67 protein-coding genes are annotated in these 53807 nt (G+C 65.2%); 21 read left to right on the forward strand and 46 right to left on the reverse strand.

Features of this window, described 5'->3' with window-relative positions; translation table 11 throughout:
- The first annotated feature begins 88 nt into the window (after positions 1 to 88).
- On the forward strand, positions 89 to 412 hold the full coding sequence (locus tag C5689_RS08100; RefSeq protein ID WP_108916772.1) for a PIN domain-containing protein: 324 nt from the start codon (positions 89 to 91) through the stop codon (positions 410 to 412).
- A 76-nt stretch (positions 413 to 488) separates the two neighbouring features.
- On the opposite strand, the gene C5689_RS08105 is transcribed toward C5689_RS08100, so the two are convergent.
- The 7 genes from C5689_RS08105 to nrdR form a co-directional block, all read right to left on the reverse strand.
- Entirely contained in the window at positions 489 to 2672 is a 2184-nt protein-coding gene (locus tag C5689_RS08105) for a sodium-translocating pyrophosphatase (RefSeq protein ID WP_108916876.1), read from the reverse strand.
- A gap of 202 nt (positions 2673 to 2874) precedes the next feature.
- Complete coding sequence (gene thiL / locus C5689_RS08110) at positions 2875 to 3858, reverse strand: thiamine-phosphate kinase (protein ID WP_108916773.1); 984 nt, start codon at positions 3856 to 3858, stop codon at positions 2875 to 2877.
- Positions 3859 to 3867: 9 nt separating this feature from the next.
- Positions 3868 to 4326 carry a transcription antitermination factor NusB gene (nusB, locus tag C5689_RS08115; protein ID WP_108916774.1) on the reverse strand — a complete coding sequence of 153 codons (459 nt, stop codon included), beginning with the start codon at positions 4324 to 4326 and terminating at the stop codon, positions 3868 to 3870.
- Positions 4323 to 4823 carry a 6,7-dimethyl-8-ribityllumazine synthase gene (gene ribH, locus C5689_RS08120; protein ID WP_108916775.1) on the reverse strand — a complete coding sequence of 167 codons (501 nt, stop codon included), beginning with the start codon at positions 4821 to 4823 and terminating at the stop codon, positions 4323 to 4325. Before ribH ends, nusB begins: the two co-directional genes overlap by 4 nt.
- 235 nt (positions 4824 to 5058) lie before the next feature.
- A complete protein-coding gene (locus C5689_RS08125; RefSeq protein WP_108916776.1) occupies positions 5059 to 5664 on the reverse strand; it encodes a riboflavin synthase in 606 nt (201 codons plus the stop codon).
- Between the two features lies 1 nt (position 5665).
- Positions 5666 to 6805: a bifunctional diaminohydroxyphosphoribosylaminopyrimidine deaminase/5-amino-6-(5-phosphoribosylamino)uracil reductase RibD gene (gene ribD / locus C5689_RS08130; protein WP_108916777.1), complete on the reverse strand. Its 1140-nt coding sequence runs from the start codon at positions 6803 to 6805 to the stop codon at positions 5666 to 5668.
- Positions 6802 to 7311 carry a transcriptional regulator NrdR gene (gene nrdR / locus C5689_RS08135; RefSeq protein ID WP_108916778.1) on the reverse strand — a complete coding sequence of 170 codons (510 nt, stop codon included), beginning with the start codon at positions 7309 to 7311 and terminating at the stop codon, positions 6802 to 6804. The genes ribD and nrdR overlap by 4 nt, the downstream gene beginning before the upstream one ends.
- 174 nt (positions 7312 to 7485) lie before the next feature.
- Between nrdR and C5689_RS08140 the strand changes: the two genes are divergently transcribed.
- On the forward strand, positions 7486 to 7911 hold the full coding sequence (locus tag C5689_RS08140; RefSeq protein WP_108916779.1) for a helix-turn-helix domain-containing protein: 426 nt from the start codon (positions 7486 to 7488) through the stop codon (positions 7909 to 7911).
- A gap of 75 nt (positions 7912 to 7986) precedes the next feature.
- Here the strand turns inward: C5689_RS08140 and glyA are convergent, their stop codons facing one another.
- Positions 7987 to 9261 (reverse strand): serine hydroxymethyltransferase, encoded by a 1275-nt coding sequence (glyA, locus tag C5689_RS08145; RefSeq protein ID WP_108916780.1) that lies wholly within the window; start codon positions 9259 to 9261, stop codon positions 7987 to 7989.
- 403 nt (positions 9262 to 9664) lie between these two features.
- On the opposite strand from glyA, the gene C5689_RS08150 reads away from it, so the two are divergent.
- On the forward strand, positions 9665 to 11410 hold the full coding sequence (locus C5689_RS08150; protein WP_108916781.1) for an alkaline phosphatase family protein: 1746 nt from the start codon (positions 9665 to 9667) through the stop codon (positions 11408 to 11410).
- A 112-nt stretch (positions 11411 to 11522) separates the two neighbouring features.
- Positions 11523 to 11903 carry a hypothetical protein gene (locus C5689_RS08155; RefSeq protein WP_108916782.1) on the forward strand — a complete coding sequence of 127 codons (381 nt, stop codon included), beginning with the start codon at positions 11523 to 11525 and terminating at the stop codon, positions 11901 to 11903.
- Between the two features lie 11 nt (positions 11904 to 11914).
- Here the strand turns inward: C5689_RS08155 and C5689_RS08160 are convergent, their stop codons facing one another.
- The 8 genes from C5689_RS08160 to C5689_RS08195 form a co-directional block, all read right to left on the reverse strand.
- Positions 11915 to 12298: a hypothetical protein gene (locus C5689_RS08160; protein WP_108916783.1), complete on the reverse strand. Its 384-nt coding sequence runs from the start codon at positions 12296 to 12298 to the stop codon at positions 11915 to 11917.
- A gap of 80 nt (positions 12299 to 12378) precedes the next feature.
- Positions 12379 to 12738, reverse strand: a complete 360-nt coding sequence (locus C5689_RS08165; protein ID WP_108916784.1) for a DUF5615 family PIN-like protein — start codon at positions 12736 to 12738, stop codon at positions 12379 to 12381.
- Entirely contained in the window at positions 12739 to 12969 is a 231-nt protein-coding gene (locus C5689_RS08170; protein WP_108916785.1) for a DUF433 domain-containing protein, read from the reverse strand. It lies immediately after the preceding gene.
- Between the two features lie 61 nt (positions 12970 to 13030).
- Positions 13031 to 14629, reverse strand: coding sequence for a peptide chain release factor 3 (locus tag C5689_RS08175; RefSeq protein ID WP_108916786.1), 1599 nt, complete (start codon positions 14627 to 14629; stop codon positions 13031 to 13033).
- A 157-nt stretch (positions 14630 to 14786) separates the two neighbouring features.
- Positions 14787 to 15023, reverse strand: a complete 237-nt coding sequence (locus C5689_RS18710; protein ID WP_206605363.1) for a helix-turn-helix domain-containing protein — start codon at positions 15021 to 15023, stop codon at positions 14787 to 14789.
- Positions 15020 to 15610, reverse strand: a complete 591-nt coding sequence (locus C5689_RS08185; protein WP_108916787.1) for a DUF3501 family protein — start codon at positions 15608 to 15610, stop codon at positions 15020 to 15022. The genes C5689_RS18710 and C5689_RS08185 overlap by 4 nt, the downstream gene beginning before the upstream one ends.
- A gap of 46 nt (positions 15611 to 15656) precedes the next feature.
- Positions 15657 to 16997: a heterodisulfide reductase-related iron-sulfur binding cluster gene (locus C5689_RS08190; RefSeq protein WP_108916877.1), complete on the reverse strand. Its 1341-nt coding sequence runs from the start codon at positions 16995 to 16997 to the stop codon at positions 15657 to 15659.
- Positions 16998 to 17162: 165 nt separating this feature from the next.
- A complete protein-coding gene (locus tag C5689_RS08195) occupies positions 17163 to 17582 on the reverse strand; it encodes a rubrerythrin family protein (RefSeq protein ID WP_108916788.1) in 420 nt (139 codons plus the stop codon).
- A 257-nt stretch (positions 17583 to 17839) separates the two neighbouring features.
- Here C5689_RS08195 and C5689_RS08200 point away from each other — a divergent pair, with 257 nt between their 5' ends.
- Together C5689_RS08200 and C5689_RS18950 are read left to right on the forward strand one after the other, a co-directional pair.
- The gene (locus tag C5689_RS08200) at positions 17840 to 18319 is read left to right on the forward strand and encodes a molecular chaperone DnaJ (RefSeq protein ID WP_108916878.1); all 480 of its coding nucleotides are present in this window, start codon (positions 17840 to 17842) and stop codon (positions 18317 to 18319) included.
- Between the two features lie 228 nt (positions 18320 to 18547).
- Entirely contained in the window at positions 18548 to 18679 is a 132-nt protein-coding gene (locus C5689_RS18950) for a hypothetical protein (protein WP_280176404.1), read from the forward strand.
- 1 nt (position 18680) lies between these two features.
- Here the strand turns inward: C5689_RS18950 and der are convergent, their stop codons facing one another.
- From der to bufA2, 9 genes are all read right to left on the reverse strand, one after another.
- Entirely contained in the window at positions 18681 to 20078 is a 1398-nt protein-coding gene (gene der / locus C5689_RS08205) for a ribosome biogenesis GTPase Der (protein ID WP_108916789.1), read from the reverse strand.
- A 50-nt stretch (positions 20079 to 20128) separates the two neighbouring features.
- A complete protein-coding gene (locus tag C5689_RS08210) occupies positions 20129 to 20854 on the reverse strand; it encodes a tetratricopeptide repeat protein (RefSeq protein WP_108916790.1) in 726 nt (241 codons plus the stop codon).
- 262 nt (positions 20855 to 21116) lie between these two features.
- A complete protein-coding gene (locus tag C5689_RS08215) occupies positions 21117 to 21482 on the reverse strand; it encodes a 2Fe-2S iron-sulfur cluster-binding protein (protein ID WP_108916791.1) in 366 nt (121 codons plus the stop codon).
- A 60-nt stretch (positions 21483 to 21542) separates the two neighbouring features.
- A complete protein-coding gene (locus C5689_RS08220) occupies positions 21543 to 22697 on the reverse strand; it encodes a glutathionylspermidine synthase family protein (RefSeq protein ID WP_108916792.1) in 1155 nt (384 codons plus the stop codon).
- Complete coding sequence (locus tag C5689_RS08225; RefSeq protein ID WP_108916793.1) at positions 22694 to 23140, reverse strand: hypothetical protein; 447 nt, start codon at positions 23138 to 23140, stop codon at positions 22694 to 22696. Before C5689_RS08225 ends, C5689_RS08220 begins: the two co-directional genes overlap by 4 nt.
- Before the next feature lie 9 nt (positions 23141 to 23149).
- Positions 23150 to 23557, reverse strand: a complete 408-nt coding sequence (locus C5689_RS08230; protein WP_108916794.1) for a DUF350 domain-containing protein — start codon at positions 23555 to 23557, stop codon at positions 23150 to 23152.
- An 82-nt stretch (positions 23558 to 23639) separates the two neighbouring features.
- Positions 23640 to 24074, reverse strand: a complete 435-nt coding sequence (locus C5689_RS08235; protein WP_108916795.1) for a hypothetical protein — start codon at positions 24072 to 24074, stop codon at positions 23640 to 23642.
- A gap of 171 nt (positions 24075 to 24245) precedes the next feature.
- Positions 24246 to 24707 carry a flavodoxin family protein gene (locus tag C5689_RS08240; protein ID WP_108916796.1) on the reverse strand — a complete coding sequence of 154 codons (462 nt, stop codon included), beginning with the start codon at positions 24705 to 24707 and terminating at the stop codon, positions 24246 to 24248.
- Positions 24708 to 24978: 271 nt separating this feature from the next.
- Positions 24979 to 25236: a BufA2 family periplasmic bufferin-type metallophore gene (gene bufA2 / locus C5689_RS08245; protein ID WP_108916797.1), complete on the reverse strand. Its 258-nt coding sequence runs from the start codon at positions 25234 to 25236 to the stop codon at positions 24979 to 24981.
- Between the two features lie 170 nt (positions 25237 to 25406).
- Between bufA2 and C5689_RS08250 the strand changes: the two genes are divergently transcribed.
- Complete coding sequence (locus C5689_RS08250) at positions 25407 to 26105, forward strand: phosphatidylserine decarboxylase (RefSeq protein ID WP_108916798.1); 699 nt, start codon at positions 25407 to 25409, stop codon at positions 26103 to 26105.
- A gap of 27 nt (positions 26106 to 26132) precedes the next feature.
- Positions 26133 to 26972 (forward strand): CDP-diacylglycerol--serine O-phosphatidyltransferase, encoded by an 840-nt coding sequence (gene pssA, locus C5689_RS08255; RefSeq protein ID WP_108916799.1) that lies wholly within the window; start codon positions 26133 to 26135, stop codon positions 26970 to 26972.
- Positions 26973 to 26977: 5 nt separating this feature from the next.
- On the opposite strand, the gene C5689_RS08260 is transcribed toward pssA, so the two are convergent.
- Positions 26978 to 27841, reverse strand: a complete 864-nt coding sequence (locus C5689_RS08260; protein ID WP_108916800.1) for a DMT family transporter — start codon at positions 27839 to 27841, stop codon at positions 26978 to 26980.
- Positions 27842 to 28014: 173 nt separating this feature from the next.
- On the opposite strand from C5689_RS08260, the gene C5689_RS08265 reads away from it, so the two are divergent.
- The 4 genes from C5689_RS08265 to pqqE all read left to right on the forward strand — a co-directional run bounded on the left by C5689_RS08265 (position 28015) and on the right by pqqE (position 32779).
- On the forward strand, positions 28015 to 29391 hold the full coding sequence (locus tag C5689_RS08265; protein WP_108916801.1) for an aminotransferase-like domain-containing protein: 1377 nt from the start codon (positions 28015 to 28017) through the stop codon (positions 29389 to 29391).
- 222 nt (positions 29392 to 29613) lie between these two features.
- The gene (pqqB, locus tag C5689_RS08270; RefSeq protein WP_108916802.1) at positions 29614 to 30543 is read left to right on the forward strand and encodes a pyrroloquinoline quinone biosynthesis protein PqqB; all 930 of its coding nucleotides are present in this window, start codon (positions 29614 to 29616) and stop codon (positions 30541 to 30543) included.
- Positions 30540 to 31301: a pyrroloquinoline-quinone synthase PqqC gene (gene pqqC / locus C5689_RS08275; protein WP_024879154.1), complete on the forward strand. Its 762-nt coding sequence runs from the start codon at positions 30540 to 30542 to the stop codon at positions 31299 to 31301. The genes pqqB and pqqC overlap by 4 nt, the downstream gene beginning before the upstream one ends.
- An 11-nt stretch (positions 31302 to 31312) precedes the next feature.
- The gene (gene pqqE / locus C5689_RS08280) at positions 31313 to 32779 is read left to right on the forward strand and encodes a pyrroloquinoline quinone biosynthesis protein PqqE (RefSeq protein WP_108916879.1); all 1467 of its coding nucleotides are present in this window, start codon (positions 31313 to 31315) and stop codon (positions 32777 to 32779) included.
- A 56-nt stretch (positions 32780 to 32835) separates the two neighbouring features.
- Here pqqE and C5689_RS08285 read toward each other — a convergent pair whose 3' ends face one another.
- Positions 32836 to 33330: a cupin domain-containing protein gene (locus C5689_RS08285; protein WP_108916880.1), complete on the reverse strand. Its 495-nt coding sequence runs from the start codon at positions 33328 to 33330 to the stop codon at positions 32836 to 32838.
- 232 nt (positions 33331 to 33562) lie between these two features.
- On the opposite strand from C5689_RS08285, the gene C5689_RS08290 reads away from it, so the two are divergent.
- Together C5689_RS08290 and C5689_RS08295 are read left to right on the forward strand one after the other, a co-directional pair.
- Entirely contained in the window at positions 33563 to 33937 is a 375-nt protein-coding gene (locus C5689_RS08290) for a flagellar export protein FliJ (protein WP_108916803.1), read from the forward strand.
- Between the two features lie 198 nt (positions 33938 to 34135).
- On the forward strand, positions 34136 to 35113 hold the full coding sequence (locus C5689_RS08295) for a putative bifunctional lysylphosphatidylglycerol flippase/synthetase (protein WP_108916804.1): 978 nt from the start codon (positions 34136 to 34138) through the stop codon (positions 35111 to 35113).
- Between the two features lie 108 nt (positions 35114 to 35221).
- On the opposite strand, the gene sciP is transcribed toward C5689_RS08295, so the two are convergent.
- The 5 genes from sciP to C5689_RS08315 all read right to left on the reverse strand — a co-directional run bounded on the left by sciP (position 35222) and on the right by C5689_RS08315 (position 37379).
- Positions 35222 to 35497, reverse strand: coding sequence for a CtrA inhibitor SciP (gene sciP / locus C5689_RS08300; RefSeq protein WP_018264629.1), 276 nt, complete (start codon positions 35495 to 35497; stop codon positions 35222 to 35224).
- Positions 35498 to 35747: 250 nt separating this feature from the next.
- Positions 35748 to 36116: a septal ring lytic transglycosylase RlpA family protein gene (locus C5689_RS08305; protein ID WP_108916805.1), complete on the reverse strand. Its 369-nt coding sequence runs from the start codon at positions 36114 to 36116 to the stop codon at positions 35748 to 35750.
- 226 nt (positions 36117 to 36342) lie between these two features.
- Complete coding sequence (locus C5689_RS18190) at positions 36343 to 36624, reverse strand: hypothetical protein (protein WP_146188360.1); 282 nt, start codon at positions 36622 to 36624, stop codon at positions 36343 to 36345.
- Positions 36625 to 36688: 64 nt separating this feature from the next.
- Positions 36689 to 37024, reverse strand: coding sequence for a small metal-binding protein SmbP (gene smbP, locus C5689_RS08310; protein ID WP_244594633.1), 336 nt, complete (start codon positions 37022 to 37024; stop codon positions 36689 to 36691).
- Between the two features lie 148 nt (positions 37025 to 37172).
- Positions 37173 to 37379, reverse strand: a complete 207-nt coding sequence (locus tag C5689_RS08315; protein WP_108916807.1) for a hypothetical protein — start codon at positions 37377 to 37379, stop codon at positions 37173 to 37175.
- Positions 37380 to 37622: 243 nt separating this feature from the next.
- Here C5689_RS08315 and C5689_RS08320 point away from each other — a divergent pair, with 243 nt between their 5' ends.
- Together C5689_RS08320 and C5689_RS08325 are read left to right on the forward strand one after the other, a co-directional pair.
- The gene (locus C5689_RS08320; RefSeq protein ID WP_108916808.1) at positions 37623 to 37913 is read left to right on the forward strand and encodes a hypothetical protein; all 291 of its coding nucleotides are present in this window, start codon (positions 37623 to 37625) and stop codon (positions 37911 to 37913) included.
- A 69-nt stretch (positions 37914 to 37982) separates the two neighbouring features.
- On the forward strand, positions 37983 to 38192 hold the full coding sequence (locus C5689_RS08325; RefSeq protein WP_108916809.1) for a hypothetical protein: 210 nt from the start codon (positions 37983 to 37985) through the stop codon (positions 38190 to 38192).
- A 9-nt stretch (positions 38193 to 38201) separates the two neighbouring features.
- Here C5689_RS08325 and flgI read toward each other — a convergent pair whose 3' ends face one another.
- The 11 genes from flgI to motA form a co-directional block, all read right to left on the reverse strand.
- Complete coding sequence (gene flgI, locus C5689_RS08330; RefSeq protein WP_108916810.1) at positions 38202 to 39299, reverse strand: flagellar basal body P-ring protein FlgI; 1098 nt, start codon at positions 39297 to 39299, stop codon at positions 38202 to 38204.
- Positions 39296 to 39760, reverse strand: coding sequence for a flagellar basal body P-ring formation chaperone FlgA (gene flgA / locus C5689_RS08335; protein ID WP_108916811.1), 465 nt, complete (start codon positions 39758 to 39760; stop codon positions 39296 to 39298). The genes flgI and flgA overlap by 4 nt, the downstream gene beginning before the upstream one ends.
- The gene (gene flgG / locus C5689_RS08340; RefSeq protein ID WP_108916812.1) at positions 39757 to 40545 is read right to left on the reverse strand and encodes a flagellar basal-body rod protein FlgG; all 789 of its coding nucleotides are present in this window, start codon (positions 40543 to 40545) and stop codon (positions 39757 to 39759) included. Before flgG ends, flgA begins: the two co-directional genes overlap by 4 nt.
- Positions 40546 to 40562: 17 nt before the next feature.
- Entirely contained in the window at positions 40563 to 40883 is a 321-nt protein-coding gene (gene fliE, locus C5689_RS08345) for a flagellar hook-basal body complex protein FliE (RefSeq protein WP_108916813.1), read from the reverse strand.
- Positions 40880 to 41299, reverse strand: a complete 420-nt coding sequence (gene flgC / locus C5689_RS08350; protein WP_108916814.1) for a flagellar basal body rod protein FlgC — start codon at positions 41297 to 41299, stop codon at positions 40880 to 40882. The genes fliE and flgC overlap by 4 nt, the downstream gene beginning before the upstream one ends.
- Before the next feature lie 3 nt (positions 41300 to 41302).
- Positions 41303 to 41686 carry a flagellar basal body rod protein FlgB gene (gene flgB, locus C5689_RS08355; protein WP_108916815.1) on the reverse strand — a complete coding sequence of 128 codons (384 nt, stop codon included), beginning with the start codon at positions 41684 to 41686 and terminating at the stop codon, positions 41303 to 41305.
- Positions 41687 to 41758: 72 nt separating this feature from the next.
- Positions 41759 to 42844: an EscU/YscU/HrcU family type III secretion system export apparatus switch protein gene (locus tag C5689_RS08360; protein ID WP_108916816.1), complete on the reverse strand. Its 1086-nt coding sequence runs from the start codon at positions 42842 to 42844 to the stop codon at positions 41759 to 41761.
- A 13-nt stretch (positions 42845 to 42857) separates the two neighbouring features.
- Positions 42858 to 43883 (reverse strand): flagellar motor switch protein FliG, encoded by a 1026-nt coding sequence (locus tag C5689_RS08365; protein WP_108916817.1) that lies wholly within the window; start codon positions 43881 to 43883, stop codon positions 42858 to 42860.
- 18 nt (positions 43884 to 43901) lie between these two features.
- Positions 43902 to 44204 (reverse strand): flagellar motor switch protein FliN, encoded by a 303-nt coding sequence (gene fliN / locus C5689_RS08370; RefSeq protein ID WP_244594639.1) that lies wholly within the window; start codon positions 44202 to 44204, stop codon positions 43902 to 43904.
- Between the two features lie 124 nt (positions 44205 to 44328).
- Positions 44329 to 45276, reverse strand: a complete 948-nt coding sequence (locus tag C5689_RS08375) for a flagellar motor switch protein FliM (RefSeq protein WP_108916819.1) — start codon at positions 45274 to 45276, stop codon at positions 44329 to 44331.
- A 5-nt stretch (positions 45277 to 45281) separates the two neighbouring features.
- A complete protein-coding gene (gene motA, locus C5689_RS08380) occupies positions 45282 to 46151 on the reverse strand; it encodes a flagellar motor stator protein MotA (protein ID WP_108916820.1) in 870 nt (289 codons plus the stop codon).
- 157 nt (positions 46152 to 46308) lie between these two features.
- On the opposite strand from motA, the gene flgF reads away from it, so the two are divergent.
- The 3 genes from flgF to C5689_RS08395 all read left to right on the forward strand — a co-directional run bounded on the left by flgF (position 46309) and on the right by C5689_RS08395 (position 48871).
- The gene (gene flgF, locus C5689_RS08385) at positions 46309 to 47031 is read left to right on the forward strand and encodes a flagellar basal-body rod protein FlgF (RefSeq protein WP_108916881.1); all 723 of its coding nucleotides are present in this window, start codon (positions 46309 to 46311) and stop codon (positions 47029 to 47031) included.
- A complete protein-coding gene (gene fliI / locus C5689_RS08390) occupies positions 47028 to 48362 on the forward strand; it encodes a flagellar protein export ATPase FliI (protein ID WP_108916821.1) in 1335 nt (444 codons plus the stop codon). The genes flgF and fliI overlap by 4 nt, the downstream gene beginning before the upstream one ends.
- 83 nt (positions 48363 to 48445) lie before the next feature.
- Positions 48446 to 48871, forward strand: coding sequence for a hypothetical protein (locus tag C5689_RS08395; protein WP_108916822.1), 426 nt, complete (start codon positions 48446 to 48448; stop codon positions 48869 to 48871).
- On the opposite strand, the gene C5689_RS08400 is transcribed toward C5689_RS08395, so the two are convergent.
- Entirely contained in the window at positions 48872 to 49420 is a 549-nt protein-coding gene (locus C5689_RS08400; protein ID WP_108916823.1) for a hypothetical protein, read from the reverse strand. It abuts the gene before it with no gap.
- Between the two features lie 224 nt (positions 49421 to 49644).
- Between C5689_RS08400 and C5689_RS08405 the strand changes: the two genes are divergently transcribed.
- Positions 49645 to 50841 carry an ATP-grasp domain-containing protein gene (locus C5689_RS08405; protein WP_244594640.1) on the forward strand — a complete coding sequence of 399 codons (1197 nt, stop codon included), beginning with the start codon at positions 49645 to 49647 and terminating at the stop codon, positions 50839 to 50841.
- A 116-nt stretch (positions 50842 to 50957) separates the two neighbouring features.
- Here C5689_RS08405 and C5689_RS08410 read toward each other — a convergent pair whose 3' ends face one another.
- Both C5689_RS08410 and fliK read right to left on the reverse strand, forming a co-directional pair.
- Positions 50958 to 51536, reverse strand: coding sequence for a transglycosylase SLT domain-containing protein (locus C5689_RS08410; protein ID WP_108916825.1), 579 nt, complete (start codon positions 51534 to 51536; stop codon positions 50958 to 50960).
- Positions 51484 to 52194 carry a flagellar hook-length control protein FliK gene (fliK, locus tag C5689_RS18385; protein ID WP_158271789.1) on the reverse strand — a complete coding sequence of 237 codons (711 nt, stop codon included), beginning with the start codon at positions 52192 to 52194 and terminating at the stop codon, positions 51484 to 51486. Before fliK ends, C5689_RS08410 begins: the two co-directional genes overlap by 53 nt.
- 802 nt (positions 52195 to 52996) lie before the next feature.
- Between fliK and C5689_RS18390 the strand changes: the two genes are divergently transcribed.
- Positions 52997 to 53506, forward strand: a complete 510-nt coding sequence (locus C5689_RS18390) for a hypothetical protein (protein ID WP_158271790.1) — start codon at positions 52997 to 52999, stop codon at positions 53504 to 53506.
- Positions 53507 to 53807 lie beyond the last annotated feature (301 nt).

Below are 53807 nucleotides of genomic sequence, written 5' to 3' on the forward strand. Positions count from 1 at the left end.
CGAACGAATCGCCAACCGATGGCCCAACAAGAACATCGAGGCGCTCATGCCCTGGAATTTCAAGCCCACCGAGTGAACGGCGCCGGGTGTGCGCTTACTTTCAGGATTTGATGAGCGGGCGGCGATCGAGTTTGCAGCAACCCAGGCGCAACGTGTCGCCTCGGGTCAGAAGAATGAGGGCGCTACCCGCGCGAAGGCGAAATTCGACGATCAGATCGTTGCGATAGCCGCAGTCGAAGGCGCGACAGTCATCTACTCCGATGACCCTCATATTAAAAAAATGGCGGGGGGCCGCTTCGAAGTCGTCGGCATTGCCGACCTTCCACTCCCGCCGAGCGATGCTCAAAGCCGCTTCGAGTTTGATCGGCAGGATGAGCCGACGATCCCGAACAACGATACAAGCGACTCGTAATCACCTAAACGAAAATCATCAATGCCATGAAAAAAGGCGGGGTCGCCCCCGCCTCTCCTCGTTCATCCCTCTCGCTTCACCGCGCCAAAATCGCCAGCAGCAGCAGCGCCACAATATTGGTGATCTTGATCGCCGGATTCACGGCCGGGCCGGCGGTGTCCTTATAGGGGTCGCCGACCGTGTCGCCGGTCACCGAGGCTTTGTGCGCGTCGCCGCCCTTGTAATGGGTGACGCCGTCCTTATCGACGAAGCCGTCTTCGAAGCTCTTCTTGGCGTTGTCCCAGGCGCCGCCGCCGGAGGTCATCGACACGGCGACGAAGAGGCCGTTGACGATGACGCCGAGCAGCGCCGCGCCCAGCGCCGCAAAGCCATTGGCCTTGGAGCCGGAGATGATGGTCACGCCGAAATAGACGACGATCGGCGCCAGCACCGGCAGCAGCGAGGGGATGATCATCTCCTTGATCGCCGCTTGCGTCAGCATATCGACGGCGCGGCCGTAATCCGGGCGCTCCGTGCCGTCCATAATGCCGGGCTTCTCCTTGAACTGACGGCGAACCTCTTCCACCACGGAGCCGGCCGCACGGCCGACCGCCGTCATGGCGATGCCGCCGAAGAGATAGGGAATGAGGCCGCCGAGGATGAGGCCGGCGACGACATAGGGATTGGCGAGATCGAAATCGACCTTGCCGATATCCTTGAAGTAGGGAACGCCGCTCTCGGTGAAGTGCCGCAGATCGTTGGAATAGGCGGCGAACAGCACCAAAGCGCCGAGACCGGCGGAGCCGATGGCGTAGCCCTTGGTGACGGCCTTGGTGGTGTTGCCGACGGCGTCCAGCGCGTCGGTGTTATGGCGCACTTCCTTGGGCAGGCCCGCCATTTCCGCAATGCCGCCGGCATTGTCGGTGACAGGGCCGAAAGCGTCGAGCGCGACGATGATGCCGGCGAGGCCGAGCATGGTCGTCACCGCAATGGCTACGCCATAGAGGCCGCCCGCCTGATAGGCGAAGATGATGCCGAGCGCGATGACGATCGCCGGCGCCGCCGTCGCTTCCAGCGAGACGGCGAGACCCTGGATCACATTGGTGCCATGGCCCGTCACCGAGGCTTGGGCGATCGACACCACCGGGCGCTTGCCTGTGCCGGTGTAATATTCAGTGATGTAGACGATGAGGCCCGTCACTGCGAGGCCGATGAGGCCGGCGAAGAACAGGCCATAGCCGTGGATCGCCTCGCCATTGGCCTTGCCGATCTCGCCCCAGCCGACCGTGAAAGTGGTGGCGAGGAAGAGGCCGCCGATCGACAGCACGCCGGCGGCGATGAGGCCCTTATAGAGCGCGCCCATAATCGTGTCCGGCACGCCGATCTTCTCGAACAGCGGACTGGCGATCTTGCCGATCTCGGAATCATCGGCGCCGAGCTTCACGAAATAGGTGCCGGCGATGGAGGTGACGATGGAAAGGCCGCCGATCGCCAGAGGATAGACGATCGCAGAGGCGAGGCCCGCCTGCCCGGCGAAGAAGATCGACGCCAGAACCATGGTCGCGACGATGGTCACGACATAGGTCTCGAAGAGATCGGCCGCCATGCCGGCGCAATCGCCGACATTGTCGCCGACATTATCGGCGATGGTGGCGGGATTGCGCGGATCATCCTCCGGAATGCCGACCTCGACCTTGCCGACGAGATCGGCGCCGACATCGGCGCCCTTGGTGAAGATGCCGCCGCCCAGACGCGCGAAGATCGAGATCAGCGAGCCGCCGAAGCCGAGCGCCACCAACGCATCGACCACGACGCGGTCGGAAGGCGCATAGCCCGCGAAAACGGTGAGGATGAAGTAATAGATCGCGACGCCGAGCAGAGCGAGGCCGGCGACCAGAAGGCCGGTGATCGCGCCCGCCTTGAAGGCGATGTCGAGCCCGCCGGCGAGCGAGATGGTCGCCGCCTGCGCGGTGCGGACATTGGCGCGCACGGAGACATTCATGCCGATGAAGCCGGCCGCGCCCGAGAGCACCGCGCCGATGAGGAAGCCGAAAGCCACCGCCCAGCCGAGCAGAATGACGAGCAGCACGAAGATGACGCCGCCGACATAGGCGATCGTCGTATATTGGCGTTTCAGATAGGCCTGCGCGCCCTCCGCGACGGCGCCGGATATTTCCTGCATACGCGCAGAGCCGGCGTCCGCCTTCTCGAGTTCTTGCCAAGTCTTGACGCCATAGGCGACAGACAATAGTCCGAAGACGATGCTGAGAAACAATACCATGACGATTGCGCCCTCTCCGTTCCTCGGCCGCGCGCGCTGATTTGTTTTCGTGGCCCGCGCCTGCGGCAATTTCGTCCCGGCGACAACGACATTCCGACCGCAGGCGAATCGTTCGGCTGCGGCGCCGGGGAATAGCGCGTCAGTCATGCCAGAAACGCCGGTTTTCGGCAATGGCGGCAAAGGTCGCGCGCCGCCCCGGAGCCTAGAAGTGGCTGAAGGATAGACGACTGAAATTTATAATACTTCCAGAAGAATCTAAGAATTGTGGCGGCTCGGCGCCAACTGTGACGACGCCGATCTCGGCGAGAGCGACCCCCGCCTTCCCCGCCGCGAGCGCCAGCGCAGGGGCGGCGTCGACGGAGGCGCAGCAGAGGATTTCGTAATCGTCCCCGCCCGTGACCGCGCGAGAGAGCAGCTCCGGCTCGAGCGCGATCGCCTCCCGCGCCGCCGCCGAGAGCGGAACCCTGCCGAGTTCCACAAGCCCGCTCACGCCGCTCGCCCGCAGCAGCTTGGCGAGATCGCCGGCGAGGCCGTCGGAAACGTCCATGGCGGCGCTCGCGTGCTCGCGCAGCGTCGCGATCAAGGGCAGACGCGGCTGCGGCAAACGATAGCGATCGAGCAGATGCGCCCGCGTCCCCTCGCCGAGCCTTTCCGCGAAAGCCTCGCCGCGGGCGACACCGAGGCCGAGCGCGGCGTCGCCTATGGTCCCGGAGACGAAAATGCGATCCCCCGGCCGTGCGCCCGAACGCGAGACGAAACGCGTCGCGCGGCCGAAGGCGGCGATGGAGATGGTCAAAGGTCCGGGCGTCGCCGTGGTGTCGCCGCCGAGCAACGGACACGCGAATTCGCGCGCACCCTCGGCGAGGCCGGCGGCGAAGCTGCGCGCCCAGTCATTGGTCCAATCGGGCGGCAGCGCCAGAGTGAGCAGAAAGCCGAGAGGCGCCGCCGCCTTGGCCGCGAGATCGGAGAGGTTTACGCGCAAAGCTTTCTTGGCGACGAGGCCGGGCGGATCATCGGGGAAGAAATGCACGCCGGAAACCAGCGCATCGGTGGTGACGACGATCTCCCGCGCTCCTCCCAGCGGCAACAGAGCAGCGTCATCACGTAAGCCGAAGGCGCCATCCCCGGCCAAGGGCGCGAAGATTTCGGCGATGAGCTCGTCCTCGCTGAAGCGGCGCTCGCTCATCGCCTCACCTCACTTCTCGGCGAAATGCTCCGGCCGCGCCTGTCGCGCCAGGCGATCCAGCACGGCGTTGATCATGCCGGACTCGGTCGCGCCGAAAAATGCGCCGGCGACGTCCACATATTCCTTGATGACCACTTTGACAGGTATGTCGCGGCGAAACCCCAGCTCGAAGCCGCCGGCGCGCAATATGGCGCGCATCACCGACTCGATGCGCTGCAGCGGCCAGCCGCCCTGCAGCGCCTGGTCGAGCGCGCGGTCGATGGTCGCCTGATTGTCGAGCACGCCCTTCACAATGTCGCGGAAGAACTGCAGCTCGGCCGGCTTATATTGGACGCCCTCGATCTCGCGGCCGATCCAATGGACCTCGAATTCGGCATAGATCTCGTTCAGCCCCTTGCCGGCGACCTCCATCTGATAGAGCGCCTGCACGATGGCGAGCCGCGCCGCCGATCTCTCCTCGACGCTCACGAGCGGCCCCCGAGCTTGCGCTTCAAGCGCACCAGGGCGAGCGCCGCCAACGCCGCGTCGCCGCCCTTGTCGGCCCCGCCCTGCTTGGGATCGGCGCGCAGCACGGCCTGCTCCTCATTGTCCACGGTCAGGACGCCATTGCCGAGCGGCAGGCGCCGCGAGACGGAGAGATCGGTGAGAGCGCGCGCGCTCTCATTGGCGACGATCTCGAAATGATACGTGTCGCCGCGAATGACGCAGCCGAGCGCCACCACGCCCTCATATGGCGCGCCGGCGGCCTCCGCCGCGTCCAGCGCGATGGCAGCGCCGGCCGCAAGCTCGAGCGCGCCGGGGACGGTGATGGTGGTGACGTCGCAGCCGAGCTCTTCCAGCGCATGGACCGCGCCCTCGTGCAGAAGCTCGACGATATCTTCGTTGAAATGCGATTCGACGACGAGAATGCGCGCGCCTTCGACAGGCGCGAGATCATCGTCATCGGCGCGGTAGGACCCTGCCATTCACGACTCCATGGGCGGAGGGGCGCACCCCTCCATCACCCTCGCCCGCTGCGGGAGAGGGATGCGGCGAGCGTCCCGCGAACTCTCTATGAAGCGCGCAACCTGCTCCCTCTCCCGCGAAGCGGGGAGGGCTAGGGTGGCGACGCGCGACGCTCTCTAGAAACGAAGCGGCGATGGATACACATTTTTTCGGGCAAAGCCTACAGCTCGTGAGAGGCGCTCGTCTGACGGCGCCCTACTTCCCCGCTTCCGTCAGCCGGGCGGCGTATCTCGCCATCAGATCGACCTCGAGGTTGAGGCGGTCCCCTGCCCTATAGCCGCCCCAGGTCGTCACCGCGAGCGTGTGCGGGATGATGAGAACGGAGAATCGGTCGCCCTCCACCGCATTCACGGTGAGCGAAGTTCCGTCCAGCGCCACAGAGCCCTTCTCGGCGATGAAGCGGGCATATTCATGCGGCGCCTCGATAGAGAAGCGCGACATGCCGTCGAAATCATCGCGGGAGACAATCGTCGCCACCCCGTCGACATGGCCGGTGACGATATGGCCGCCCAATTCATCGCCGATCTTCAGCGAGCGCTCGAGATTTATGCGGCGGCCGACGGCCCATTCGCCGGCCGTGGTGCGCGCCAAAGTCTCGGCGGCGGCGTCCACCTCGAAGACAGTGCGGGCGCCCTCGTGGCGCAGTCCGACCGCCGTCAGGCAAGGGCCGGAGCAGGCGATGGAGGCGCCGAGGGCGATGCTCTCCAGCGGATAGGCGCAGGCGATGGCGATGCGGCGCAATTCGCCGCGCGTCTCCACGGAGAGAATTTCGCCGACGTCGGTGACGAGGCCCGTGAACATTTCAGCCGATCCTCTCGTAGCGGGTCATGCGATCGACGCCGAGCATGGACGTATCGGCGAGGCGATAGCGGCTCTCATCCTCGAGAATGGCGCGCGCCGTCGCGGTGAGAGCGAGCCGGCCCTGACGGCCCAGCGGCCTCAGCCCGGTATGAAGGACGACATCATCGGCGAGCGAGGCGACGAGCAGGCTCTCGGCGACGCGCGGACCGCCCTCGCTGAAGACGCGCGTGATTCCGCGCCGCGCCAGCTCGCCCAGCGCCTCGCTCAGAGCGAGACGTCCGGCGGCGTCCACGCCGGCGCGCGCGACCTCCATTCCGGTGGCGGCGGCGAAATCCTGCGCCTCGGCCTCGGCGACGCCCTCCCCGACGATGACCAGGGTCGGCGTCTCGCGCGCCGTGGCGGCGAGGCGGGAGCTGCGCGACAGGCGCAGACGCGCGTCCAGCACCACGCGCAGCGGCTTGAAGGCCTCGAGGCCGGGAAGGCGCACGGTGAGCAGCGGATCATCGACCGAGGCGGTGCCATAGCCGATCATGATCGCGCTGTGCAGCGAGCGCTCGATATGGGTGACGCTATCGGCGAGTGCGCCGGTGATGAAGAGGCGCGGGTCGTGCTCGGCCCCGGCGGCGTAGCCATCCGCCGTCTGAGCGAGCTTGAGAGTGACCATGGGCCGGCCCTGCGTCACCCGCAATATATGGCCGAGATGGTCGGCCCGGGCCTGCGCAGCGCGTACGCCGGTCGTCACTTCCACGCCGGCCTCGCGCAGCCGGGCGTGGCCGCGGCCGGCGACGCGATCGTCCGGGTCCTCGAGCGCGGAGACGACGCGGGCGATTCCAGCGGCGATGATCGTGTCCACGCAAGGCGGCGTCGCACCGTGATGGGAGCATGGCTCCAGAGTGGCGTAGAGCGTCGCGCCGCGCGCGGCCTCGCCGGCGGCGGCCACGGCGACCGCCTCGGCGTGCGGGCGCCCGCCGAGCGCCGTATAGCCGCGGGCGATGACGACGCCGTCCTTGACGATGATCGCGCCAACGGCGGGATTAGGCCCGGTGCGGCCGAGATTGCGCCGGCCGATCGCCAGCGCCGCCGCCATGAAGGCGTCGTCTACGACGGTCTGAGACTCGGATTGCGGCTTCGTCGCGGTCATCTCCCGCCCGGCGCGGTTTCGGGGTCCATCACCGTATCCGCGCGCTGCTCCCCCTCGCTATGCGATAATTCGTCGATCAGCGCGTGGAAATCGCCGACCTCGCGAAAATCGCGATAGACGGAGGCGAAACGCACATAGGCCACATCGTCGAGCGTTTTGAGGCCCTGAATCACCAATTCGCCGATCTGCGTGCTCTCGATCTCCGTGTCGCCGGAGCTCTCGAGCTGGCGCACGACGCCATTGACCATGCGCTCGACGCGCTCGGGATCGATGGGCCGCTTGCGCAGCGCGATTTCCAGCGAGCGCATCAGCTTGTCACGATCGAAAGGTACGCGGCGGCCCGATTTCTTCACCACGATCAGCTCGCGCAGCTGCACGCGCTCGAAAGTGGTGAAACGGCCGCCACAGCCAGGACAGACGCGCCGACGCCGGATCGAGGAGGAATCCTCGGCCGGCCGGGAGTCTTTCACCTGCGTGTCGGGCGAGCCGCAATAGGGACAGCGCATTGGCCGCTCTTTGTAAGACGAGCCGCCTGCTTAGCCCGTTCCTCGGGACTGTCGCAAGCGTCGGGGATCGATTTTTGGGGAGCGCCGTTGCCGGCTCCCTTCTGCCCCGATATTATCGGTTGATACAACCGATAATATCGGTCGACGCCGGAAGACCTATAAGAGGAACTAGCGATGAAGGCGCAGTTTATCACCACGCCGAACGGCGAAGAACTGGCGATCCTTCCACGCGCGGATTACGAGGCGCTCGTCGCGGCGGCCGCCGATGCGGAGGAGGACGCCGCCGACGCGGCCATATACGACGCCTGCAAGGCGGCGTCGGCGAATGATCCGAATAGCGTTCTGCCGGCGGAAGTATCGGCTTTCATGCTGCGCGGCGAACGCCTCGCGACCGCGATCCGCAAATGGCGTGGGCTGACGCAACAGGATGTGGCGGCGAAGCTCGGCATGGCGCAGGGCACGCTCAGCGACATAGAGAACGGCCGTCACCGCACGGCGGTCAACACCGTGCGCGCGCTCGCGAAGATTTACGACGTGCCGGAGGACTGGCTCATGGCGGTGATCGGTCCGCTCGAAGCGCAACCGGGAGCGCTCACCTAAAAGCGAAGCGACCCAGAGCCGGGAACGGCTCTGGGTCGCTCGGATTCGTTCGCTATGACGGGCGGAAAGCCCCGATCAATAGATCGGGAACTTCGCCGTCAGCGCGTGGACCTTCTCCTTCACCGCGGCTTCGGTCGCGGCGTTGTCCGCCTCGCCCTTGGCGGCGAGGCCGTCCAGCACCTCGACAATATAGCCGCCGACGAGCTTGAACTCCGCCGTGCCGAAGCCGCGCGAGGTGGCGGCCGGCGAGCCGAGGCGGATGCCGGAGGTAACGAAAGGCTTCTCCGGATCGAAGGGGATGCCGTTCTTGTTGCAGGTGATGTGCGAGCGGCCGAGCGCGGCTTCCGCGGCCTTGCCGGTCAGCTTCTTCGGACGCAGATCGACCAGCATCAGATGATTGTCGGTGCCGCCGGAGACGATGGCGAGGCCGGCGTCGACCAGCGTCTGGGCCAGCGTCTGGGCGTTGTCTTTCACCTGTTGCTGATAGGCCTTGAACTCGGGCTTCAGCGCCTCGCCGAAGGCGGCCGCCTTGCCGGCGATGACATGCATCAGCGGGCCGCCCTGCAGGCCCGGGAAGACCGCCGAATTGATCTTCTTGGCGATCTCTTCGTCATTGGTCAGCACCATGCCGCCGCGCGGGCCGCGCAGCGTCTTATGCGTGGTGGTGGTGACGACATGGGCGTGCGGGAAGGGCGACGGATGCAGGCCCGCAGCCACCAGACCGGCAAAATGCGCCATATCGACCATGAAATAGGCGCCGACGCTATCCGCGATCTTGCGGAAGGCCTCGAAGTCCCAAATGCGCGAATAGCCGGAGCCGCCCGCGATGATGATCTTCGGCTTGTGCTCGGCGGCGAGCGCGGCGACCTGCTCCATATCGATGCGCTGATCGTCCTTGCGCACCGTATAGGGAACCGGCTTGAACCATTTGCCGGAGAGATTGACCGGCGAGCCATGGGTCAGATGGCCGCCCGCGGCGAGATCGAGGCCCATGAAGGTGTCGCCCGGCGTCGCCAGGGCGAGGAAGACCGACTGATTGGCCTGGCTGCCGGAATTGGGCTGCACATTGGCGAATCCGCAGCCGAACAGCTGCTTGGCGCGCTCGATCGCCAGATTCTCGGCGATGTCGACGAACTGGCAGCCGCCGTAATAGCGCTTGCCCGGATAGCCTTCGGCATATTTGTTGGTGAGGACGGAGCCCTGCGCTTCCAGAACCGCCTTGGACACGATGTTCTCGGAGGCGATGAGCTCGATCTCGTCGCGCTGCCGGCCGAGCTCGAGGCCGATGGCCTTGGCGAGATCAGGATCCGAATCGGCGAGCGAGGCAGTGAAGAAAGCGGATTGGCTCATTTAGCATCCTCTATCGAGACAAGGCGCGGCAAGTGACGGCGGCTCCCGGCTCGCCCGCGCCTTCGGGCGGAGCCGTTCGCGGGAAGCGAGGTTTCGCTCGGGGACGCCGGAAACGGCGATCCCGAAACGGCCTCGAGCTCCCGTTTTCAGCGCAAGATTCTCTCGGCCGATCGAAATCCGCCCGCAGAATGCGCGCTCGCGCATCGGTGTGAGGGTTCGCTTATCACGCTCTCGCAGGGACGAAAAGAGGCGCAACCGACGCGGGGACGGAGTTTGTCGCGGCGCCGGCCAATTCGCTCCCGTTTCCGGCGTGTCGCAGGCGATCGAAGCGTCGCCGCGACTGTCATCGACCGGATATGTTGCTTCGCTAGCGTCCGCCCCGCCAATATTAGGGGGCTACAAAATGTTCCTGAAGCATTCGATAGGCGGCCTCGCGGCCCTCGCCTGCGCGGCCGCCGCGACTCCCGCCAGCTCAGAATCTCTGCGCGAATTCAATCATATCGTCGTCATCTACCAGGAAAACCACAGCTTCGACAATCTGTTCGGCCTGTGGGGCGCGGTGAATGGCGAGCCGGTGCAGGGACTGCCCTTCGCCGACGCCGCGCACACCGAGCAGGTCCGCGCCGACGGGACCACCGCCTATTCCTGCCTGCTGCAGAACGATGTGAATCTCGCCTCGCCGTCGCCGCTGGCGACGAGCTGCACGGACGCGACCGGAGCGACCTCCTTCGTCAGCGCCTTCCAGAACAAGCCCTTCCAGATCGACGACTATATCGCCGCGACCGACAAGACCTGTCCGGCGCCGGGCGTCTCGGCCGTGAACGGCTTGCTGAAGAATGCCGCCGGCGCCCTCACGGGCGGCTGCACGCGCGATCTCGTGCATCGCTATTACAGCGAACAGTTCCAGATCAATGGCGGCAAGCAGAATCGCTATGTGACGGGCAGCGACGCCGCCGGCCTCTCCATGGGCTATTACGACACGACCAAGCTGCCGATCTATGTCGCGCTCCACAGGCGTGGCGCGCCGCATTACGTCATCGCCGATCATTTCTTCCAATCGGCCTTCGGCGGCTCCTTCCTCAATCACCAATGGCTCGTCGCCTCGGCGACGCCGGTGTTCGCCAATGCGCTCAATGACGCGAGCGGAAACGACCTCCATTCCGTGGTCGACGCCAATGGCATGGCGGCGAGCACCGCGCTCTATACGAATCTGCTCGGCTCTTCCGCCAAGGACGCGCAGCTGACCGCCTCCTGCAATCCTCCCTCGGGACGTCCGGCGACACCGGAGAATGTCGCCTGCGGCGATTTCGCGATCAACACGATCCAGCCTTATTATCAGCCCTACGCGCCCGGAACGGTGGATGCGAAGCGCCTGCCGCCGCTGGAAAATGCGACGATCGGCGACCGTCTCTCCGCGCGCGGGATCGACTGGGCCTGGTATTCGGGCGGCTGGTCCAACGCCAATGGCGACATCGGCGCGCCCGGCTGGACCAATGGAAACGGGATCGGCTGCGCCGATCCGAACGCACTGGCGACGGCAACGTTTCCGAACTGCCCGGACAAGCTGTTCCAGTTCCACCATCAGCCCTTCAACTATTTCAAGGCCTATGCGCCCGGTACGACGGCGCGCCACGATCATCTGCGCGACGAGGCGGAGTTCGTCCAGCTCGCCAAGACCGGCCGGCTCAAGCCCGTCAGCTTCGTGAAGCCGATCGGCGCGGAGAACGAGCATCCCGGCTACGCCAGCGAGGCGGACGGCAGCTCGCATCTCGTCGATCTGATCGCCTCCATCGTCAACGGCCCGGATGGGCGCGAGACGCTCATCATCGTCACCTATGACGAGTTCGGCGGCTCCTGGGACCATGTGCCGCCGCCGCCCTATCAGAGCGAGCATGTGGCCGAAAGAGAGCATCATCACGGCCACGACCATCACGCCGGCGGCGGCGCGCATGATCGCTGGGGTCCCGGCACGCGCATTCCGGCGCTGCTGATCTCCAAGCGCTTCGATCGCTCCGGGGTGGATCATGCGAATTACGACACGACCTCGATCCTGAAGCTGATCGAGGAGCGCTACCATCTCGCCCCGCTCGGCTCGCGCGACGCCGAAGTTCGCAGCCTAACGCGGGCGTTGGACGCCGCCGAGCGCTGAGCGCCGCGACCGACAAAGAAGCGGCCCCGCGCGAGCGGGGCCGTTTTCGTTGCGGGCCTCGCATTCTGTTCCGAAACTCGCGTCGAACTTTTCACAGCGGCGCGATCATGCGATGAAGCCGGCGGCGCCGGCCCGTTCGCCCGCGCAGCAGAGGGGGCTCGCCAAGATGAATTCCTCCAGCTCCGGTCGGCGCGCGACGCTCGCCTGCGCCGGCTCGCTCTTCGTTCTCCTGTCGGGAGCGGCGGTCGCGCAGGACGCCGATTTCTCGCAATTGCCGATCTATCGGGAGTTTCGCGACCAGCTCGCCGCCCAAGGCTGGAGGCCGGACGCCGGTTTCGGCCTCAAGCTTCCCTCCGGCAAGCCGCTCTATCGCTTCCCCGAGGTGCTGTGCGGCCCGAAGATCTGCCATGCGCGCTGGATCCGCTCGGGAACGGAGAAGATCGTCACGCTGATCCGAGGCGATCTCGATGAGGAGTATCGCGTCTCGCCCTGACGGCGAGAGGCTCACTGCCGCGCCGGCGCGGCGGTCTGCGTCGCGAGGACGGCCGAGAGCCGCTCCACGAGATCGCCGGCGACCGCCGAGGGAAGCGCGAAGGCGAGCCGATTGCCGTCCGGCGAGACCAGCGTCAGCAGAAGATTGTCGCCGAGCATCTCGCGATGCAGCGCGATCGACTCCACCGGCGTCGCCAGCACGGCCTCGACCTCGCCGCTGGCCGGCTGCCGCTCGGCCAGGCCCTTCTCGCGCAGCGCCAAGGCGGAGCGGGTCAATTCGAGAATATCGGCGGCGGTGAGGACGATTCTGGCCGTCACGCCATCGTCGCCTTTCCGGCTGAGAATGAAATCCTCGCCGATCGGATCGAGATTGAGGCCGGACGACGCCTCGGACATGGGTCGGTGCTCCTTTGCTCTTGCGATCGGGCAGCATAGGCGAAGGCGAAAGAATTGTCTCGCTTCGCCGCGGCGCGTCGTCAGGCCGGGCGCAACGAGCGCATTCGCACGCGGCCGGTCTCGATGACCGAGAAATGGCCCGCCCAGTCGCTGCGTTCTTCGATGCGAGCGAGCAGCGCCTCCTCGATCGAGGCGGCGGGCGGCGTCGGCATTCGAAAGAGCATTATCCCGCAGGACGCCGGAAGCCCCGCGTTCCAGGCGAGCTCGCCGAAGTCCTTGTCGAAGGTCAGAAGAATGCGCAGCTCCGTCTCCGCCATGACGAGCACGTCCACGTCCCGCGCGCCCGGCGATCTCTCGCTCACCGAGGAAACATCGTGACCTGCGGCTCGCAAGGCCGACACTGCGTCGCCCGGAAAATTCTCGTCGGCGAGAAATCGCATCTACGCGGCGCTGGGGAAAATTTTTTCCGACCGCAGCGCATCACGCGCATATCCGAGGCAGGCCACGATATCCTCCCGCTCGAGAACGGGATAGTTGCGTCGAATATCGGCTTCGTTCCAGCCGTCGGCCATCAGCCCGATGATGAATTCGACTGAAAGCCGCGTGCCGCGCACGACGGGCTTTCCTGCGAGCACCGCGGGGTCGAGAACAATGCGCGCTTCGTCGGTCATGATGGCGCTCCTCGCTATAGAGAAATTATAGACCTTCCCGGAAAAATCGCCACAACGCTCGTCACCCCTTTCCCGCCCCGCTCTTCTGATAATCCTTCACATCCGAGAACACGATCGCCGAATGCCGCTCCGCGTCATAGCGCAGCTGGAACTCGCTCGACGACATGAACACGGGCGCGCCGTCTATATCCTCCGCCATGGAGGAGCCGTGCGATTCGATGAAGCTCTTCAGCGCGATCGGGTCCTGCGAGGTTATCCAGCGGCATATGCCGAAGCGCGAGGTCTCGTATTTCGTCTCCAGCCCATATTCGGCCTCGAGCCGCGTCGCCAGCACATCGAGCTGCAGCGCGCCGACGACGCCGACCAGAGCGCCGGAGCCGTCATTGGGGAGGAAGAGCTGCACCACGCCCTCCTCCGCCAGCTGGCGCAGCGCCTCGCGAAGCTTCTTGGCCTTCATGGCGTCGGAGATCACGATGCGGCGCAGAATTTCCGGCGCGAAGCTCGGCACGCCGCGGAAGGAAATCTCCTCGCCCTCGGTGAGCGTGTCGCCGATACGCAATATGCCGTGATTGGGAATGCCCACCACATCGCCCGCATAGGCTTCATCGGCGATGGAGCGGTCGCGCGCGAAGAAGAACTGCGGCGCATTGAGCGAGATGGTCTTGCCGGTGCGCACGATCTTCGCCTTCATGCCGCGCGCGAGCTTGCCCGAGCAGACGCGCATGAAGGCGATGCGGTCGCGATGGTTCGGGTCCATATTCGCCTGAATCTTGAAGACGAAGCCGGCCATCTTCGGCTCCTTGGCCTCGACATGGCGCTTGTCGGCGTCCTGCCCGCGCGGCGAGGGCGCATATTCCGCCATGGCGTCGATGAGATCGCGCACGCCGAAATTGCGCAGCGCGCTGCCGAAGAAGACGGGCGTCAAATGCCCCTCGCGAAACGCCGCGAGCTCGAACTTCTTGCAGCCTTCCTCGGCGAGCATCGCCTCTTCCAGCCAGGCGTCCGCCTCATGCGCCGGCAGCAATGCGAGCAGCGCCGGATCGTCGAGGCCGGAGACGGTCATCGGCTCCGTGTCGGCGTCGATCTTGCGCACGGACTTGGTCTCAAAGCAGTAGGTGCCGGCGAAGCTGCGGCCGGAGCCGATCGGCCAAGTGACGGGCGCGGTGTCGAGCGCCAGCGTCTTCTCGATCTCGTCGAGGAGCGAGAAGGGATCGCGGCCATCACGGTCCAGCTTGTTGATGAAAGTGACGATCGGAATATCGCGCAGCCGGCACACTTCGAACAGTTTTCGCGTGCGCGCTTCGATGCCCTTGGCGGCGTCGATCACCATCACCGCCGCGTCCACGGCGGAGAGCGTGCGATAGGTGTCTTCCGAAAAGTCCTCATGGCCCGGCGTGTCGAGCAGGTTGAAGACGCAATCGCCATATTCGAAGGTCATCACCGAGGTGACGACGGAAATGCCGCGCTCGCGCTCTATGCTCATCCAGTCCGAGCGCGTCTGCTGGGCGTTGCGCTTGGCCTTCACCGCGCCGGCGAGCTGGATTGCGCCGCCGAACAGCAGAAGCTTCTCGGTGAGCGTGGTCTTGCCCGCGTCCGGGTGGGAGATGATGGCGAAGGTGCGCCGCCGCGAGACGGGGTCGCTCGGCTGTGGGCTGGTCAAGGCTGAGGCTCGCTGGAAAGTGGCGGGTTCGCCACGCCCTTTAAGGGCAATCGGCGGATAAGGCCAGCTTTCCGTGCCGGCTCACGCCGCCAGCTCTCGCAAGACCTCCGGCCGCCGCTCGGCGATCTTATAGAGCGTCACCGCAGCCGCGGAAGGCTTACGCCGGCCCCTGCTCCCAATCCTGCAAGGTCCGCACGGACACGCCCAGCAGAGCGGCGAACGCCGCCTGCGACAGGCCGGACGCGAGCCTCGCGCTCGCGAATTGTGGGATTTCTGGATTGTGGACCCGCGCCATAGCGCCAGACTTCATTTCCCGCACCGATGCGAGCAACTCCGCGCCGATGTCGATCGCCTTCGCGCGCTTGGCGGATTTCGGGGAGCCGGAAGCGCTCACGCAAAATCCCCCGCGAGTTCCGCCCGCACCGCCTCTGGCATGACGGCGATATGGCCGTAATTCTGGTGCGTGAAGCCGATCAGCGCGCGTGCGCCGGGCTCCCGGAAGGCCGCGACCTGCGCGTCGGTGAAGGGAAAATGCACGAATTGCACGGCCGAGGCCTTGCCGTCGGCCCGGGTGCGGTCCTGATCGGCCTCGGCGACGCCGACGATGCGCTCGCCGTCCAATTCGATGAAGGCGGTCTCTTCTATCGTGCCGAGCGTATCCAGCACGCGCTTTCGGCGCAGCGGATCGTCGATCTCGATCATGAAAGTGGCGACCAATTCGCGGCCTTTGGGGATCAGCGGCGCATAGGCGGCGATCTCGCTCGGCGCCTGCTCGAGCGTCCCCTTCTCAATGTGGATCATCTCCTGGATCTGCAGCCAGATCGTCTCGAAATCCTCGAAATAAAAGGTCACGAAAGGCCCGACCTCGACGCGGCGATTGCGCTTGCGCGCGGCGATGCGGCGGCGGCTCTCGACGCGGACCTTGGCGTATTCGCCCGGCGGAAGAAGATCGGCGACGGTGATGTGGTGCTTTTGCGCCATTGATCGCTCCAGTTCTTCGGGCTGCGCGAGTCGAACTCCTCCCCGGTCACTTCACCCCATAGGCCCGCGCGAGAATCTCGATCGGATGGGCGAGAAGCTCGGGCTTTTTCGCCTCCGCGTCCAGCCGCTCCATTCCCTGCACGATATGCGGGCCGGAGAGCGGACATTCGGAGACGATATAGGCTTTGCCAGAGGATTGCGCCTGCCGCGCCACCGGCTTGCCGACCTTTAGCGCCGTCTCGAAATTCGCCGTCTTATAGCCCCAGGCGCCGCCATGGCCCGAGCAGCGCTCGATGACCGCGACATCCGCCTGCGGGATGAGGCTCAAGAGCTCGGCGCCCTTCCGCCCGATATTCTGCGCGCGCGAATGGCAGGAGACATGAAAGGCGACGCCGCCCTCGATCGGCGCCAGCCCTTCGGCCAGCCCCTCCTTGCGCGAGATGCCGACGACATATTCGCTGAGATCATAGGTCGAGGCGGCGAGGCGCTTCACTTTTGGGTCATCGGTGACGATCAGCGGCCATTCGAATTTCAGCATCAGCGCGCAGGAAGGAACCAGCGCGACAATGTCATAGCCCTTGTCGATCCAGGGCTCGAAAGCGGCCGCCACTTGCTTCGCCGAGGCCGCGACGTCGCCGATGAGCCCTTGCTCGAGCAGCGGCATTCCGCAGCAATGCGGATGCAGAATCTCCGTCTCGACGCCATTTTTGGCGAGCACGGCGCGCGCAGCGAGTCCGACGCCGGGATCATTATATTCGCCGAAGCAGGTGGCGTAGATCACCGCCCTGCGGCCGAAGCCCGGCGCCTCTCTGTTCACCGCGACGGGCGTCTCCTTCGCGAGCGCCTCTAGGATCTGCTTCGAATATTTCGGCAGCGCGGCCTCATGATGCAGGCCGGCGACCTTCTCCAACGCATTGCGCGCGGCATGATGCGAGCAGTCGGTCGCCCAATTGGCGAGCGGCGCGATCTTCGTCGCCACTGAGCCATTGCGGTCGGTCTCGGCGAGCTGGCGATCCGCGAATCCAACGCCATTCTTCTTCGCCTCGACGGCGCGATAGCGCAGCATCAGATGCGGAAAGTCGAGATCGAACTCATGCGGCGGCACATAGGGGCATTTGGTCAGAAAGCACATGTCGCAGAGCGTGCAGGCGTCCACGACCTTTTTGAAATCTGCGCTGGCGACGGTCTCGATTTCGCCTTTCGCCGACCCGTCGACGAGATCGAACAGGCGCGGAAAGGAATCGCAGAGATTGAAGCAGCGCCGGCAGCCATGACAAATATCCAGCACGCGGCGCATTTCGGCGTCGAGATTCGCCTCGTCGTAGAAATCTGGATTTTCCCAATCCAATGGACGCCGGAAGGGCGCCTCGAGCCCGCCTTCTCTCATCGCTTCCATGCCCTGGTCGAATTATTCCGATGTGATTGTAGGTTCCGGGCGCATCGCTCCCTCTCCCCGCGCGCGGCTATCGAATGCACAGATTCCACTCGCCTCCGCGACGTCATGGCCGGGCTTGTCCCGGCCATGACGGCCGCGGCGTCTCGCGATGCGAGCTTACTTCAGCTCGTCGAGCGCCTTCTGGAAACGGCCGGCGTGCGAGCGCTCGGCCTTGGCCAGCGTCTCGAACCAATCGGCGATCTCCTCGAAGCCCTCCTCACGGGCGGAGCGCGCGAAGCCCGGATACATATCCGTATATTCATGCGTCTCGCCGGCGACGGCGGCCTTCAGATTGTCCTCGGTCTTGCCGATCGGCAGACCGGTCGCGGGGTCGCCCACCACCTCGAGAAATTCGAGATGGCCATGCGCATGGCCCGTCTCGCCTTCGGCGGTGGAACGAAACACGGTCGCGATGTCATTATGGCCTTCGATATCGGCCTTTTGAGCGAAATAGAGATAGCGGCGGTTCGCCTGAGACTCGCCGGCAAACGCATCCTTCAGATTTTGTTCGGTCTTGGTGCCCTTGAGCGTAGCCATGACTAAAGCTCCTCGGATGAACACTTATCGGGGCGCCGCCACTGTCCCGATGGCCAGTCGGAACGCCCTTGTTTAGAATAATTTGAAATTAACGATTGCCAAGCGCCAAAACCGTCTTTGACAGGGGACGAGGCGCCAAATCCATGCTGCAGCGCAAAATTGGCTTCGAAACTGCATAGAACGCGAGATTGTACGAACGCGGCGGGCACTTTCGCACAAAAGCGACGGGGCGCGTGCGACGCATGAGAGCGCGCGGAATGGCGGAGGAATTGGACTGGGTCGTCTGGAACGGCTCGCTCGGCGTTTCCGACGCGGTGGCGATCGGCCGCGTCGAGATCGTCGACGGCGTCCGCACCGCCTGTCTCGCGCCGCCCTATGACGTTGTGGGGCCGTTCAGCCTGGACGAATTGGAGACGCAGGGCCGCATCGCCTTCGGCGCCTGCCTCGTGATGTCGCTCCAGCGCTGGAAGGAGGATCAGGTCGAGCTGCGCTTAGAAGGCCGCAAGCAGCGCGCCGCCTTCCAGAAGATGTTCGATTTCGACGAGGACGACAATCAGGAGCATCGCGAGACGCTGGAATTGCCTCTGGAAGGCGCGCTGGAGCCGGCCGAGATCAAATCCGCCTTCCGCCGTCTCGCCAAGACCGCCCATCCCGACGCCGGCGGCAGCGCGGAGGACTACCGCCGCATCGCCGAGGCGCGCGACGCATTGCTGGCGCAGTTCGAAGGGGCGAGTTGAGAGCGCTTTCGCGAAATCAGAAAATCATTGTAGACCGCGGAAATTGACAAGGCTTCGACGCAGCGAGCCGAATATGCAGTTCTTCCGACGACACGCCCGCATCATTTCCGCCATTCTGCTGGACGAATTCGGCTTGCTGAAGCCCCTTTTTTCGATTGTCAGGCGTCCGATGAGCTCGATGGCCAAAACGCCGGCTCTGCCGATCGGATAGAGACCAGCGCCTACGACATGCGGCTGGGCGTCATGGCCCCGATCCCAAAAGCCGAGCAATTCATGAGAGATCAGGCGACAGAATTGATCGTGGAGATGCCGGCGAAGCTGTCGCTCACGCCGAAGAAATCCGACCTGACGCGAGAATGATCTATCTCTTCCCCTTGTCGAATGGATTCTCGCCCGAGCGCGTGGAGATGCGGATCGGCGTGCCCGGGAGATCGAAGGCGCGGCGCAATCCATTCACGAGAAAGCGCTGATAGCTCGCCGGCAGCTCATCGAGCTGATTGCCGAACAGGATGAAATGCGGCGGCCGCGCCTTGGCCTGCGTCATATAGCGGATCTTGATGCGCCGGCCGGAGACCGCCGGCGGCGGAGTCTCGTCTATGGCGCTCTCGAGCCAGCGATTGAGCCGCGCCGTCGAGATGCGACGGTTCCAGACTTCATGCGCCTCGAGAATGGCGTGCATGAGCTTGTCGAGCCCATAGCCGGTCACGCCCGAGACGGCGACCACCGGCGCGCCCTTGATCTGCGGCAGCAGGCGCTCGGCCTCCTCGCGCAGCTTGGCGAGCCGCGTCCCCGGATCATCGACCGCATCCCATTTGCCGAGCGCGATCACCACCGCCCTGCCCTCGCGCGCGGCGAGATCGGCGATGGTCAAATCCTGCTTCTCGAACGGAATGGCGGAGTCGAGCAGCAGCACGACGACCTCCGAGAAGCGCACGGCGCGCAGCGCATCGGCGCCGGCGAGCTTCTCCAGCTTGTCGACGACCTTGGCGCGCTTGCGCAGGCCGGCGGTGTCGAAGAGCTTCATATCGCGGTCGCGCCAGCGGAATGGCACGGAAATGCTGTCGCGGGTGATGCCCGCCTCCGGCCCGGTGAGCAGCCGGTCCTCGCCGAGCAGGCGATTGATCAGCGTCGATTTGCCGGCATTGGGCCGCCCGACGACGGCGATGCGCAGCGGCTTGGTGGGATCGACCTCGCTGCCGTCCTCATCGGCCGAGACGGCGATGTCGGTCGCCGCCTCTTCATCCTCCTCCCAATCCGCGGTCGCCTCCGGCAGCGCCTCGCGAAGCGCGTCATAGAACTCGCCGAGGCCCTCGCCATGCTCGGCGGAGAGCGGCACGGGATCGCCGAAGCCGAGCTCATAGGCCTCGACCAAGCCGGCCTCGCCCTTGCGCCCTTCCGACTTATTGGCGGCGAGGATGACCGGCTTGCCGGCCCGGCGCACCAGATCGGCGAAATATTTGTCGTCCGGCGTCACCCCGACGCGCGCGTCGATCATGAAGAGAATGGCGTCGGCGGTCTCGATCGCCGCCTCCGTCTGCGCGCGCATCCGCCCTTCCAGCGTGGCGGAGGCGCCTTCCTCGAGGCCGGCCGTGTCGATGATGGTGAAGCGCAGATCGGCAAGGCGCGCCTCGCCTTCTCGGCGATCACGCGTCACGCCGGGCCGGTCGTCGACGAGCGCGAGCTTCTTGCCGACGAGCCGGTTGAATAAGGTCGACTTGCCGACATTCGGCCGGCCGATGATGGCGAGCGTGAAGGACATTGTGGCCCTTTGGTCCAACGTCGCGGCGACGCCGCCTCGAGAATGCGCGCCTATTTCCCGGCCGGCGCGGCGGGCGCAGGCGCGGCGTCTTGTCCGGCCGCGGGCGCGGCGGCCGGCGGCGGGGCGGCGCCGCGCGCAGCCTCCAGCAGCGCCTTATAGGCCCCGGCGCGCTGGCGCATGGCGTGAGGCGCCTCCTGATCATTGAGGATGAGCTTGAAGACGCGCTCGGCCTCGTTGAAATCGCTGTCCTGCAGCGCGTCGAGCCCCAAGAGCTCCTGCGCCGTAAAGCGGAACGGCCCATTGGCGGTGACGAGCTCGCCGAGGCGATCCGCCATTTTCTGCCGCTCGCCCTGCTCGAGCAGAATGAGGCCGGCGCGCAGCTTGGCCACCTGCTGCGTGAGCTTGTCGACGCCCTTGTCCTCGGAGATGGCGTCGAAGGCGGCGACCGCCTTGGCCTTGTCGCTCTGCGCCAGCTCCTGCGCCGCGCGCAGCCGCGCCAGAGTGGCGTAGCCCCTGGGCGAATCCTTGGCGAGCGCCTCGAAGGCGGCGACGGCCTCGGCGCCCTTGCCTTGCGTCGCGAGCGCGGCCGCCGCGCTGAAGCGGACATTGGCGCCCTCGGCGGCCTTTATGCGATTGCTCTCGTAGAAACTATAGGCGCCCGTCGCCACCACGACCAGAAAAGCGCCGACGATCACCGGCGTCTGATAACGCTTCCAGAGGTTGGCCGCCTTGTCCCGGCGGATGTCTTCGTCGACCTCGTGGAAAATGTCGGACATGACCGCTCCTGTCGAGATTGGCGCCGGGGCGTTCCGGCGCGGAGGCCGCTGTTAGCATGGGCAGGCGCACAAGGCCAGTTCCCCCCGCGACGGCCGTTTCGGCGACGGGCTCGGCCGCGGCCGTGCGGCGGGCCGCCCCGGCCGCTCCGACCAATATGACGCGCCTTCGCCAGAGCGACGAGGACAGGGGCGAGAGGCCAGGGACGAAATAGGCGCGCCATCCGGTCCGATCGGATCGGATGGCGCGCTCATGAGATGCGCGTCACGCGCCGCCGGGCTCTCCGGTGAATTTCACGAGAATATCCTGGTCTCGCACCACATATTGGCAGGCGAGCCGATATTTGGGCGGAATATCGTCGACCACCGCGCGCGCGATCTCCTCGGCCGTGATCTTGCCCATGGATTTCAGTTGCGCTTTCTCCTTCTCGGTGAGCGTCGCGCCCATGGTCTTGTCGTCGAGCGGCGTCACCTCGATGAGGCAGGAGCCGCATTCGCCGTCTTTGCAATCATGTGGAATGGGAATCTTATTCGCCTCGGCGACGGCGAGTATCGTGTGCGTGTCGCCGGCGACCGCATAGACCGTCACATTTTTATGGAGAAGAGGAGTGGAGAAGGTGACGTCGGGCATGGCCGTCCTCCCTTTGTTTTTATTATGCGGGAAGAAGCGTAGGCCGCGACTCGGCGAGCGTCAATCGATGATCACATGCGGCAAAAAGCGCGAGCGATCCGTCGTCACCAGCGAAACATCCTCGCGCACGCCCATGCCCGCCGGCGCGCCGCCGACGAGCCAGCAGCCGAGCACGGGATAACGGCCACCGAAATTCGGCAACAGACATAATTGCTGCAGCACGAAGCCTTCGGCGCCATAGCCGCCGTCCGTATGCGCGAGACGCGTCTCGCCGTCGAAGAGCGCCACATTGGCGCCCTCGCGCGAATAGAGCGGCTTGCGCGCATATCGCGTCAATGACGATGCGCGCGCGTCGTCCTTGAAAAAGCAGGGCAGAAGATTGGGATGGCCGGGCGCCGCCTCCCACAGATAAGCGAGAAATCCCTTGCTCGAGGGAATGGCCTTCCACGGCGGCTCGACGAAACGCGTCGCCCCCATCGCCGCCGATTTGCCGAAAGCGTCGGCGAAAATCCATTCCCAAGGATAGAGCTTGAACAGTCGCTCGACGCGCCGCCCCGAGCGATCGACGAAAATCTCGCCGGAAAGGCCGATGTCGCGCATGTCGATGCGCGCCGTCCAGGAGCCCGCCTGCGCCGCGCAATCGGCGAGATAGGCGACATTGCCGCGATCCTCGACGCTCTGCGTCATGCAGGCGAAATGCACGGGAGCGCCGCCCGCGATCTCGCGCCAGCGCGCGATCAGACGGTCATGCAGCGAATTGAACTGATCCGCTCCTTTCGGCAAATGGCCGCGCGCGATCATCTGCTCGAGCCAGAACCATTGCACGACCGCGGATTCGAACAGGCTCGTCGGCGTGTCGGCGTTATATTCGAGCAGCTTCGGCGGCCCCTCTCCGTCATAGGAGAAATCGAAACGCCCATAGAGCGAGGCGTCGCGGCGCGCATGGCTCTCGGCGATGAGGCTCCATGCGTGACGCGGAACGCGCAAGCGCTCCAGCGCCTGCTCGTCTCTCACCAAGCGCGCGACGACATCCTCGCAGAGCGCGGAAAGATCGGCGGTCGCGGTTTCGATATCCTCCTCGATTTCGCGCATCGAAAAGACATAGCGCGCGCTCTCGTCCCAATAGGGCTCGCCATCCGCCTGCGCATATTGAAAGCCGATCTTTCTCGCCTCCTCGGCGAAGTCCGGCCGCGGCGGCGATGGCTCGCGTCTCACGATCCGCCGCCGCCATGGCCGGCGGCGCCGAAGCCGCCGAAGGAAACGGCATGGCCGGAAGACGCCGCGCCCGCATGTCCCGCCGAGCTCTCGCCCGAAGAGGAATGGCCGCCGGAGCCGCCATGGCTATGCGACTGGCGGCATTCCTCCTGCCGCTCCCAGTCGGCATCCTCGGCGCAGTCGCGTCCATGCGCATATTCGATCGCCGCATAAGTTCCAATCGACAGCGAGCCGGCGGCGATCAGCGCGACGGTGTGCGCATATTCGATCGCCGCATAGGTCCCGATCGACAACGAGCCGACGGCGATCGCCGCAATGGCGATCGTGCGCTTGCGGCTCCCGAAAGGCCCGTTCGCGCCGCCGGGGAGCCCCTCGGGCGCATGAGTGACGACGGGCGGGGCCAGCCCGCGGCGTCCGAATTCCTTGCGGGGCGGCTCGGCCATGGGCGCCTCTCAAGGGCTCATGCAGGCGGCGCTGAGCACGCCCGCCGAAATGGAGACGGCGCCGAGCCAGACCGCCGCGGCGATGGCGTTCTGCTCGATCGCCTGCGAGAGCCCCGGATGCGCGAGCCGCGCGAGAAGATAGGCGACGATCTGCGTGGCGAAGGCGACGAAGCCCCAGATGATGAATTCGAGCCCCGATTGCGTATTATGCACGGCGCCGGCGAGCGCGATGGCGAAGCCGATGAGGCTGCCGCCGAAGGCGATGGCGGCGGAGGCGTTGTGCGCATTGACGATGAGGTCGAATTCGCAATGCGGCGTGAGCCGCGTGTAGACAACGCAGAAAGCCGCGCAATAAGCGATCGTCCCGAGAAAATAGGCGGCGAAGGACAGGAGGCCGGAGGCGAGGTCTGCTGGCAATGTAATCCTCTCGGAAATGTCTCGCCGCGAGGTTAGCAAAGCGAATGACCGAAAGATAGCCGCGCCGCGATGCGACGCTGCCTCACGAGCCGCCCGAATAGAAGCCGCCGCTCCCCCCGAATCCGCCGTAATGAGCGTGGAAGCCCGACCCGCCTGCACCGCTCCCGCCTCCGCCGCCACCTCCGCCGGCATCGCTGCCGCGCTCGCAATCGCGCCGCGGATCGGCAGAGCAGATTTGGCGATCGATGGTCTGCGCCAGCGTGAAAATTCCGATCGAGATCGCGCCGAGCGCGATCAGCGCGACGGCGAGTGGCCACGCCTGCTCCGACGCGAGATGCAGAGAATCGCCGACAGGCGTCTCCGGCCGCGGCGGCGGCGCCGGGCGCGGTCCGAGGCCGTGGCCATATTTCGCTATGCCTTCGCGTTCGATATGCAGCGATCGCTTGCGCGGGCTCTCCACGCGTCTCGGCCCCAGGCCGTGGCCGAAAGATTCGATGCTCGGCTCTTCCTCCGCCATGGCTCATCGACCGTGGGGGAAAGCGCCGCAAGGAAACGGCGCCGACGCAGCGACGCCGCCGATGACAACTCCCGAACGCAAAGTCGCGCCTTTCGAAAATAGATGCGCGAATATATCGGGAACCCGCGACGAAAGATAGCCGCGCGCCAGAATTGGCGACCACGGGCTCCTTCAAAACACCCCCGCCTCCAGCCCCGCGGCCATCGCCATTGCGAGCTCGCGGGCGGCATCGACGAATTCCTCCCGCCATTCCCCGCGCAAGATGAGCGGCTCCTGCACGCTGCGCCAGCGCAAGCCGGTCGCGACGCTCTCGACGCTGCGGCGCGCGCCGGCGCCGTCATTGCCGGCGCGGATATAGAGCGCGTAAGGTCGGCCCTGCGTGCGCTCGAGGCAGGGATAATAGCTGCGGTCGAAAAAATCCTTCAGCGCCCCGCTCATATAGCCGAGGTTTTCGGTCGTCCCCAGAATGATGGCGTCCGCCGCCAGCGCATCCTCGGGCGTCGCTTCGAGCGGCGCCCGGACGATCGTCTCCACGCCATCGATCTCGCGCGTCCCGGCCAGCGCGGCGTCGCGCAGAAGCCGCGTATTGCGCGAGGGCGCATGGGCGAGAATCAGAAGGCGCTTGCGGGACATTGGGCGGCGACGCTCTCCCGCGGCCGATGCGGCATGTGCGCCGGCGCACGATGCGGCCGCGCGGGAAATGATAGCGCTTCCAGCCGAAGTCGACGCCGGTTCGGCATTGGAAACGCGTCAAAACAAAAGAGTCTAGCGCATCCTGCGGACGCTGACGCGAGAAAAGCGAGCCGAGGCTCGCTCTTTTGAAACCACGCCCGAGCAGCTGTCCAGCTCTCGCCGGCGCGGCACGCGCAGGTTGCGCGGGAGGGCGCCGCCCTCCCCGCTTCGATCAGTTCAGCGTACGACCGCCGGCGGCCTTGCAGGCGTCCTCGGATTCGACGAAGGTCCAGCCCTTGCCTTTGCAGGCGTTCATGCCCTTGCAGGCGTTCTTGGGGCTGTGGCAGTCGCTCTTGCCCTTGCAGGCGTTGGCGCCGATGCATTGCACCTTGCCGGGCGTCGCCGCCATGGCCGTCGTCACGGCGCCGGCGAGCGCGAGAGAGACCGCCGCTATGGCGAGAGCCGTTCCGTTGCGAATATTGTCTTTCATGTTTCCTCCCCGAGGGGCTGTCGGCCCCATTGGGCTTCGACCGCGCCTATCTGTCGTGAATCCGCCGCAGGGGCAAGGGCGCAGGCGCCCCGCCCGCGTGACTTTCGCGCCGCAAAATGGCAAAACTCGCCCCGCCTGCGGCGACGGGCCGCATTCGGAGCCTCTCATCCATGTCGATCCTCGAATCGGTCCGCAAATCGCTCGTCCCGATCCATCCGGAAGGCTATATTTTCATCGCCGCCTTCGCCATCGCCGCTCTGCTGCTGCACTGGGTATCCTCGACGCTCGGCTGGGTGGGCTTCATCGCCACCGCCTGGTGCGTCTATTTCTTCCGCGATCCGCAGCGCCTCACGCCCTTGCGCGAGGGGCTCGTGGTGTCTCCGGCCGACGGCGTCGTCTGCTCCATCGGCTTCTTCCTGCCGCCGGCCGAGCTCGGCCTCGGCGCGGAGCCGATGCAGCGCGTCTCCATCTTCATGAGCGTCTTCGACGTGCATGTGAATCGCGCCCCCATCACCGGCCGCATCAGCAAAGTCGCCTATAAGCCCGGCATCTTCCTCAACGCCGATCTCGACAAGGCGAGCGAGGACAATGAGCGCAACGGCGTCGTCATCGACGCGCCCTCCGGCCGCTATGGCGTGGTGCAGATCGCGGGCCTCGTGGCGCGGCGCATCGTCTGCTTCGTGCAGGACGGCCAGCCGATCGGCGTCGGCGACCGTTTCGGCCTCATCCGTTTCGGCTCGCGCGTCGACGTCTATATGCCGACCGCCGCCAAGCCCCGCGTCGCCGTGGGCTCGCGCGCCATCGCCGGCGAGACGATCCTCGCCGATGTGAACTCCACCGCCGCCCCTCTGAGCTTCAAGGCCGGCTGAGCCGTCGCCGCGACAAAGGCCACCCCAATGACCGAACCTTCGTCCTTCGACGCCGGCCCCGAGGGCCGGGACGCGCAATTGTCGCCCTCCGAACGGCGCCGCCTGCGCTTCCGCAACATTCCGATCCGCGTGGTGCTGCCCAATCTGGTGACGCTTCTGGCGCTCTCCATGGGCCTCACCGCGATACGCTACGCCTCGGAAGGCAAGTTCGACACCGCCGTCACCGCCGTCATCGCCGCCGCCGTGCTGGACGGCCTCGACGGCCGCATCGCGCGCGCGCTGAAGGGCACGTCGCGCTTCGGTGCGGAGCTCGACTCGCTCGCCGATTTCGTCGATTTCGGCGTCGCGCCGGCGCTTCTGCTCTATTTCTGGTCGCTGCACGAGATCAAAGGGCTCGGCTGGTTCGCGGCGCTGGTCTTCGCCATCGCCTGCGCGCTGCGCCTCGCCCGCTTCAACGTCACCGTGGACGACCCCGGCCGGCCGGCCTGGCATTCGGACTTCTTCGTCGGAATGCCGGCGCCGGCCGGCGCCGTGGCGGTTCTGCTGCCGCTCTATCTCCATCTCTCGGTCGCCGAGCTGCCCGGCTCAAAGGCGCTGGTTCCGCTCTTCATCGTCTATGTGCTGACCATCGCCTTTCTGATGGCGAGCCGCATTCCGCATTTCTCCGGCAAACGCATCGGCCGCATCCCGCGCGAATATGTCATTCTCGTGCTGTTCTGCGTCGGCGTCACGGCGCTGCTGCTCGCCATCTATCCGATGGAGACGCTGGTGCTGGCGAGCCTCGCCTATCTCGCCGCCATTCCCTTCGGCGTGAAGCGCTACAAGGAGCTGGAGCGGCAGGAGGCGGAGAAGGCGCAAGGCGCCTGACGCGGCTATTTTGCGAGGGCCTTCGCCCCCGCCACAGCGGCGACGACGCCGACAGTGACGAAAACGAGAGAGAGCTCCACGGTCTCGCCGAGGAACAGAGCGGCGAGACCGAGTCCGAGCAGCGGCTGGAGCAGCTGCAGCTGCCCGACGGCGGCGATGCCGCCCAGCGCCAGCCCGCGATACCAGAAGACGAAGCCGATCAACATGCTGAACAGCGCCACATAGGCGAGCGCGACCCAGGAGCGCGGCGGCGCGGCGAGCAGCCCCTCCGGCGCGCTGACAGCGGTCCAGACGAGCATCGCCGGCAGCGAGAGCGCCAGCGCCCAGCAGATCACCCGCCAGCCGCCGAGCCGGCGCGACAGCAGCCCTCCTTCGGCATAGCCGAAGCCCGCGACGAAGATCGCGCCTAGCATCAGAAGGTCGCCCGAGGAGATCGCGCCGTCGCCCCGCCTCCAGGCGAAGCCGGCGACGAGCGCGCCGCCGGCGAGCGCGCAGAGCCAAAAGCCCGGCCGCGGCCGCTCGCCGCCGCGCAGCACGCCGAAAGCCGCCGTCGCCAAGGGCAGCAACCCGACGAAGACGAGCGAATGGGCCGAGGTCATGCGCGTCAGCGCCAGCGCGCTGAGCAGCGGAAAGCCGACCACCACGCCCAAAGCCACGCCGACGAGCGAGAGAAGCTCGCTACGGCTCGGCCTGCTCTCGCGGAAGAGGGCCAGCAGGCAGAGCGCGATCAGCCCGGCGATCGACGCCCGCGCGCCCGTCAGAAACAAAGGATCGAAGCCCGCGACGGCGACGCGCGTCGCCGGCAGCGATCCGCTGAAAATCAACACCCCGAGCGCGCCGTTCAGCCAGCCCTCCGTCGTCCTATCCATATCGAAACATCCTTTCCTCATCGGCGAAGGATCGGACAGAACCCCTTGCTCGGCCAGAGACAGATGGATACAATTTTCGTAAACTGTTTCGACAGTATCCGTGAACTGTGCTGGGATGAAAGGCGATACGCTTGACCAAAACATCCTCGCCTCCCCGACGGATCGAGCTGGTGATGACGACGATCCGCGAGCGGATCGCGGCGCGCCAGCTGACGCCCGGCGCGCGCCTCCCCTCGGTGCGGCAAGCGGCGCGGTCGATGGGCGTCTCCGTCTCCACAGTGGTCGAGGCCTATGAGCGGCTCGCCGCCGAGGGCGTCATAAAATCCCGCCCCGGCTCCGGCTTCTATGTCTCAGCGCCGCTCGCGCCGCTGGCGCTGGGCAAGATCGGCCCGCGCCTCGATCGCGAGGTCGATCCGCTCTGGATGTCGCGCCAATCGCTGGAGGCCGGCGAAGAAATGCTCCGCCCCGGCTGCGGCTGGCTGCCGGCCGAATGGATGCCCGAGGCGGCGCTGCGCCGGGCGCTGAAAGCCGTCGCGCGGGGAAGCGCCGCCTCCCTCACCGATTATTCCGAACCGCTCGGCCTCGCTCCGCTGCGCGGCTTCATCGCCCGCCGCCTCGGCGAGCGGGACATACCCGCCGCGCCCGATCAGATTCTGCTGACCGGCTCGGGAACGCAGGCGATCGACCTCGTCTGCCGCTTTCTGATCGAGCCCGGCGACACTGTGCTGATCGACGATCCCTGCTATTTCAACTTCCGCGCTCTGCTGCAGGCGCATCGCGCCGACATCGTCGGCGTGCCGATGACGCCGAACGGCCCCGATCTCGAGATTTTCGCGCAAAGCCTCGCGCAAAAGCGGCCACGCCTCTATCTCACCAATGCCGCCGTCCATAATCCGACCGGCGCCGCCATCTCCTCGACGACGGCGCATCGGCTGATGGCGCTCGCCGAGCCCGCCGGCCTCATCATCGTCGAGGACGATATTTTCGCCGATTTCGAAACCGCGCCGACCCCTCGCCTCGCCGCTTTCGACGGACTTCGCAACGTCATTCAGATCGGCAGCTTCTCCAAGACTCTCTCCGCCGCGGCGCGTTGCGGCTACATCGCCGCCCGCCCCGATTGGATCGAGCAGATCGCCGATATCGGCCTCGCCACGCAATTCGGCAGCCCGCGCCTCTCGGCCGAGATCGCGCTGACGCTGCTGAAGGACGGCGGCTATCGGCGCCATCTCGAGGCGCTGCGCGCGCGTCTCGCCGGGGCGAGGACGGCGACGATCCGCCGCCTCGAAGCGCTCGGGATCACGCCCTTCGTCGAGCCCAAGGCCGGCATGTTCGTCTGGGCGCGCCTGCCGGACGAGGCCGACGCCTCGCAGATCGCGCGGCTCTGCCTCGCGGAGGGAATCGTGCTCGCACCCGGCAACGCCTTCAGCCTCGGCCAGACGGCGCGCGATTATCTGCGCTTCAACGTCTCGCAATCGGACGATCCGCGCATCTACGACTCCCTCTCGCGCGCGCTGCAGGCGAGCGCGCCGCCGATGCGGGCCGCCGGCTAGAGCAGGGCGTGCGACCATCTGGCGCTTGCCGTTCCGCCGCCGCCTGGACATAGTGGCGCGCGGCCGAAAAAGCCGCCTTCCGACGCGCGAGCGTCGGGAAAAATAAACAAAGATCGGGAGGGGAGCGAAACAGCGCTTCGAACAGAGGCCGTTTCGCTCTAGAACGTCGGCTCGAGAGGAGAGACAGCGCCTTAAAAAAGCGGCGCCGTCGCGGTTCGCGTCATGTTCATCAAAATACTCGGATCGGGCGCCGGCGGCGGCTTCCCGCAATGGAACTGCAATTGCGCCAATTGCCGCGCCGTGCGCGAGGGCAAGCCCGGCTTTTCGGCGCGCACGCAATCCTCGCTCGCGGTCAGCGCCAATGGCGTCGATTTCGTGCTGCTCAACGCCTCGCCGGATTTGCGCCAGCAGATTGCGCAGGCGCCGCAGCTCTCGCCCGGCCCGCAGGACGGATTGCGCGCGAGCCCGATCAAATCCGTCGTGCTGACCAATGGCGACGTGGACCATGTCGCCGGCCTCTTGAATCTTCGCGAGGCGCAGGCTTTCTCTATCTATTCCTCCGGGCGCATATTGAATGTGCTCGCCGGCAATCGCATCTTCGATATTCTCGTCCCCGAGCTGGTGACGCGCGTCGAATTTCCCTTCGACGAGGCGATCCCGCTGCGTGGAGCCGGCGTCGATCTTGGCCTTGCGGTGAAGGCCTTTCCCGTGCATGGCAAGATCGCGCTCTGGCTCGAGGACAAGAGCGTCGCGGGTTTCGGCACGCAAGTGGGCGACACGCTCGGCGTCGAGATCATCGAGACGGCGACGGGCAAGAGCTGCTTCTATATTCCCGGCTGCGCGAAGATCGACGAGCCGCTGAAGGAACGTCTGCGCGGCGCGAGCCTCGTCTTCTTCGATGGAACTTTATTCCACGAGAACGAGATGATCGAGCAAGGATTGCTCGGCAAGACCGGCTCGCGCATGGGCCATGTGAATATGAGCGGCGAGGACGGCTCGATGAAAGCCTTCGAGGAGCTGTCCGTCGCGCGCAAAATCTATGTGCACATCAACAACTCCAATCCGACTCTCGACGCATCGTCGAAGGAACGCGCGATCGTGAATGCGGCCGGATGGGAGATCGGCGCGGATGGCATGGAGGTGACGCTATGAACGACTTCTCGACGGCCGAGTGGCACGACGCTCCTCCCTTGTCGAAGGAGGCCTTCGAGGCCGCGATCCGCGCCGTGGGCGAGGAGCGCTATCACGACAAGCATCCGTTCCACAAAATGCTGCATGGCGGAAAGCTGAACAAAGGCCAGGTGCAGGCCTGGGCGCTCAACCGCTATTGCTATCAGGAGGCGGTGCCGCGCAAGGACGCCGCCTTCATGAGCCGCGTCCACGACCGCGAATTGCGGCGCGAATGGATTCACCGCATCCACGATCACGACGGATTGGGCGAGGAAGGCGGCGGCATAGAGCGCTGGCTCGTGCTCACCGATGGACTCGGCCTCTCGCGCGACTACGTCACCTCGCGCAAGGGCGCGTTGCCGGCGACCAAATTCGCCGTCGAGGCCTATGTGCGCTTCGTCGTTGAGCAGCCGCTCGTCATAGCGGTCGCGTCCTCGCTGACGGAGCTGTTCGCGCCGGCGATCCATCGCGAGCGCATCGCCGGAATGCTCGAGAATTACGATTTCGTCGACGATTCCGTGATGGCCTATTTCAAGCGCCGCCTCGCCCAGGCGCCGCGCGACAGCGATTTCGCTCTGTCGTATATTCTCCAGCACGCCTATACGCGGGCGGAGCAGGAAGCCTGCGTCGGCGCCGTGCGCTTCAAATGCGACGTGCTATGGGCGCAGCTCGACGCGCTGCATCAGGCCTATGTGACCGGCCTCATCCCGCCGGGCGCCTTTACGCCGGGAGAGAAGTGAAGGACGAGAGAATGAGCGAAGCGCGTTTCGTGGTGACGCCGGAGTCGAAGCCGGCCTTCACGCGCTATTCGCGCCTGCACGAGGATGTCGTGCGGCGGCGCAAGGTGATCCTCGCGCCCGAGCGCGCTTATGAGCTCGACCCGATCGGCCTCGCCGTGCTCGGCCATGTCGACGGCGTCGCCAGCGTCTCCGAGATTTCGCAGCGTCTCGCGCAGACCTATTCGGCGCCCGTCGATGTGATCCAGACGGATGTGGTCAAGCTCCTGCAGGGCCTCGCCGACAAGCGCCTGCTGCGCGACGGGCCGGACGCATTTTCGCCCCCTCCTCTCTCGCAGACGGCGAAATCCTATGCGCCCTTCGAGCGCGGCCCGGCTGGACTGCTGGCCGAGCTGACGCATCGCTGCCCGCTACAGTGCCCCTATTGCTCCAATCCGCTCGATCTCGAGCGCGCCAATACAGAACTCACTTCCGGCGAATGGGGCGACGTGTTCCGTCAGGCCGCCTCCATCGGCGCGCTGCAATTGCATCTCTCCGGCGGCGAGCCGACCATTCGCCGCGATCTCGAGGAGATTCTCGCCCACGCCGTCGACGCCGGCCTCTACACCAATCTCGTTACCTCCGCCGTGTTGCTGACGCGCGAGCGTTTGGCGCATCTCGCCGAGATCGGCCTCGATCATGTGCAGGTCTCGGTGCAGGATGTGGTCCCCGAAAGCTCGGACCATATTTCCGGCTATGAGGGCGGCGTCGCCAAGAAGCGTGACGTCGCGCGCTGGGCGCGGGAGTTCGGCCTTGGCCTCACCATCAATGCGCCGATCCATCGCCAGAACATCGACCATCTGCCGCAGATCATCGATTTCGCGGTGGAGGTTGGCGCGCAGCGGCTCGAGGTGGCGCATATTCAATATTACGCCTGGGCGGAAGTGAACCGCGCCGCGCTGATCCCGACGCGCGAGAAATTCCTCGCCACCGTCGGCATTGTGGAAGAGGCGAAGAAGCGCCTGCAGGGCGTGCTCAATTTCGACTTCGTGATCCACGACCATTACGCCTCACGCCCCAAGGCCTGCACGGGCGGCTGGGGCCGCAGCATCATGGTGGTGACGCCCTCCGGCAAGGCCCTGCCCTGCCATGCCGCGCAGACGCTGCCGGGCCTTTCCTTCGACAATGTGCGCGAGCGTCCGCTCGCCGAGATTTGGCGCAATGGCGCGGCCTTCGAGGCCTTTCGCGGCGAGGAGTGGATGCAGGAGCCCTGCCGTAGCTGCGACAAGCGCGGAGTCGATTATGGCGGCTGTCGTTGCCAGGCGCTGGCCGTCACCGGCAACGCGGCGGCGACCGATCCGGCCTGCCATCGCTCGGCCCATCACGAGGAATTCGCCACGCTCGGGCAGAACGAGTCGCTGCTGCCGGCGCCGGCTTTCGTCTATCGCCGGCTCGGCGGGGCGGACCGCAAGGAGAAGGCGCTGGACGAGCAGCCGGCGTGAGCTTCGTCAGTCCTCTCGCGACGATCATAAGCTTTCGGCCAAGGGAGACAACCGCCTCACCTCTGCGCCGGCGCGATCTGATTGCGCGGATCGTCCTTCGGATTGACGTAGTCGATCGCCCAAGGCCCCATGCCGTCGATCTGAATCACCGTCTCTTGGTCGAAGAAGGCGTAATGCGCCACGCCCGGCGGCATGATCGAAAAGGCGCCCGGCGGAAGCTCCTCGACGCTGGCGCGATCGGCGGCGGCGCCGAGGCCGAGCCGCATCCGCCCGGAGACGACCGACACTACCTCCGCCTTCGGATGCATATGCGGCGGAATACGATAGCCCTGCGGCGCCTTCAGCCGCATGACGAACAGCCCCTCTTTCGTCGGATCGCCGAAGAGCACGGCGGCCTCCGCCCCAGCCGGCAGAGACGCCGGCGCCGCCGTAAAGCGCAGATCGTCCGGCATGAGGACCTTGTGCGTTCCGACCTGATCCGCCGCCGTCGGCGACGCTGAAAAAAGCGCGGCGACAGTGGCCGCCGCAATGATTGCAAGGGCGCGTCTCATCTTCGCCTCCTCCATTCGCGAACTGGCTGATCGCACACGCGGGCATATAGGGCGCAGTCGCCCGACAGCCGAGCGGAATGATTGAAATTACGGCGCTTTTTTGGTGAGCGACGAGAATTCGCGGCGCAGTAACACTCGAGCAACCTCCTTGCGCCATATTTCCGCTCGTCTCGCGGATAAAGCGACCGAGTTCGCATGTATCGTCTAGTAACTTGTGCTGGAGAGTAATGTCATGAAGTCGCGAGATGCCTTGGTTCGGCTGAAACGTTTTCACGCCGAAGAGTGCCGGCGCCGCGTGGCGCAGCTTCAGACAATGATCGCCGAATTCACCCGTATGACCGGCGATCTCGATCGCGAGATCGCTCACGAGGAGCAGCGGGCCAATATCAGCGACCCCAATCATTTCGCCTATCCGACCTATGCGCGCGCCGCGCGCACGCGCCGCGACAATCTTCTGCGCTCCGTCGCCGACCTCCAGGACCAGCTGGTCGAGGCGGAGACTCATATGAAAGATGCGGCCGAGGAGCTGACCAAGGCGCAGGGCCAGGAGGCCCGCGACCGCGGCGGCGACCGGATCATCGACATGGTCGTCGAACGGCGGGTGTGACGGTTTTGCGCCTCGGCCGGGAGAGCGGCGACGCTCGATCGCCCGCAGGGCGTCGAGCCTGCCTCCGGCACGGCGGCTTCCTCCATCCTCGGAGCGCGGCGGACAAGTCTCAGCCGGCTTTCAGGCTTGCGGTCGCAGCGCGGCCATGCCAGTGAGTGCGCGCGCTCCGCACCGGGAGCGCCGAACTCGCAGCGCCCCATGAAAAAAATTTTGGAATATGTCTGGCCCCTCGTCGGGTTGGCGGCGGTCATCGCCTCTTTCTATCTTCTCTATGGCGAATTTCGTGGCGAATCTGTCGGCGAGGAGGTCTGGGCCGATCTTCGGGCCATTTCGGTCTCACATTGGATCGCGGCCGGCTTCTGCTCTCTGCTCGCCTATGCGGCGCTCGCCTGGTACGACCGCATCGCTCTGCTCCACCTCGGCGTGAAGCACATCTCGATGACCTTCATCTCTCTGTGCTCCTTCACCACTTACGCGCTGTCGCACAATATCGGCGCATCGGTGTTTTCTGGGGCGGTGGTGCGCTACCGGGCCTATTCCACCAAGGGCCTGACCGCTGGCCAGGTGGCTGTGCTGGTGGTGCTGTGCTCCTACACTTTCGGCCTGGGCACAGTGCTGCTCACCGGCCTATTGCTGACCTATCAGCCGAGCCTGCTCGGCCGTCTCTCCGGCATGTTGCCGGATATGCTCACCAATGAGCATACGGCGCTGATCATCGGGCTCTCCTGCCTCGGCGCCGTGGCGCTCTATGTCATCGGCTCGCTGATGCATTTCAAGCCGATCGATCTCGGCAAGATCCATGTGATGTATCCGCGGCCCGAGGTCATGATACGGCAAATGTTCGCCGCGCCTCTGGAACTGATCGGCGCCGCCGGCATTATTTATTTCGCTCTGCCGGAGGGCAGCAGCACGCCCTATATCGTCGTGCTCGGCACTTTCCTCCTGTCCTTCTCGGCCGCGCTCGTCTCCCATGCGCCCGGCGGACTCGGCGTATTCGAGCTCATCTTCATCAAGGCCATGCCGGATGTGCCGCGGCTCAAAGTGCTCACGGCGCTCCTGGTGTTCCGCCTGCTCTATCTCATCATCCCGCTGCTGTTCGCGCTCGTCGTCGTGCTGCTGTTCGAGCGCGGACGTCTCGCCGAGACTTTGCGCGGCCGCGCCGACAGCGAGAGCTGACGTCGGATCGGACGGCGAGAAAAGGCCCTGAAACGACGAAGAGCCGGCCGCCTTCCGAGGCGCGCCGGCTCTTCGTTTTTAATAGAAGCGCCGTTCCGGGCGCCGAAATCACATGCGGTACTGCTGCAGACGGGTGGTCCGCAGACCGGCGAGGCCATGCTGGTCGATCGACATCTGCCAGCTCAGAAACTCGTCCACCGTCAGCGTGTAGCGGGTGCAGGCCTCCTCGAGGGAGAGCAGTCCGCCGCGCACCGCCGCGACCACTTCGGCCTTGCGGCGTATCACCCAGCGCTTGGTCGTGGGCGGCGGCAGATCCGCGACGGTCAAGGGGCTGCCATCGGGGCCGATGACATATTTGACACGCGGACGATGCGTCTCGGTCATTTTGTTACTCGCATACTCTCACGATCACTCGACCCCTCCTCTATAGGCGAGGCGATTTAACATTTGCCTAAGCCAAACTCCTGTGTTTGCGGCCAATTGAGAAGTCCGCGTTTACCATAGCTCGCGGCGGATGCGCCCGAGGGGACGAAAACTCGCTCCCGAGAGACGCGTCATCGCGCCGCTCGCGCGGCGAGCGATCGGGAATCCAAGGCAATAGCGCGTGTCTTCGCTTCGGCTCCGATCACGCGCCCTACTCGCCCGCGACGCGCTCGACCTTCACTCGGGCGAGGCCCGCTGATCGAAAGCCGAGACATTGCGCGGCATGGACCGAGACGTCGATCACTCTTCCGCGCACGAAAGGACCGCGATCATTGATCGTGACGACCACCGAACGGCCATTGCCGAGATTGGTCACGCGCGCCTGCGAGCCGAAGGGAAGGCTGCGATGGGCCGCCGTCAGCGCCCCCACACGGCCTCCGCTCGCCGTCCGGCCATGATAACCGTAGTAAGAGGCCTTACCCACCCAGGATTGCCCTGTCCCGGATTGCCCGGCCCAGGATTCGCACGCCGCCGTCGTCGAACCTGCAACAATCGCCGCTCCGATGATCCATTGTTTCAATGCGCTATCCCCCCATGCCGTTTCTCTCCCGACGGCCGGCCGAGCTCGGACGGCGCTATCGAGTAGACCTGCGCTAAGGGTGAGTTGTGATCAAATAGTGGCGAGAGCGCCAGCGCCGGATTTTGCCTAGTTCCACGCAAGAAGCCTGAGTAGTCCACCCGAACTATTTCGAGATAATCTATACTAAATCCTCAAATATAGACTAATGTATTTTGTAATATATTTGTCATCGATCTACTTTTCTGTGACATAAATGGCACAGGCTTCGAGAATCTGCAGCGAGGCTGTCAAGCTTTTTCGTGAAGAGGAGGATCGAGCGCAAAGCGACCGGGCCGGGCGAGCGCGAAAATGAGACGATGGCGCTATAGAGGAGCGCGAGCGCGCCGCCATTTTGGATCGGCAGCGTCGCGGCCGGCATGGCCGACGATCTTTCCGCCGCTTCCCTCAGGAAGCGGTTTTGCACGGCAAAGACATGGCGGAAACGCCCCTGCCCGGGCGCGCGTTCCACCTCCCTCGAGGGGAGGTGGAACGCGCGCCCGCGCCGAGGGTTCGAAAGTCAGATCGACTCGAACTTACTTGGCGACCTGCTTGAGCTCGGCGTCAGCCGCCTTCACATGATCGCCGGCGGGCGCCAGATGATTTTGGCGAGCCTCCTCGATCGCCGCTTTCAAATGGTCGATCGCAGCCGCGAGATGCGCGTCGGGCTGGAATTTCTGCAGGGACTCGGCCTTTTCGAGCGCGAGATCGGCGTGATAGGCGACCAGCCCGGTGTCCTTCAGCTTGACCTGAGTGATCGCTTCCTCGACGTGATGGGAGGCCCGATCGAGCCGATCGTCGGCGCGAGCCAGCGTCGAGGCGAAAAGAGCGCCGCCGAAAGCGAGCGTGAGAGCGGCGGTTCTGAGCTTCATGGTCGTTTCCTCGTGATCCGGCAGCCTGCACATCGTCACTGAGCGTTTCGATTATTCGCGGTCGCCGAGGATCATGTCGCGCATTTAAATGCAAGTCGGGGCGGCTTACTAGCCCATGAGAGGGATTTTCGGCCGCGCCCGCCGCGACTCACCAGAATTTCAACGCGGCGAGCAGACCTTTCTGCGCGGCCCGACGATCCTGTTCCTTGAGCTCGAGGAGAAGTTGCCGCGCGCTGGCGCGCAGATCGAGCAGCTGCTCGTCCGAAACCTCGAAATCGACGGCCGCCGAGCGCAATTCCCGGCGCGCCGCGTCGAGCTTTTCTTGCAATAGGGCGATCAGAGAATTCTTTGCCATTTTTGTTCTCTCTCACTCGCTTGGGCGAGCCTGAGAGCGGGAGCGGCAAGAGCGCTCGAATTCCCTTTGAGGGGCCTCAATCAGATTCGCCGGTCGGGCCGAGGCCCTCGGTTGGTCGGAACGCCCACGCTCGAGCGTCTCGGCGATTATCTTTGAAGTCGCGCCGATCCGCAATCGCGCCGATGTTCCTTCGAAAGCTACGCGATTTCCGCTCGGCAAGGCCACGTCGATAGCGTTCGACTTTTGTACATCGCGCTGATTCTAATCCTGATCTACACGTCTCGCGGCGCATATCCCCCAATAGCGGAGCCTTGCGCCGTCGATAAATTCGCCTTCGACGATTCACTGCGTCGCGTCGCGCCGATCGCGTTTTCGTCGAGCCCTTCAGGAACTCCAATGACATCACGCGCGGACATCCACGCGCGCGAGGCGCAGCCGCTCATCACGGGCATGGCCATGGCGCGCATCGAAAACGCGGCGGCGGGTGGGCCGGAAAGCGAGCCTGCTCGCCGGCGCCATGATCATGCGCATTGACGCCCCTACCGCCGGGAGCCTCTCTCTCCCAGATTAGGCGGGGAAACCATGCGCATAGCGGAGGACCGAATGGGCGATCAGATCGAGCTCTCGCTCACGCTCGAGCGCGTCGACGCAGCGACGCTGCTCGAATGCCTCGAGCGTCAGCTCGAGTCGCTGCAGCGGATCGAGCAGGAGGCCGGCGACGAACTCTACGCCGCCGCGCAACGTGAGAAGGCCGCCATCATACCGGTGATCATGGCGCTGGAGAGCGCCTTGCGAACCAGCCGGCCGCATTGAGATTTCACATCATTGAATGACGAGATCCGCCTGTAGGGCGCCCGCGGTCTTGATCGCCTGCAGGATCGAGATGATGCCGGTCGGCTTGAGGCCGATTTGATTGAGCCCGCGCACCAGCGTGCGCAAGGTCGGCCCCTCCAGCGTCGCGACGCCGCCGACCTCCTCGGTCGCGGTGATGCGCGTCTGGGTCGTGACCGTCGTCCTGCCATTGGAGAAAGGCGCCGGCTGCGAGACCTCCGGCGTCTCATTGATGCGCACGGTGAGGCCGCCATGCGTCAACGCCACCGGCGAAATCTTCACGTCCTGGCCGATCACCACCGTGCCCGTGCGCTCGTCGATGACGACGCGCGCGGGCGTGCTCGGCTCGACGCGCAATTCGCCGATTTCCGCCAGCAGCCGCGTCGCGCCGCCGCGCGTCGCCGTCAGCGCGACGCTGCGCTCGTCGCGCTCGCGCGCCAGCCGCTGACGATATTTTCCTTGCGTGTAACGATTGATGGCGTCGGCGATGCGCACCGCGGTCTCGAAATCGGGATTGCGCAGCTCCAGCACCAGCGCGCCATTGTCGCCGGAGGGGCGCGGGGCGTCGCGCTCGATCGTCGCGCCATTGGGCACGCGTCCCACCGTCGCGACGCCGTGAGTCAGCGTCTCGTTCTGGCCGCCGACGGCGAAGCCCGAGACCGCGATCGGCCCTTGCGCGATCGCATAGACATTGCCGTCGATGCCGGTGAGCGACGTCAGCAGCAGCGTGCCGCCCATCAGCGAGGTGGAGTCGCCCATCGCCGACACGGTCACATCGATCGTCGAGCCGAAGCCGACGAAGGGCGGCAGCGCCGCCGTCACCATCACCGCGGCGAGATTGCGCGTGCGCAGCGCGCTGTTGCGCACATTGACGCCGAGGCGATCCAGCATGGAGGACACGGATTGCTCGGTGAAAGGCGCATTGCGCAGCGTGTCGCCCGTGCCCTGCAGACCGACCACGAGACCATAGCCGAGCAGCTGATAGTCCCGCACGCCCCGCGGAAAGGTAATGTCCTTGATGCGCACCGAAGCGAGCGCCGGCGCGCTCATCAGCACGAGCAGAACCGCCGCGATCAATCTGCGCATCATCCCTCGCTCACGCGTATGGAGCCGTCCGGCTGCACGCGGCCATTGACGACGAGCCCGCTGTCCTGATTGCGCACGCGGATGAGATCGCCGACCGAGCCGGCCTGCAGCGCAGAGCCATAAGCGATGATGACCATGCCGCCTTCGTCGAAGACGATCTTCACCGAGGCGTTGATCGTCACGACCTTGGGGGCGTCGACCGCGATCGTCGGAATCGGCCGGTCCGGCAGCAGCGTGCGCCGCGCCACTTTGCCGATGAGCGCGCCTTTCGTCTCCGCGACCGAGCCGTCCGCGCCTGCGCCGAAGCCGAAAGCCCGTTCGCCGAGCATGGAGTCGCGAATGACGTCGCCGGGATAGATGACGGCGAGCGGCACGGGGAGCATACGCTCCTGCGCGCCGACCGGCGCGTGGCCGCAAAGGGCCGCGGCCAGCGCGAAAGCGACGAGACGCGGAAGGCGCATCATCTGATTCCCTTCGAGACCGTGCCCTCCATCTCGTCCACCGCCTGGATCACCTTGGAGCTGAGCTCGAAGGCGCGCTGCGCGGAGATGAGATTGACGAGTTCCTTGACCGGATCGACATTCGAGCTCTCGAGATAATATTGGCTGAGCGTGCCGAAGCCAGGATCTCCCGGCACGCCGACGACCGGCGCGCCGGAGGCGACCGTCTGCCGGAAAAGATTGCCGCCCAGCGCCTCGAGACCGGATTCATTGGCGAAATTCGCAATCGTCAGCTGACCGAGCTGCTGCGGCGTCGTCTGGCCGCCGATCGTCGCCGAGACGATGCCCGATTGATTGATGGTGATCGCCGTGGCGTTGTTGGGAACCACGATGGTCGGCGTCACCAGATAGCCGTCGCCCGTCACCAATTGCCCATTGGCGTTGGTGCTGAAAGAGCCGGCGCGCGTATAGACCGTCTCGCTGTCCGGGCCGACGATCTGAAACCAGCCGCGGCCTTGCAATGCGAGATCGAGCTGATTGCCCGTCTGCGTGAGCGACCCTTGCGTCTGCAGGCTGCGAATGGCCGCGAGACGCACGCCGAGGCCGGTCTGCGAGCCTTCCGGGATCGTCGCGTCGCGGCCGCGGTTGGACACGCCCTGCAAGCGGTCCGCCTGATAGAGCAGATCGGTGAACTCCGCGCGCGAGCGCTTGAACGCCGTCGTATTGATATTGGCGATATTGTTGGAAAGAACTTCGATATTCTGCTGCTGGGCGTTCATGCCCGTTGCCGCGATGGCGAGCGCTCGCATGACTTACCGTTCCTTTTTCAAATCGCCATACGGCTGATTTCCTGATAGGCGCCTACCGCCTTGTCGCGCACGGCGATCGCCGTCTGCAGAGCGCGCTCGGCCGACATGATCTCGTCCACCACCTGTTGCACCGAAGCCTTGCCCTGCACGCCGGCGATGGAGGCCGCTTCGCTCGACTTCACTTTGTCGACGACATCCGTCGTGACCTGCTCGAGCACTTGGGCGAAAGACGCGCCGTCGACCGACGACGCAGCCGCGCCCTTTGTTGCTCCGCTCAAGGCGGACACGCCCACATTGGAGGCGACCGAGGCGACGATTCCGGGAACGAGTCCGATCATTGGCTTCCCTTCAGCAGATCGATCGTCATGGTGAGCAGATCGCGCGCCTGCTTCATGACCTGGAGATTGGCCTCATAAGCGCGATTGGCTTCGCGCATATCGGCGACTTCCGTGAGAATATTCACATTCGGAAATTTGACGTTGCCGTTTTTGTCGGCGGCCGGATTGCCGGGATCGTGCTCCACGCGAAACGGCGTGCGATCGACGCCGACAGCGCCGATGTGGACGAGCTCGGCGCCGGTCGCGCGATCGAGCTCATTGGCGAAAGTGACCGTCTTGCGCACATAAGGATTGGAGCCGGCGGTCGCGCCCGTGGACCGCGCATTGGCCATGTTCTCCGCGACGACGCGCAGACGGGAGGATTGCGCCTCGAGGCCCGCCCCGGAAATTTTCATGGAGGCTTTGAGCGCATCCATCTCTTACCCCTTCAACGTCGACATCCACATTCCGTGGAAAGATTTCGATATGCTGGTGCTGAGCGAAAAGGCGCCTCGAATTTCGCCCGCCTTCATCATCTCCTGCTCGAGGCTGACCGAATTGCCCGAGAGGCTCGTCTCCCAATTCCCGCTCTCCTTGGGCGAGGAGGCGTGCGGATCGAAAGCCGCAGTCTGAATATGCAGACCATTGGTGCCCGCGAGCTCCAATGCGCTACGATCCAGAACCTTGGAGAAGGGCGCGACATCGACGGCCTTGTAGCCGGGCGTGTTGGCGTTGGCGATATTTTGAGCGACGGCCGACTGACGCGCGGAGAGCCAGCTCCGCTGCTTTTCGACGAGATCGAAGAGATAGACCGGCTCGACCATGATGCCCCGCGCAGATTTGGTAACGGAAAATTATCCGTTCGGTCTTGCGTCAGGCTGGACTTGCGACGACGATCAGCGAGACGCAGCACGCGAGGCCTGGCCGGTGTTGTGCAGAAAGTGAATGAGCTCCGCGATCGGACGATAGAATTCCGTCGGAATCATCTTGTCGACCTCGACATGATCGTACATCGCACGCGTCAGCGGCGGGCGCTCGAGCACCGGAACGCCATTCGCCTCGGCGAGCTCCCTGATCTTGAGCGCGATGAGATCGGTTCCCTTGGCGACGACGAGCGGCGCGCCGCCCTCCTCGCGCACATAGCGCAGCGCAATGGCGTAATGTGTCGGATTGGCGATGACGAAAGTCGCCTGCGGAACCGCCGCCATCATGCGCCTGCGCGAACGATCGAGCGCGATGGAGCGCAGGCGCGCCTTCATCATCGGATCGCCTTCCGACTGCTTGAACTCTTCCTTGATCTCCTGGCGGCTCATGCGCATGTCGCGGCGCCATTTCGTGCGGCTCCAGGCGAAATCGGCCATCGCCAGCAGGACCACCGGAATGCAGACGACGCTCGTCAGCCGAATAACCAGCTTCAGCAGCAGTCCGGGCGTCTGGCCCGGCTCGACGCGCATCGAATCGATGATGAGGCCGCGGTCGACATTGAGCGAAAATATCACGGCGCCGGCGATGATGACGATCTTGGCGACGGATTTCGCGAGTTCGACGAGGCCGGTGACGCTGAAGATTCGCTTCATGCCCTCCTGTGGCGAGATGCGCGACACATCCGGCTCGATGCGCTTGAAGACGAGCCGCGGCGAGCCCTGGACAAAGGCGGCGACGAGCGCCGAGACGATGAACATTCCGAGAATCGGCGCGAGAAATCCCGCAGTCTCCAGCACGACCGTCTGCGACTGCACGTAAGCGTCGGCGGCGTTGGCGAGCGAGAATTGTCCGACATTGCCGAGCATCAGCCCCAGTGAGCCGACCAGACGCGAGCCGATCGTCTGCACGACGAAAGCGGCGCAAAGCAGAAAAGTGAGAAAGAGCGTGGCGATCGACAAGTCGCGGGAGACGGGCGTCTTGCCCTCTTCCAAAGCGTCGAGAATTTTCTTCTCTGTCGCCTCTTCTGTTCGTGATTCCTTGTCTTCCGTATCGCTCATCGCTCAGAGGCCGTCATTCGGCGGCCTCCTCGGACGATGCGCTCGAAAGATCGATCTTGCCTTGCTCGGCCAGCCGCAGAACCGTGTCGGCGATGATTCGGCGGGCTTCCATTATGTCACGACGCGGCGGCGTCGCCCCGCTCCCCAGCTCGGCCTCCACCATGCGCCGCGTGCGCGCCGACAGCGCTGCGAGCACGAAGTCACGAACATCCACCTCGGCGCCGCGTAGCGCCATGATGACGCGATCGGCGGGAATGGCGTCGAACAAGATCATGCGCGCGCGGACATTGAGCTTGGTGATGTCCTCGAAATTGAACAACATGCCCTTCAGCGCTTCGGCGTCGCGCGGGCGCCGCTCGGACAGGCTGCGCAACAAGCCTTCGGCGTGCTCGCGCTCCATTTTATTGATGATGGCCGCGAGCTTGGCGTTCTTCGCCGCAGAAGCTGTGAGCTCGGAATTTTGTAGAAGATCCTCCTGCAAGGTCGTCTCGACCAGACGCAGCGCCTCGTCGGTCACCGCCTTGGAGGAGAGCATCCGACGCATGACGTCGTCACGGAAATCGGCGGGAAGAACCGAGAGCGCCTTGGCTGCGCGCGTCGGATCGATCCGCGACAAGGCCAAGGCCGCCGTCTGCGGATGCTCCTTGGAGAGATAATCGATAAAGGCCGCTTCCGGCGCGGCGCCGACTCGATCCCAGACCGCGCCGTTGGAGCTGCCGAGCACATCCGACATGATTTCGGCGATCTGCTCGGGCGGGATCACGCCCGCGAGCAGCTTCTCCGCCTCGCCCGCCGTGCCGCGAAGCTCAGAGCCGCCGCTCTCCAACTGCGCCATGAAATCGTCGATGAGCGGCTCTATGGCGCTCGCCGGGACCGCGCCGAGGCCGGCGGCGAATTTCGTGATCTGACGCAGTTCGTTCTGGTCGAAATGCTTCAGAACGCGCTGCGCCACATCCTTGTCCACCGACAGCAACAGCGCCGCGACTTTCTCCGGGCCATTGAGCGTGCGGCCCGCATCGGCCGCAATCAGACTGGTCATCGCGGGCTCCCGCCTCCGTCACATGCGCCGCGCGCCGCTCCCTGGCTCGATGAGCTCGGTGAGCGAGACCCCGAAGCGCGTATTGTCGTCCTCGACGACCACCACCTCGCCGCGCGCGATGAGACGTCCGTTGACGACGACATCGACCGGCTCGCCGATCTTCTGATCGAGCGGCACGACGGCGCCGCGCCCGAGCTTGAGAAGATTCGAGACCGGCATGGTCACAGAGCCGATCACCACCTGCATGACGACGGGAATGCGGAGGATAGACTCGAATCTGCGCGGGTCGATCTCCGACTCGCGCACCCGCTCCTCCATCATCAAATCCTCGCCGATCGCGCGCGAGCCGCCGATCAGCCGCTCGAGCTCCTCGCTCTTCGAGCTCTCCAAATCGAACTCACCCATGTCGATCTCTCCATTGTCGAGGCGGCCGTCGCATCGAAGCTCAGCCGCGCAGGACGTCGTCGATGAATTCCTGCTGCTGATCGACGAAATCGTCGATGCGGATCGTATAAGAGCCGTCCTTCTGGCCGATCTCGCACCAGAACAGCGACTGCCCTTCGCACATCAGCGCGACGAGGCCCGTCGGCGACACGGGCAGCTCGATGACCTGCCCGACATCGAAACGCGCCACATCGGCGAGCGTGATATCGGTCTTTTCCATCACCGCGCTCAGCGTCACCTCGGTCTGGGTGACGCGCTCCTTCATCTGCTTCGCCCAAAGCGGATCGGCGCTCGAGGGCGCAGAGGTCGACGCCTCCTGCGACAATGCGCGCCGCAAGGGATCGAGCGCGGCCTGCGGCAGGGCGACGAACAGCGCGCCTTCCGTTCCAAAGGCGCGCAAGCGGCAACGGCAGACGACGCAAAAGCCGCTTTTGTGCGCGCCCCCTGCGGGCTCGGGACGATTCTCCGCAGATTCGAGCGCGAAATTCACCCCGACCAATGAAGCGAAAGCCGCCTGAAGCGAATTCGTCACCCGCGCAAAGGCCAGTCCGCCGACGCGCGTCTCGATCGCAGTGAGCTCGCGCTCCGCCTCGTAAGCCGGCTCGGAGCCATCCGAGCCGAACAATCCTTCGAGCAGCGTGAAGACGAAGCGACGGTCCGCGCCGATCGTCGCCTTGGCGTCCGAGTCGGCGGCAACGACATAGGCCGCGGCGAGCGCCACGCGCTCGCATTCGATCGCGATGTCGCTCGCCCGCACGACCGTCACGGTCTCGACGGCGAATTGCATCGCGCCTTCGGCGAGGCCGCGCATCGACTCCTGCACTTGCGTCGCCATCGCGTCGAACACCGCGCGCAGAAGCGGCATACGATCGAGCGATGGTCCGCCGCCCGAGAGCAGACGCTCCTTCACTCCTTGCGAGGCGAAATCGACGGCGCCATTCATGCTCATGCCTATCACGCCGCCTCGGCGGCGCCGCCCGAAAGCGTCTCGTTCTCGACCTCGTCGATCGAAGGACGCTCGTGAGAGGGAATGGATTTACGTCCGTGCTCGACAGCGACTTGCGGCATGGCGCCGTTCATGAAGGCGAGCAGCGTCTGCTTGACGATGACATAGAGGTGGCATTCCTTGCTGCGCGCCACCTTCACCTTGAAGGCGAGCGGCGTGACAATGCCGTAGGACACGAAAATTCCGGCGAATGTGCCGACCATGGCGGCGCCGATGAGGCCGCCGAGCAGCTCCGGCGATTGATCCAGCGCGCCCATCGCCTTGATGACGCCGAGCACCGCCGCGACGATGCCGAGCGCCGGCAGGCCGTCGCCGACCGAGGTGAGCGCATGATAGGGCTTCAGCCGATCATAGCGGATGGCGGCGATCTCCTCGTCCATCAGCGCCTCGATCTCGAAGGTGCGGACATTGCCGATGATGAAGAGCCGGCAGTAGTCGCAGATGAAGGTGGTCATCTCCTTATTGGCGAGCACCTTCGGAAAAGCGGTGAAAATCTTCGATTCGGCCGGATTGTCGACATGCGCCTCGACCTCGTTGCGCGGCTTGCTGCGCAATTCGCGCATCAGCGCGTGCAGAAGACCGAGGATGTCGAGGAAGTCGCGATGCTTGGGGCCCTTGTCGAGGATGGCCTGGCCGAGCGCCTTGCCGGTGTCCATGATGACTTTGGTCGGATTGGCGACGACGAAAGTGCCGAGCGAGGAGCCCATGATGATCACGAACTCCCAAGGCTGCCACAGCACGATCAAATGGCCGCCGAGCGCGGCGAAGCCTCCGAACATGCATCCCATCGTGATGATCAGCCCGACGAAGAATCCCATGACGCCGTCTCTCCCGATGGAAATTCGATTAACGAATTAGTCATCCTCGCTTGCGCGAAGCTGACATTTTCTTTCAGCCTCACGCAAGCAAAACCGGTCAGCTTGCGTGACGAGCGGCGGGAATCGCGCCGCGACGCTGCGCACGGATATCGGCAACATGCAATCGGCTTTTTACGTCTCGCTTTCGGCGCAGGTTTCGGTCGACAAGCGGCTGGAGACGCTCGCCAACAACATCGCCAATGCGGCGACTCCCGGCTACCGCGCCGAGGGCGTGAGCTTTCAGCAGGTCGTTTCCCAAACGGATACGAGCAAGATCGCTTACGTGTCGTCCGGCAAGGATTTCATCTCGCGCGCGGCGGGCGAGCTCACCAAGACGGGCGACCCTTACGACATGGGCATAGTAGGCAAGGGCTTCTTCGGCATTCGCACGCCGGACGGAACCGCCTACACGCGCGACGGTCGTATGCGCATGAACGAGACCGGCGATCTGCAGACGGTCTCTGGCTTTCCGATTCTCGACGCCGGCAATTCGCCCATCGTGCTCGACCCGACCGCCGGACCGCCGATGATCTCGCGCGACGGCATGATCACGCAGAGCGGCCGCCAAATCGGCGCCGTCGGCCTCTTCGCCATAGACGAGACCGCAGAGCTCACGCGCGGGCCCAACGCGAGCATCATTCCTTCCAAGCCGGCGACCGCTGTGCTGGATTTCGTGCGCAATGGCGTTCAGCAAGGCTTCATCGAGGGCTCCAATGTCAATCCGATTCACGAAATGGCCAAGCTGATCGCCACGTCGCGCGCCTTCGACAGCGTGAGCTCGATGAACGATATGCTCGACAGCTCGCAACGTGAAGCCATTCGCACGCTCGGCGGCTCATGACGTCGCTGCAGCGTCTCCGTGAGGCGGTCGAGCGCCATCAGCGCCGCGCCGAGCCTATACGCGTCTTCGGGCTCGTGACCGAGGTGACGCCGTCGTATTGCCGCGTCAGCGGCCTGTCCGAATTCGTCGAGCTCGGCGAATGCGTGCGCATAGGAGCGCCGAAGGATGGCGCGCTGGGACAGGTCGTGCGCGTCGGCAAAGAGGGGGCGATCGTCAAATCTTTCGACAATCGCGTGCGCATCGGCCTCAATTCGCCCGCCTATCGCGCCGGCCCCATCGCGGTCGCGCCCAATCTCGACTGGTCGGGACGCGTGCTCGACGCATTCGCCCGACCGATCGATGAGCACGGCCCCCTGTCCGAGGGCGACTCGGCCTTCGACGTCGACGCCGCCGCGCCCAAGGCGATGCGCCGCGCCCGGGTGAACGTCGGCGTGCGCACCGGCGTCAAGGCGGTCGATTGCTTCACGCCGATCTGCGCCGGACAGCGCATCGGCATTTTCGCCGGCTCGGGCGTCGGCAAATCGACCCTGCTCGCCATGCTGGCGCGCGCGCCGGGCTTCGATAATGTGGTCATTTGCCTCGTCGGCGAACGCGGCCGCGAGGTACGCGAATTTCTCGACGAAGTGCTCGGCGGACAGGCGAGCGAGGCCATCGTCGTCGTCGCCACCGGCGACGAAAGCCCGATGATGCGCCGTCTCGCGCCGCTCACCGCGACGACGATCGCGGAATATTTTCGCGACATGGGACGCAATGTGCTGCTCATCGTCGATTCGGTGACGCGCTTCGCGCACGCCTCGCGCGAGGTGGCGCTGGCGGCTGGCGAGCCGCCGGTGGCGCATGGCTACACGCCGAGCATATTCGCCGATATTCCACGACTGCTCGAGCGCGCCGGCCCCGGCGAGGAAGGGAGCGGATCGATCACCGGCGTCTATTCCGTCCTCGTCGACGGCGACAATCACAATGATCCGATCGCCGACTGCGTGCGCGGCACGCTCGACGGCCATATCGTGCTCGACCGCGCCATCGCCGAACAGGGCCGCTACCCGGCGATCGATCTCAAAGCCTCGATATCACGCCTCGCGCATCACGCGTGGAAGCCGGAGCAGCGGCATCTCGTTCAAAAGCTGCGCGCGCTGGTGTCTCGCTACGAGGATACGCGCGATCTGCGAATGCTCGGCGGCTATCAGCGCGGAGCCGACGCCGAGCTCGACCAGGCGGTCCAGCTCGTTCCAAAACTCTATGACGCGCTGACGCAGTCGCCGCAATCGCCGCCCAGCGTCGACCCCTTCCGCGAGGTCGCCGACAGGCTGCAGGGCGCGGCGCACGGCTGAGTGGGAAAAGCCCACGGCGCTCGGTCAACCAAACTTTCACTCCTTCACAGTCATGATCCCGGCCCTGCCTGCGGCTCGGAACCATGACGGATTTCACAACCATTCTCGACTGCCTGGAAAAAGCGTCCCGGTCGAAGGAGCGCGACGCCGGGCCTCTACGTCCGCCGCCCATCGGGGCGATTCTCCGCGAGGAGGCGCGGCCCTCGCCGCCGTCCGCTGCGGATCGCGCGGCCCGCGTCTGCCGCGCCTATGGCGTCGATCGCGCAGAACTGCGGGAAGCGCCGTCACAGCCCAAACCCGCTCGGCTACCCGAGCGCGAGGACGTTCTCGCCGAACTCTTGCGCGCCGAAGGCTCGCCCGCAAAGCTCGGCGCGCTGCGGCGACGGCTCGCCTGGGCTTGTCATCCCGATCGGCAGGAGAAGTCTCGCGCCCGGCAGGCCGAACGAATGCTCGCGGAGTTCAATGCGCAAATCGATCAGGCGATCGCGCGCGCCACCGCGAGACGTTGATCAATCGCCGACGATGACGCCACCGGCGGTGACGAGCGCCCATTTTTCTCCGTGGCGCTCGAGCGCGGCGACGCGGCCGAGCCCTTCGACGACATCGCCCGGCGAAACTTTGACGATCGCGGTCGGAGTCTGCAGCAAAGCGACGCCGGAACGCACGCTGAGCAGAGAGAAGCCGGGAACGCCGGTCTCCGATTGCGGCTCGCCGATCGAGCCGACCGGCGTGTAGTCGACCGGCCCCCGCTGATCGGCGAGCTGGGTCTGGATTCGCTTTGCGGCGATGACCGTCGGGCGGCTGTAGATCGCGAGATGCTCGAGGCCCGCGAATTGTGGCCGACGCTCCACATCCGAGATCATATAAGCGGCGAAGGCCGTCGAAACGACGGCGAGACCGACGCCCGTCGTGCGCAGCGCGAGCTCCCCGAACTCGCGCGCGGGGCGCGGCGGCGACGCGCGGCGCTCGGCGACGAAAGGCGCCGACGCGACCTTCGGCTTCCTGCTCGGCGGCTTGCGGCGGGTCGAATCAAAGCGAGATATCGGAGCGTCAACCATGCGATCCTCCCTCGAATCGATGAACTGGATATGGATAGCTCAAAAACGCGCGAAGTTGAATCGCCTCGCTAAAATTCGACAAGCTTCGGGAAATGTTGGGCCGCTAGCTATCGCATCCGACGCGAGACACGCGTCGACGGCGTAAATTCGGCGCCGCAGAGCGAGACGGCGAATGATGCGGCCGAGTTCCGTTCGACAGTCCGGAGCGGGCAGACGGTGAATTGATGCGTATCGACCAATCGTCGGATCCCATGGACGCGCTGCCGATCGGCTTGGCGAAGCTCACGAGGCTCGCTTTCGCCGGCGTCGATTTGAGCCGCGTCGCCGGCCGCCTGCTCGGCATGTGCGAGCAATATCCCGACCACGCCGGCGCGCTGATGGATCTCGCCGTCATCGATCAGCTCGAAGGAAATCTCGCGATCGGACTGAAGCGGCAGGCGATGGCGCTCACCAAGCAGCGCGTGTTCCGCAGCACCTGCTGCGGCGCCAATCCGCGGCTGCGCGTTCTCGCCTTCGTCGCCGCCTCCGACATCGGCGCCAACACACCGCTGGAGTTTCTGCTGGAAGGCTCCGACATCTCTCTGACGATGGTCTATGTGATGCCCGGTCGCGAGCTGCCGAGCGCGCTGCCCGATCACGATCTCGCTTTCGTCGCGATCGCCGCCACGAGCCCGAACCGTCGCCTGCTCGCCGAACTCGAAGATTTGCTCGCCCATTGGCCGACGCCGGTCGTCAATCTGCCCGGCCGCGTTTCAATGCTCGAGCCCGTCGAGCTCGCCGCCAATCTCACGGAAGCCGGCCTGCGCACGCCGATTTTGCGCCGCGTCCCACGCGACGAGCTGTGCGCAGTCGCGGAGTCGTGCGCCGCCGAGTTGCGCTATCCGATCGTCATCCGCGCCGTCGAACAGCGCAATGAGCGTGGCGCGGAAAAGGTCGACACGCCGATCGGGCTCGGCCTCTATCTCGGCAAGCGATCGGATCGCTTCTATCTCGTTTCGCCTTTCGTCGACTGTCGCGGACAGGACGGCCTCTTTCGGAAGATCCGGCTGCTGTTCATCGATCGTCGTCCCTACGCTTGTCACCTCGCGGTGTCGGAGGGCTGGAACGGCTCTTATGTCGACGCCCGAATGGAAGCGGACATGCGGCGGCGACGGGAAGAAGAACATTTCTTCGCGACCTTCGACACGGATTTCGTGACGCGCCATTCGGCCACGCTCGAAGCGCTGGTCGAATGCGTCGGCCTCACCTATTTCGGAGTGGATTGCGCGGAGACGAAGAGCGGCGAGTTGGTCGTCTTCAAGGTCGACCATACGTTACTGGTCCACGATATGGACCCGGTCGACGTCTTTCCCTACAAGCCGCCGCAGATGCGCAAGATATTCGACGCCTTCGCCTCCTATCTGCATCGCGCCGCAGGCTAGCGGCCACGGCCGAAACGCGCGGCGAAACGAGAGATTGGAGACTCTCCGCGCTTAAATGTGAGCCGGAAAGATCGAAAGCCGACGGACGCCGAGCGCGAATGCGCTCAGCGTGACGCCTACTCGCGGCGTGGACGACAAAAATCGCGCGAGGCGTCGGTCCAAGCGCCGAAACCGCTGGCGACCATATTCGCGATCACTGCGCATACGTAGCTCTTTTGCGCCGGCGCATTTTTGGGGCCGGCGTGATAGCGGGCGACGGCCGCGGTCCAGCTCCCTTCGCTCTTGTGGAGATTTCGAAGGAAGCGCGCCGCGTAATCGACATTGGTGCGCGGATCGAACATCGCCTCCACGCTCGCAAATCGAGCGCCATGGTAGTGATGGTTCACCTGCATACAGCCGATGTCGATGAGCACGGCGCCCGACCGCCGCGCCGCGAGAAAGAGCATCATCGCCTCGCGGAAATCCGCGCTGAACACCGCTCGCCCTTCGACATTCATCGCGAAAGCGTTGAGCCCGTCTTTCTGGCCGGTTTCGGTGAGCGCCACCGCATAGAGCACGGCGAGAGGAACCGCATTCTCATTGGAGGCGCGGATCATCTCCCTTTCGCAAATATTGGAGGCCGGTCGGCTGTCGGCGCGCGCGTCACAGATAGACGTCGTCGCCGCGACGAGCAGCGACGCGCCGAGGCTCCCCATTCGGCGTCGAATCGTTCGCCTCGCCGCTGGCGCTCTGCCTGCGATCTCCGCCCTGTCCGCCATGGCCCACTCCCTGTCGATCGACGCTCTGCTCGTCGCGTCCGGCGCCTGTTCCGCTCGATTGCGCAAAGGCGGCCCCGCTATCCGGCGCCGCTTGCGCAGCTCCGCCGACCGCGACGTTCTGACCGATCTGAATCGTGCAGGAATCGACCGTGCAGCCAGACGACTGCATCGCCTCGACGAGTCGATCGCGCGTCGCATCGAGCCGATGCAGCGCCTCTGGCGATTCGACGCTGATGCGCATATCGATTCCCGAATGCGCGAGCTTCATTTTGACCGTAACCGCGCCCAGAGAAGCGGGCTCGAGCTCGATCGTCAGAATTTTCGGCGCGCCGACATGACGCTGCGCTTCGACAATGGGAGCCGCGCTTGCGGCCGCTGTCGCGGGCGCAGACGCAGGCGAAGCGGAAGCGAGAAGGCTGCGCGCCTGCGGGACGAGCAATTCTGCGAAAGCGGTCGGGAGCTGCGTCGACGGGGCGAAGATTGCGAGCGTTCCGATCGGTTCCGGCGCCGAGACATTCGATGTGTCGGGCTGCGCGGGCGAGGCGCTCGTCGGCGCCTGGACGTAATTCCCCACATCGTGAGCCGCGGATCTCACATCGACGTTCGACCCGCGCCGGTCGCTCGTCTCAGCGAAAAAGCGCCGCTCGGACTGGCGGCCACGGTCCGACGACGGGTCCGCTCCGGGAGCGCCGATGGGCGGCGCAATACCGGCTAGGGACGGTGAGACCGGCTGCGCGGCGTCCGACGACTTCGACATCGAATCATTGCCCGAAGCGCGGTCGGTCGACGATGACGTAGCCACACGATCATTGCTCGGCGCGACGCTCATCGCACCAACAGATGCATCGGTCGCGAGAGACCCGCCATGGATTTCGACAGATGACGCCGGCCGCGATTCCAAAGCCGAACGAATCGACGGAGTTTGCATGAGCCGCGATGCGGCGGAACCGAGCGCCCGACCGTCATCGACCTGCGCCGACGATCGCCATTCCGGCCGCGCCGGCGAATCGGACAAAGGCGCCTCGGAAAGGCCCAGCTCGTCGATCTCTGTCACAGCGGATGCAGATCGCGCGATCCGCGAAGAACGATCGCCGATCACGCTCGCAGAGGTCGCGCGCGGCGAAGGCGATATCCCGATTTGCGTCGAACGTTGATTCACGGCGACGGAGCCGAGCGAAGCAAGAATGGCGCGGTCCGCCACGCCAATCGAATCGATAGGCGTCGAGAAGGCGCGATCGTCGCCCGTCGGAACGGCGAATGCCGATGCCGCAGCGTAGAATCGTGGAGACGCCGCTTCGGATTGCGAGGCGAGGCCCTCGAATCTCGTTTGCCGGGTGGCGGGCGACGTCATGGCTTCACCATCCGTCGCCGTCTGCGCCGATCGAGGCGCGGCGGTTGTGCTCGCGGCGACCATCGGCTCGCTCGACCAGAAAGCGGCCGCTGGCGGCGGCTGCGCGGCCGGATCGGCCTGCGCCGTATCGAGCGGCGTCTCGACCGAAGGTCGATTGTTTTGCGACGTCGCGATGCGGCGCGAATCACGTACAGAGGCAGCGCTCGCGCTATCGTCTTTGGCGGCCTGCGACGGCAGAGGCGTGCTCTCGAACGGCAATGCTGGGAGGTCTTGCCTCCGCGCCGGCTCCAAAGGAGTCATCCGCGACGCGACTCGCGAATCTTGCGACGAGATCGAAGCTCGATCGGACAAGGCGTCGACGTCGCGAGCCGCAGCGATCGCGCCGTTCGACGCTCGCGGCGTCAGGCTGTCCGTTGTTCGCGCCGGCGCGGACGCGCCATTGAACGACTCCGACGGCGCGGACGCGTCATCGAAGGGCTGCAAGGCCGCGACGCTTTGCAAATGGCGCGACGACGCGCGCGTATCGGCGCCCCACGCGACGACGTCGGGCGCATGAGCGAAGGTCTCGTCCGTCGACGTTTCCATCGCAGCGGACAGCGAGGCCGCGATCCTTCCCGGCGACGCGCTGGCGATCGCTTCTCGATCCGCTGCTCCAACGTCGATGGCGTACGGATACTCTGTGGCTCGCACGGATCGCTCGTAGGAATGCGGAGTCGGGCCAATCGCCATCTTCACATTTGGGCCGACAGCGGCATCAATGGACGCCGTCGCCATGAACGATTTGCGCTCGAGCGTCGCGGCGCTCCGATGTGTCGGTGTCGGCGTCGCCGCCTCGGCCGATGCGCCGCGCAGATCCG

This window comes from Methylosinus sporium, assembly GCF_003113265.1.
Classification (GTDB): Bacteria; Pseudomonadota; Alphaproteobacteria; order Rhizobiales; family Beijerinckiaceae; genus Methylosinus; species Methylosinus sporium.

Coding starts and splice junctions, on each gene's coding strand:
- C5689_RS08105 (WP_108916876.1), bottom strand. CDS start 2,672: ATGGTATTGTTTCTCAGCATCGTCTTCGGACTATTGTCTGTCGCCTAT.
- thiL (WP_108916773.1), bottom strand. CDS start 3,858: ATGAGCGAGCGCCGCTTCAGCGAGGACGAGCTCATCGCCGAAATCTTC.
- ribH (WP_108916775.1), bottom strand. CDS start 4,823: ATGGCAGGGTCCTACCGCGCCGATGACGATGATCTCGCGCCTGTCGAA.
- C5689_RS08125 (WP_108916776.1), bottom strand. CDS start 5,664: ATGTTCACGGGCCTCGTCACCGACGTCGGCGAAATTCTCTCCGTGGAG.
- ribD (WP_108916777.1), bottom strand. CDS start 6,805: ATGACCGCGACGAAGCCGCAATCCGAGTCTCAGACCGTCGTAGACGAC.
- nrdR (WP_108916778.1), bottom strand. CDS start 7,311: ATGCGCTGTCCCTATTGCGGCTCGCCCGACACGCAGGTGAAAGACTCC.
- C5689_RS08140 (WP_108916779.1), top strand. CDS start 7,486: ATGAAGGCGCAGTTTATCACCACGCCGAACGGCGAAGAACTGGCGATC.
- glyA (WP_108916780.1), bottom strand. CDS start 9,261: ATGAGCCAATCCGCTTTCTTCACTGCCTCGCTCGCCGATTCGGATCCT.
- C5689_RS08150 (WP_108916781.1), top strand. CDS start 9,665: ATGTTCCTGAAGCATTCGATAGGCGGCCTCGCGGCCCTCGCCTGCGCG.
- C5689_RS08155 (WP_108916782.1), top strand. CDS start 11,523: ATGAAGCCGGCGGCGCCGGCCCGTTCGCCCGCGCAGCAGAGGGGGCTC.
- C5689_RS08160 (WP_108916783.1), bottom strand. CDS start 12,298: ATGTCCGAGGCGTCGTCCGGCCTCAATCTCGATCCGATCGGCGAGGAT.
- C5689_RS08165 (WP_108916784.1), bottom strand. CDS start 12,738: ATGCGATTTCTCGCCGACGAGAATTTTCCGGGCGACGCAGTGTCGGCC.
- C5689_RS08170 (WP_108916785.1), bottom strand. CDS start 12,969: ATGACCGACGAAGCGCGCATTGTTCTCGACCCCGCGGTGCTCGCAGGA.
- C5689_RS08185 (WP_108916787.1), bottom strand. CDS start 15,610: ATGGCGCAAAAGCACCACATCACCGTCGCCGATCTTCTTCCGCCGGGC.
- C5689_RS08190 (WP_108916877.1), bottom strand. CDS start 16,997: ATGAGAGAAGGCGGGCTCGAGGCGCCCTTCCGGCGTCCATTGGATTGG.
- C5689_RS08195 (WP_108916788.1), bottom strand. CDS start 17,582: ATGGCTACGCTCAAGGGCACCAAGACCGAACAAAATCTGAAGGATGCG.
- C5689_RS08200 (WP_108916878.1), top strand. CDS start 17,840: ATGGCGGAGGAATTGGACTGGGTCGTCTGGAACGGCTCGCTCGGCGTT.
- C5689_RS18950 (WP_280176404.1), top strand. CDS start 18,548: ATGCGGCTGGGCGTCATGGCCCCGATCCCAAAAGCCGAGCAATTCATG.
- der (WP_108916789.1), bottom strand. CDS start 20,078: ATGTCCTTCACGCTCGCCATCATCGGCCGGCCGAATGTCGGCAAGTCG.
- C5689_RS08210 (WP_108916790.1), bottom strand. CDS start 20,854: ATGTCCGACATTTTCCACGAGGTCGACGAAGACATCCGCCGGGACAAG.
- C5689_RS08215 (WP_108916791.1), bottom strand. CDS start 21,482: ATGCCCGACGTCACCTTCTCCACTCCTCTTCTCCATAAAAATGTGACG.
- C5689_RS08225 (WP_108916793.1), bottom strand. CDS start 23,140: ATGGCCGAGCCGCCCCGCAAGGAATTCGGACGCCGCGGGCTGGCCCCG.
- C5689_RS08235 (WP_108916795.1), bottom strand. CDS start 24,074: ATGGCGGAGGAAGAGCCGAGCATCGAATCTTTCGGCCACGGCCTGGGG.
- C5689_RS08240 (WP_108916796.1), bottom strand. CDS start 24,707: ATGTCCCGCAAGCGCCTTCTGATTCTCGCCCATGCGCCCTCGCGCAAT.
- bufA2 (WP_108916797.1), bottom strand. CDS start 25,236: ATGAAAGACAATATTCGCAACGGAACGGCTCTCGCCATAGCGGCGGTC.
- C5689_RS08250 (WP_108916798.1), top strand. CDS start 25,407: ATGTCGATCCTCGAATCGGTCCGCAAATCGCTCGTCCCGATCCATCCG.
- pssA (WP_108916799.1), top strand. CDS start 26,133: ATGACCGAACCTTCGTCCTTCGACGCCGGCCCCGAGGGCCGGGACGCG.
- C5689_RS08260 (WP_108916800.1), bottom strand. CDS start 27,841: ATGGATAGGACGACGGAGGGCTGGCTGAACGGCGCGCTCGGGGTGTTG.
- C5689_RS08265 (WP_108916801.1), top strand. CDS start 28,015: ATGACGACGATCCGCGAGCGGATCGCGGCGCGCCAGCTGACGCCCGGC.
- pqqB (WP_108916802.1), top strand. CDS start 29,614: ATGTTCATCAAAATACTCGGATCGGGCGCCGGCGGCGGCTTCCCGCAA.
- pqqC (WP_024879154.1), top strand. CDS start 30,540: ATGAACGACTTCTCGACGGCCGAGTGGCACGACGCTCCTCCCTTGTCG.
- pqqE (WP_108916879.1), top strand. CDS start 31,313: ATGAGCGAAGCGCGTTTCGTGGTGACGCCGGAGTCGAAGCCGGCCTTC.
- C5689_RS08285 (WP_108916880.1), bottom strand. CDS start 33,330: ATGAGACGCGCCCTTGCAATCATTGCGGCGGCCACTGTCGCCGCGCTT.
- C5689_RS08290 (WP_108916803.1), top strand. CDS start 33,563: ATGAAGTCGCGAGATGCCTTGGTTCGGCTGAAACGTTTTCACGCCGAA.
- C5689_RS08295 (WP_108916804.1), top strand. CDS start 34,136: ATGAAAAAAATTTTGGAATATGTCTGGCCCCTCGTCGGGTTGGCGGCG.
- sciP (WP_018264629.1), bottom strand. CDS start 35,497: ATGACCGAGACGCATCGTCCGCGTGTCAAATATGTCATCGGCCCCGAT.
- smbP (WP_244594633.1), bottom strand. CDS start 37,024: ATGAAGCTCAGAACCGCCGCTCTCACGCTCGCTTTCGGCGGCGCTCTT.
- C5689_RS08315 (WP_108916807.1), bottom strand. CDS start 37,379: ATGGCAAAGAATTCTCTGATCGCCCTATTGCAAGAAAAGCTCGACGCG.
- C5689_RS08325 (WP_108916809.1), top strand. CDS start 37,983: ATGGGCGATCAGATCGAGCTCTCGCTCACGCTCGAGCGCGTCGACGCA.
- flgI (WP_108916810.1), bottom strand. CDS start 39,299: ATGATGCGCAGATTGATCGCGGCGGTTCTGCTCGTGCTGATGAGCGCG.
- flgA (WP_108916811.1), bottom strand. CDS start 39,760: ATGATGCGCCTTCCGCGTCTCGTCGCTTTCGCGCTGGCCGCGGCCCTT.
- flgG (WP_108916812.1), bottom strand. CDS start 40,545: ATGCGAGCGCTCGCCATCGCGGCAACGGGCATGAACGCCCAGCAGCAG.
- fliE (WP_108916813.1), bottom strand. CDS start 40,883: ATGATCGGACTCGTTCCCGGAATCGTCGCCTCGGTCGCCTCCAATGTG.
- flgC (WP_108916814.1), bottom strand. CDS start 41,299: ATGGATGCGCTCAAAGCCTCCATGAAAATTTCCGGGGCGGGCCTCGAG.
- flgB (WP_108916815.1), bottom strand. CDS start 41,686: ATGGTCGAGCCGGTCTATCTCTTCGATCTCGTCGAAAAGCAGCGGAGC.
- C5689_RS08360 (WP_108916816.1), bottom strand. CDS start 42,844: ATGAGCGATACGGAAGACAAGGAATCACGAACAGAAGAGGCGACAGAG.
- C5689_RS08365 (WP_108916817.1), bottom strand. CDS start 43,883: ATGACCAGTCTGATTGCGGCCGATGCGGGCCGCACGCTCAATGGCCCG.
- fliN (WP_244594639.1), bottom strand. CDS start 44,204: ATGATGGAGGAGCGGGTGCGCGAGTCGGAGATCGACCCGCGCAGATTC.
- C5689_RS08375 (WP_108916819.1), bottom strand. CDS start 45,276: ATGAGCATGAATGGCGCCGTCGATTTCGCCTCGCAAGGAGTGAAGGAG.
- motA (WP_108916820.1), bottom strand. CDS start 46,151: ATGGGATTCTTCGTCGGGCTGATCATCACGATGGGATGCATGTTCGGA.
- flgF (WP_108916881.1), top strand. CDS start 46,309: ATGCAATCGGCTTTTTACGTCTCGCTTTCGGCGCAGGTTTCGGTCGAC.
- fliI (WP_108916821.1), top strand. CDS start 47,028: ATGACGTCGCTGCAGCGTCTCCGTGAGGCGGTCGAGCGCCATCAGCGC.
- C5689_RS08395 (WP_108916822.1), top strand. CDS start 48,446: ATGACGGATTTCACAACCATTCTCGACTGCCTGGAAAAAGCGTCCCGG.
- C5689_RS08400 (WP_108916823.1), bottom strand. CDS start 49,420: ATGGTTGACGCTCCGATATCTCGCTTTGATTCGACCCGCCGCAAGCCG.
- C5689_RS08405 (WP_244594640.1), top strand. CDS start 49,645: ATGCGTATCGACCAATCGTCGGATCCCATGGACGCGCTGCCGATCGGC.
- C5689_RS08410 (WP_108916825.1), bottom strand. CDS start 51,536: ATGGGGAGCCTCGGCGCGTCGCTGCTCGTCGCGGCGACGACGTCTATC.